Origin of the sequence: Maribacter stanieri, from assembly GCF_900112245.1 — a bacterium.
GTDB classification, from domain to species: Bacteria; Bacteroidota; Bacteroidia; order Flavobacteriales; family Flavobacteriaceae; genus Maribacter; species Maribacter stanieri.
Genome location: NZ_FOYX01000001.1, coordinates 288,356 through 346,026 on the forward strand (window position 1 = coordinate 288,356; position 57,671 = coordinate 346,026).

The 57,671-nt window shown below is 34.9% G+C and carries 43 protein-coding genes (2 of these 43 running past the window's edge); 26 read left to right on the top strand and 17 right to left on the bottom strand.

The features are described 5' to 3' along the window. Positions 1 to 1,383: the 5' portion of a DUF885 domain-containing protein gene (locus tag BM296_RS01270; protein ID WP_091902919.1), read on the bottom strand. 420 nt of this gene lie to the left of the window's left edge; the window shows 1,383 of its 1,803 coding nt (coding positions 1-1,383); the start codon lies at positions 1,381 to 1,383; the stop codon falls past the left edge of the window. 273 nt (positions 1,384 to 1,656) lie between these two features. Between BM296_RS01270 and BM296_RS01275 the strand changes: the two genes are divergently transcribed. From BM296_RS01275 to argH, 16 genes are all read left to right on the top strand, one after another. Next, the gene (locus BM296_RS01275; protein WP_091900807.1) at positions 1,657 to 2,202 is read left to right on the top strand and encodes a hypothetical protein; all 546 of its coding nucleotides are present in this window, start codon (positions 1,657 to 1,659) and stop codon (positions 2,200 to 2,202) included. A 10-nt stretch (positions 2,203 to 2,212) separates the two neighbouring features. After that, positions 2,213 to 2,590, top strand: a complete 378-nt coding sequence (locus BM296_RS01280; RefSeq protein WP_091900808.1) for a nuclear transport factor 2 family protein — start codon at positions 2,213 to 2,215, stop codon at positions 2,588 to 2,590. 29 nt (positions 2,591 to 2,619) lie between these two features. Then, positions 2,620 to 3,402, top strand: a complete 783-nt coding sequence (speB, locus tag BM296_RS01285) for an agmatinase (protein ID WP_091900810.1) — start codon at positions 2,620 to 2,622, stop codon at positions 3,400 to 3,402. A gap of 78 nt (positions 3,403 to 3,480) precedes the next feature. Continuing rightward, positions 3,481 to 4,800: an MptA/MptB family glycosyltransferase gene (locus tag BM296_RS01290; RefSeq protein WP_091902920.1), complete on the top strand. Its 1,320-nt coding sequence runs from the start codon at positions 3,481 to 3,483 to the stop codon at positions 4,798 to 4,800. Positions 4,801 to 5,036: 236 nt separating this feature from the next. Then, entirely contained in the window at positions 5,037 to 5,669 is a 633-nt protein-coding gene (locus BM296_RS01295; RefSeq protein ID WP_073240609.1) for a GNAT family N-acetyltransferase, read from the top strand. A gap of 104 nt (positions 5,670 to 5,773) precedes the next feature. Next, entirely contained in the window at positions 5,774 to 6,961 is a 1,188-nt protein-coding gene (gene argG / locus BM296_RS01300) for an argininosuccinate synthase (RefSeq protein WP_091900811.1), read from the top strand. Positions 6,962 to 7,095: 134 nt separating this feature from the next. Continuing rightward, complete coding sequence (gene argC, locus BM296_RS01305) at positions 7,096 to 8,070, top strand: N-acetyl-gamma-glutamyl-phosphate reductase (protein ID WP_091900813.1); 975 nt, start codon at positions 7,096 to 7,098, stop codon at positions 8,068 to 8,070. Between the two features lie 48 nt (positions 8,071 to 8,118). After that, positions 8,119 to 8,913 (top strand): pyrroline-5-carboxylate reductase, encoded by a 795-nt coding sequence (gene proC / locus BM296_RS01310; RefSeq protein WP_091900815.1) that lies wholly within the window; start codon positions 8,119 to 8,121, stop codon positions 8,911 to 8,913. Between the two features lie 47 nt (positions 8,914 to 8,960). Continuing rightward, a complete protein-coding gene (locus BM296_RS01315) occupies positions 8,961 to 10,085 on the top strand; it encodes an aspartate aminotransferase family protein (RefSeq protein ID WP_091900817.1) in 1,125 nt (374 codons plus the stop codon). Then, positions 10,082 to 11,278: a glutamate-5-semialdehyde dehydrogenase gene (locus BM296_RS01320; protein WP_177214908.1), complete on the top strand. Its 1,197-nt coding sequence runs from the start codon at positions 10,082 to 10,084 to the stop codon at positions 11,276 to 11,278. The genes BM296_RS01315 and BM296_RS01320 overlap by 4 nt, the downstream gene beginning before the upstream one ends. Before the next feature lie 46 nt (positions 11,279 to 11,324). Then, the gene (proB, locus tag BM296_RS01325) at positions 11,325 to 12,092 is read left to right on the top strand and encodes a glutamate 5-kinase (protein ID WP_091900819.1); all 768 of its coding nucleotides are present in this window, start codon (positions 11,325 to 11,327) and stop codon (positions 12,090 to 12,092) included. Further along, positions 12,089 to 13,027: a Rossmann-fold NAD(P)-binding domain-containing protein gene (locus BM296_RS01330; protein ID WP_091900820.1), complete on the top strand. Its 939-nt coding sequence runs from the start codon at positions 12,089 to 12,091 to the stop codon at positions 13,025 to 13,027. Before proB ends, BM296_RS01330 begins: the two co-directional genes overlap by 4 nt. Positions 13,028 to 13,032: 5 nt before the next feature. Then, on the top strand, positions 13,033 to 13,785 hold the full coding sequence (locus BM296_RS01335; RefSeq protein WP_245786951.1) for an SDR family NAD(P)-dependent oxidoreductase: 753 nt from the start codon (positions 13,033 to 13,035) through the stop codon (positions 13,783 to 13,785). Position 13,786: 1 nt separating this feature from the next. After that, positions 13,787 to 14,566 (top strand): acetylglutamate kinase, encoded by a 780-nt coding sequence (gene argB / locus BM296_RS01340; protein ID WP_091900824.1) that lies wholly within the window; start codon positions 13,787 to 13,789, stop codon positions 14,564 to 14,566. 1 nt (position 14,567) lies between these two features. Next, on the top strand, positions 14,568 to 15,632 hold the full coding sequence (locus BM296_RS01345; RefSeq protein WP_091900827.1) for a M20 family metallo-hydrolase: 1,065 nt from the start codon (positions 14,568 to 14,570) through the stop codon (positions 15,630 to 15,632). Positions 15,633 to 15,723: 91 nt separating this feature from the next. Next, positions 15,724 to 17,001, top strand: a complete 1,278-nt coding sequence (argH, locus tag BM296_RS01350; RefSeq protein ID WP_027065960.1) for an argininosuccinate lyase — start codon at positions 15,724 to 15,726, stop codon at positions 16,999 to 17,001. Here the strand turns inward: argH and BM296_RS01355 are convergent. The 6 genes from BM296_RS01355 to BM296_RS01380 form a co-directional block, all read right to left on the bottom strand. Continuing rightward, entirely contained in the window at positions 16,998 to 17,882 is an 885-nt protein-coding gene (locus BM296_RS01355) for a YihY/virulence factor BrkB family protein (RefSeq protein ID WP_091900829.1), read from the bottom strand. The genes argH and BM296_RS01355 overlap by 4 nt on opposite strands. 216 nt (positions 17,883 to 18,098) lie before the next feature. Continuing rightward, a complete protein-coding gene (locus BM296_RS01360) occupies positions 18,099 to 19,160 on the bottom strand; it encodes a zinc-binding metallopeptidase family protein (protein ID WP_091900831.1) in 1,062 nt (353 codons plus the stop codon). Between the two features lie 37 nt (positions 19,161 to 19,197). After that, positions 19,198 to 20,040: a pseudouridine synthase gene (locus BM296_RS01365; RefSeq protein WP_027065956.1), complete on the bottom strand. Its 843-nt coding sequence runs from the start codon at positions 20,038 to 20,040 to the stop codon at positions 19,198 to 19,200. Between the two features lie 75 nt (positions 20,041 to 20,115). Next, positions 20,116 to 21,021, bottom strand: coding sequence for a geranylgeranylglycerol-phosphate geranylgeranyltransferase (locus tag BM296_RS01370; protein WP_091900833.1), 906 nt, complete (start codon positions 21,019 to 21,021; stop codon positions 20,116 to 20,118). Between the two features lie 12 nt (positions 21,022 to 21,033). Further along, positions 21,034 to 21,972, bottom strand: a complete 939-nt coding sequence (locus tag BM296_RS01375) for a mevalonate kinase family protein (RefSeq protein ID WP_091900835.1) — start codon at positions 21,970 to 21,972, stop codon at positions 21,034 to 21,036. Positions 21,973 to 22,120: 148 nt separating this feature from the next. After that, complete coding sequence (locus BM296_RS01380; RefSeq protein WP_091900837.1) at positions 22,121 to 23,203, bottom strand: diphosphomevalonate decarboxylase; 1,083 nt, start codon at positions 23,201 to 23,203, stop codon at positions 22,121 to 22,123. Between the two features lie 81 nt (positions 23,204 to 23,284). Here BM296_RS01380 and BM296_RS01385 point away from each other — a divergent pair, with 81 nt between their 5' ends. Then, on the top strand, positions 23,285 to 23,758 hold the full coding sequence (locus BM296_RS01385; protein WP_091900839.1) for a TspO/MBR family protein: 474 nt from the start codon (positions 23,285 to 23,287) through the stop codon (positions 23,756 to 23,758). Here the strand turns inward: BM296_RS01385 and BM296_RS01390 are convergent. Genes BM296_RS01390 through BM296_RS01420 form a run of 7 tightly spaced genes read right to left on the bottom strand, consistent with a single transcriptional unit; the run spans position 23,755 to position 32,216 of the window. Then, entirely contained in the window at positions 23,755 to 24,291 is a 537-nt protein-coding gene (locus tag BM296_RS01390) for a DUF1697 domain-containing protein (protein WP_091900841.1), read from the bottom strand. The two genes, BM296_RS01385 and BM296_RS01390, sit on opposite strands and share 4 nt — an antisense overlap. A gap of 1 nt (position 24,292) precedes the next feature. Continuing rightward, complete coding sequence (locus tag BM296_RS01395) at positions 24,293 to 25,573, bottom strand: BaiN/RdsA family NAD(P)/FAD-dependent oxidoreductase (protein WP_091900843.1); 1,281 nt, start codon at positions 25,571 to 25,573, stop codon at positions 24,293 to 24,295. Continuing rightward, the gene (locus tag BM296_RS01400) at positions 25,573 to 26,262 is read right to left on the bottom strand and encodes a glycerophosphodiester phosphodiesterase (RefSeq protein ID WP_245786952.1); all 690 of its coding nucleotides are present in this window, start codon (positions 26,260 to 26,262) and stop codon (positions 25,573 to 25,575) included. Before BM296_RS01400 ends, BM296_RS01395 begins: the two co-directional genes overlap by 1 nt. Before the next feature lie 57 nt (positions 26,263 to 26,319). After that, positions 26,320 to 28,095, bottom strand: coding sequence for an alpha-amylase family glycosyl hydrolase (locus tag BM296_RS01405; protein WP_091900847.1), 1,776 nt, complete (start codon positions 28,093 to 28,095; stop codon positions 26,320 to 26,322). Between the two features lie 40 nt (positions 28,096 to 28,135). After that, on the bottom strand, positions 28,136 to 30,439 hold the full coding sequence (locus tag BM296_RS01410; RefSeq protein ID WP_091900849.1) for a maltose phosphorylase MdxK: 2,304 nt from the start codon (positions 30,437 to 30,439) through the stop codon (positions 28,136 to 28,138). Positions 30,440 to 30,491: 52 nt separating this feature from the next. Then, positions 30,492 to 31,163 (bottom strand): beta-phosphoglucomutase, encoded by a 672-nt coding sequence (gene pgmB / locus BM296_RS01415; RefSeq protein ID WP_091900851.1) that lies wholly within the window; start codon positions 31,161 to 31,163, stop codon positions 30,492 to 30,494. 12 nt (positions 31,164 to 31,175) lie between these two features. After that, positions 31,176 to 32,216, bottom strand: coding sequence for a LacI family DNA-binding transcriptional regulator (locus tag BM296_RS01420; RefSeq protein WP_143099031.1), 1,041 nt, complete (start codon positions 32,214 to 32,216; stop codon positions 31,176 to 31,178). Positions 32,217 to 32,521: 305 nt separating this feature from the next. Here BM296_RS01420 and BM296_RS01425 point away from each other — a divergent pair, with 305 nt between their 5' ends. Continuing rightward, positions 32,522 to 35,644: a SusC/RagA family TonB-linked outer membrane protein gene (locus BM296_RS01425; protein WP_091900855.1), complete on the top strand. Its 3,123-nt coding sequence runs from the start codon at positions 32,522 to 32,524 to the stop codon at positions 35,642 to 35,644. Positions 35,645 to 35,663: 19 nt separating this feature from the next. After that, positions 35,664 to 37,274, top strand: coding sequence for a RagB/SusD family nutrient uptake outer membrane protein (locus tag BM296_RS01430; RefSeq protein WP_091900857.1), 1,611 nt, complete (start codon positions 35,664 to 35,666; stop codon positions 37,272 to 37,274). A 406-nt stretch (positions 37,275 to 37,680) separates the two neighbouring features. On the opposite strand, the gene BM296_RS01435 is transcribed toward BM296_RS01430, so the two are convergent. Further along, positions 37,681 to 39,333: a solute:sodium symporter family transporter gene (locus BM296_RS01435; protein ID WP_091900859.1), complete on the bottom strand. Its 1,653-nt coding sequence runs from the start codon at positions 39,331 to 39,333 to the stop codon at positions 37,681 to 37,683. 388 nt (positions 39,334 to 39,721) lie between these two features. On the opposite strand from BM296_RS01435, the gene BM296_RS01440 reads away from it, so the two are divergent. The 5 genes from BM296_RS01440 to BM296_RS01460 are packed head-to-tail and all read left to right on the top strand — an operon-like array spanning position 39,722 to position 49,406. Continuing rightward, a complete protein-coding gene (locus BM296_RS01440) occupies positions 39,722 to 43,078 on the top strand; it encodes a VCBS repeat-containing protein (RefSeq protein WP_091902922.1) in 3,357 nt (1,118 codons plus the stop codon). Beyond that, positions 43,068 to 46,319, top strand: coding sequence for a VCBS repeat-containing protein (locus BM296_RS01445; RefSeq protein WP_091900861.1), 3,252 nt, complete (start codon positions 43,068 to 43,070; stop codon positions 46,317 to 46,319). The genes BM296_RS01440 and BM296_RS01445 overlap by 11 nt, the downstream gene beginning before the upstream one ends. 4 nt (positions 46,320 to 46,323) lie before the next feature. Next, positions 46,324 to 47,655: a vanadium-dependent haloperoxidase gene (locus BM296_RS01450; protein WP_091900863.1), complete on the top strand. Its 1,332-nt coding sequence runs from the start codon at positions 46,324 to 46,326 to the stop codon at positions 47,653 to 47,655. 1 nt (position 47,656) lies between these two features. Beyond that, entirely contained in the window at positions 47,657 to 48,547 is an 891-nt protein-coding gene (locus tag BM296_RS01455; protein WP_091900865.1) for a GyrI-like domain-containing protein, read from the top strand. A gap of 1 nt (position 48,548) precedes the next feature. Beyond that, the gene (locus BM296_RS01460) at positions 48,549 to 49,406 is read left to right on the top strand and encodes a YjiK family protein (protein ID WP_091900867.1); all 858 of its coding nucleotides are present in this window, start codon (positions 48,549 to 48,551) and stop codon (positions 49,404 to 49,406) included. Between the two features lie 8 nt (positions 49,407 to 49,414). Here BM296_RS01460 and BM296_RS01465 read toward each other — a convergent pair whose 3' ends face one another. Beyond that, complete coding sequence (locus tag BM296_RS01465; RefSeq protein WP_091902923.1) at positions 49,415 to 53,131, bottom strand: metallophosphoesterase; 3,717 nt, start codon at positions 53,129 to 53,131, stop codon at positions 49,415 to 49,417. 57 nt (positions 53,132 to 53,188) lie between these two features. On the opposite strand from BM296_RS01465, the gene BM296_RS01470 reads away from it, so the two are divergent. After that, the gene (locus BM296_RS01470) at positions 53,189 to 54,406 is read left to right on the top strand and encodes a Pycsar system effector family protein (protein WP_091900868.1); all 1,218 of its coding nucleotides are present in this window, start codon (positions 53,189 to 53,191) and stop codon (positions 54,404 to 54,406) included. Here the strand turns inward: BM296_RS01470 and BM296_RS01475 are convergent. Further along, positions 54,395 to 56,767: a GAF domain-containing protein gene (locus BM296_RS01475; RefSeq protein WP_091900870.1), complete on the bottom strand. Its 2,373-nt coding sequence runs from the start codon at positions 56,765 to 56,767 to the stop codon at positions 54,395 to 54,397. The two genes, BM296_RS01470 and BM296_RS01475, sit on opposite strands and share 12 nt — an antisense overlap. A gap of 111 nt (positions 56,768 to 56,878) precedes the next feature. Between BM296_RS01475 and BM296_RS01480 the strand changes: the two genes are divergently transcribed. Further along, a protein-coding gene (locus BM296_RS01480; protein ID WP_091900872.1) for a metallophosphoesterase crosses the window boundary here: on the top strand, positions 56,879 to 57,671 show its 5' portion. 107 nt of this gene lie beyond the right edge of the window; 793 of the gene's 900 nt are visible here — the first part of the coding sequence; it begins with the start codon at positions 56,879 to 56,881; the stop codon falls past the right edge of the window.

Sequence of the window (57,671 nt, forward strand, 5' to 3'; positions counted from 1 at the left end):
ACTATAGACACTAAAACCAGCCTGAGTTCTAAACTTAGGTACAGATTCTAATTCTTGTGCTATAGAAATCTGCATATGGTGCCCTGGGTTACCTTCATGATACGCAACACCCTCCATAGTAGATTTAGGCATAGCGTTCATTTCTGATAAATGCACATAATAGGTACCTTTTCTAGAACCGTCGGGTGTACCTGCAGAATAGTGCTGTGGCGCACCATCTTGTTCACGAAAAGCCTCAACCCTTTTTACCTGCAACTTAGCTTTTGGCAAAATACCAAAGTAGTCTGGTAACTTCTTCGTTAAATCATCTAAATATTTTGTGGACTCATCTAAATACCCCTGTCTACCTTCGTCTGTATTTGGGAAAAAGAATTGCGAGTCTGTATTTACAAATTTGAAAAAAGAATTTAAATCGCCATCAAAACCAACTTTTTCTTTAATCGCCATCATCTCTCCCTTTATCCTTGCTACCTCAGCAAGCCCTATTTCATGAATTTCGTCTGCTGTTAAATCTGTGGTAGTAAAAACTTTTAAACGATAATTATAAAAATCTTTACCATGCTCATGACGACTTACGCCCGTTGGTGTTTCTTCCGCATTATCAACCTCACTTTCTAACCAAGCCAACAATTTATCATATGATGGTGAAAAATACTCATCAAGAACCTTTACCGATTCTTCTTTTAGTGAAGTAGCCTCTTCTGCCGTAATTTCTTCTGATGCTAAAAGCGCATCAATTTTACCGTTCATATCAATCAGCAATGGTGTACCATCTTTCAATGATTTTGTTTGAGCAATAACCGTGGTAAATGCAAATTTTGGAGGTAAATTTCCTGCTGTGGCTTGTTCTTTTGCTCGCTCAACCAATTGATCAATTCCTCTTGAGACCTCTTTAACCCTAGAGATATAAGCGTTCATATCAGAAAGACTATCTACCTTATGAAAATTGATTAAATAACTTGGTAAACGCGTATGCATACCACGCATTTGATCAAAAACGTAATCTAAGTTCTCAAAAGTGGCACCTTCTTTTAATGTTTCATATTGGTAAACCCATAAATCGTAAGACGTTTTGTCAGCATCATTTAAACTGTCATAGTCAAATTTTTCTTTTAGTTCATTGGTAGTCTTAGTATACCATTCCAGTTCCTTTTTCTCTGCAGCTTTGCTTAAATCATCAATTTTGTCATACTGATCTTTTCTGCCCTGAGCGGTCAACGCTAACGGACTCATTTGTAACTGCTCTTCATATTTATCGTCGAACCATTTATTCAAGGCTACCGTTTGGTCTACCTCAACCTTTGGTTCTTCTTTACAAGAAGAAAGTAGCAGAAAAGCTATGGAAAAGCTTGTTGCAATGCTCGTAGAAATAATTCTTTTCATGATAATTGAATTTGGATTTAGTTTGTTATAATTCTGCTTCTCGTTATTATTCTGAATAGCAGGTGGGGAAGATTTAAAGATACTGATTTTGATTATATACACTCCTCTTTTTATATTCAACACTTAAGGCTTTATCACATCAAAGAATTAAACTATTTTTCTAGACTTATTTAAACTAATCACAAGAATATCCGCATTAAACCATAAAAATATTTATTCACTAACTTAAGATAAATATTAATGCTTAAAATTCTTAACCCTATAGTCTTATCAATGGAACAAATTAAAATCATTTTCTTTCTATTAGCTTCATTCTTTGGTATTGAAGAGAGCAAAATTGCGGCAGACAAAAACACCGTAACTATTTATCCAGAAGACCATAAAATTGAGATTGTACAAGAACATCTTTTTACCATTATACAAACAGAAAAAGATACCGCACTGACCCTAGCACAATGGGAACAATTAGCAAAATGGAAAGAAAATAAACTGTCATGGGCTAAAGAGTTAGAAAATTTTACCAATAAAGATGTGACTATTGAAAATAATGAAGGAACTATAGCACCACTCATTTCTTTCAACTACACTGACGAAAATGATTTGCGCGCTTTGGGTATTTGGTATAACAAAGAGAAAAATCAATATTCAATTAATAATGTTCCAAGAGAAAATACCTCTAGCGAAAACGGTAAATTAGAAGGTAATTATTGGACTTTTGACGGAGGCAGTACATTTAGCTTTACTAATGAAGCTTTTGCTGACCTGCCTAATGAATATAAAAGATTAAAACTTCCAATCACTGAAATCCTTAAGGACTAAATTTCAAATTATGGACTTGCAGAAAAATAAAGAAAATGCCATCGCATTCTACAAAACAGCTTATTTAGGGCAACCAAAACTGGCTATAGAGAAATATGTGGGTAATAAATATATTCAACATAACCCAGATGTAGCTAACGGCACACAAGGTTTCATTGATTATTTTGAACGCATGAAGACAGAATACCCAGAAAAGTCTATTGAATTTGTACGTTGTATTGCCGAAGGTGATTTAGTGGCATTACATACGCACCAAATATGGCCAGGAAATGACCAATACATTACCATGGATTTTTTTAGATTTGATACCAACGGTAATATTTGTGAACATTGGGATTCTATTCAACAAATACCCGAAAAATCTAAGAACCCAAATACAATGTACTAATACCGCAACGGACAAAAGAACTCAACTTTATGAAAAATATTAATATTCAAGGTCTTAATTGGGATGCCAAATCATCGTTTCAACAAGGTCCTGCGAAAGCTCCTAACTTAATTAGAAAAGCATTGTACAGCGATTCAATGAATCTATGTACTGAATTCGGGGTGTCAATTGAAAATGATGCCATAACCGATAAAGGTGATTTTACCATAAATGAGTATTTTGATATTACAGACATTACCAGAAAAAATATTGAATCAGGCGTTAAACTACTTTCATTAGGCGGTGATCATTCGGTTACCTTCCCAATAATAAAAGCGTTTCATGAGCATTACCCAAAACTAGACATTCTACATATTGATGCCCATGCAGATCTGTACCATGACTATGAAGGCGACCCGTATTCTCACGCATGCCCTTTTGCAAGAATTATGGAAAATGGATTTGCCGTAAAATTGGTTCAAGTAGGTATTAGAACTTTGAATCCGCATCAGGCTGCACAAGCAAAAAAGTACAATGTAGACGTTCATGAAATGCGAAACCTTGACCTAAATAACATTCCGAAATTTGAGAATCCGTTGTATATAACTTTAGACATGGACGGTTTTGACCCTGCCTTTGCACCAGGAGTTTCTCATCATGAGCCCGGCGGACTCTCATCGCGCCAAGTTTTAGATTTAATTCATAGCATTGATACCGAAGTGGTGGGTGCTGATATTGTCGAATATAATCCTGATCGAGATTTTCATGACATGACCGCATATTTGGCTGCAAAAATGATGAAAGAACTTATTGGTAAAATGATGGAACGTTAAAACATATTTCAATAAAAACCATTAAATTGACCTTTTACTAAACCCAAACTCCTAATGCCGTTTTCTTTTAAAAATTTTATGAAACTCCATAAGGTTTCCTTAATCTTAGCGGTATTGAGTTTTGTATTCTATTACACCTTTGCATATCACTTACAGAGAACAGATTTCATAAAGCTGCTTACGCTCTTTGTTGCGCTTTTCTTTTTCTGTTTTAAACTTATACAGTTCGAGAAATTGAACTTTAGATTTCTACTGGGCATAGGAGTGATTTTTAGACTTATTTTTCTTTGTATAGAACCTAATTTATCTCAAGATTTTTATCGTTTTATTTGGGACGGACATTTGGTTTCTAGTGGTGCCAACCCCTATTTGCACACCCCAGATCAGTTAATGACAAACATGGTATCTATGATACCAAATGCCAATATACTTTATGAAGGTATGGGCAGTTTAAGTGCACGCCACTATAGCAATTACCCACCTTTGAACCAGCTTATTTTTGCAATTGCAGCATTTGTAGGTGGTAAGAGTATTTTTGCGTCACTGCTGACCCTACGGGCAATTATTATACTTGCCGATATTGGTATATTCTATTTTGGCAGAAAGCTGCTAAAAAATCTGAACAGATCTCCGCATTTAATATTCTGGTATTTTTTAAATCCGCTTGTAATTGTAGAGCTTACCGGCAATCTTCATTTTGAAGGTGTTATGCTGTTTTTCTTTATTCTAGCTATGTTTTTATTATCAATAGATAAATGGAAAACTGCAGGTATAGTTATGGCTTGTTCTATTTCAATAAAACTAGTACCCCTATTATTTTTACCACTTTTCTTTAAGTACCTAGGATGGAAAAAAAGTATCATTTTCTATATGATCATTGGTATCACTTCAATCGTTCTTTTTCTACCATTTAATACCCCAGAGTTTATAGACAACTATTCTAAAACTCTGAAGCTATGGTTCTCAAATTTTGAATTCAATGCTAGCATCTATAATATCGCTAAAAAAACTGCCATACATTTTGATGCAAAGCCGTGGGAGTTCATTAAAGAATATGGCAAAATTACTCCGTTACTTACCATAGCCACCGTAGGTCTATTTACATTTTTACCAAAAAGATATGACTTAAACAGAGTGCTTTGGTCTATGATGTGGGTTTTGACCATCTATTACTTTATGTCTACTACGGTACACCCGTGGTATGCCATTTTTCTGGTGTTACTTTCTATTTTTACAACGTATAGATATGCTATCATTTGGTCTGCCGCTATTGTATTAAGCTACTTGGCTTATTCTCAGGCAGATTTCAAAGAAAACCTCTGGCTTCTTGCCATTGAGTATATTTCAGTGTACGGCTTCATTATTTATGAAATTGTTGCACATAATAACAAAAAGTGAAGTTTTTGTAAAAATTATACGATGAGTGATGTCAAATAAATATAATTTGTACATTTACCCTGTAATGAACGAAAAAAACTACTTTCTATATAGTACCGTGAGCCCAGTTGCTCTTGCGCGTCCGTTCACATCTCGCCGTCGTCGCCCGTAAGGGTAAGATATAATTATGGAATTAGGTGAGTCCATTTCCGCACAGAAAATCAAAACTTTTTTTACACTTTTAAATCTAACTGGCAATGAACTTAATTGTTGCTAACGAATCACATTTTAAATACGCTCAGGATATCTGCGATACCATAGCAGATTCGGCTAAGGTTCGCGGAACAGGTATTGCGAAACGTACACCAGAATACATCCAGAGAAAACTATCTAACGGCAATGCTATTTTAGCGTTGGACGGAGAGAAATTTGCAGGCTTTTGCTATATAGAGGTTTGGGGACATGAGAAATTTGTTGCCAATTCCGGACTAATAGTACACCCTGATTATAGGGGTCAAGGACTTGCAAAAAGTATAAAAGCTAGAATTTTTGAACTCAGCAGAGAAAAATTTCCTGATGCCAAAATATTTGGGATCACCACTGGTTTAGCCGTTATGAAAATTAACTACGAGCTTGGCTACAAACCTGTTACCTTTTCTGAGCTTACAGATGATCCAGAGTTTTGGAAAGGTTGCCAAACTTGCAAAAATTTCGATATCCTTACCAGAACAGAACAAAAAATGTGCTTATGCACAGGTATGCTCTATGATGGTAATGTTAAGAAAAAAACTGAGGAAGTAAAGCATGTGAACAGTAAGGCTTTTACAAGATTAAAAAGTATTAAAGAGAGTTTGTTCCTTAAAAAGAAAGTCGAAAAAAGTAAATCATAATTCTGAAAAGAGACAAGAACGAGCTTCTATTTTAAAATATAGCTATTCTCTATTCAAATTGAATCATATAATTACCCGGATATACTGGGATTGAAAATATTAAAATGAAAAAATTAGTACTAGCATACAGCGGCGGATTAGATACATCTTATTGCGCAAAACATTTATCAAAAGACAAAGGCTTTGAAGTTCATGCAGTAAGTGTAAACACAGGTGGTTTTTCATCAGATGAAATAAAGGAAATAGAAAAAAAGGCTATTCAGTTAGGTGCTACTTCTTACACCTCTATTGATGCCGTACAAACGTTTTATGACAAGGTAGTTAAGTACCTTATTTTCGGAAACGTTCTAAAAAACAATACATACCCTCTTTCTGTTAGTGCAGAGAGAATAGTACAGGCTATTGAAATTGTAAACTACGCCAAAAAAGTAGGTGCTAAATATATCGCACATGGTAGTACAGGGGCAGGAAACGATCAAGTTCGTTTCGATATGATTTTCCAAATCATTGCTCCTGAAATAGAAATTATCACCCCTATTAGAGATAACAAATTGGCAAGGGAAGAAGAGATTGCTTATTTAAAAGAAAATGGGGTAGATTATCCTTGGGAAAAGGCCAAATACTCTATCAATAGAGGTTTATGGGGAACATCGGTAGGTGGCGAAGAAACTTTGACTTCAGACAAAGCATTACCAGATAGTGCTTACCCAAGCCAGCTACAAGAAAAAAATCCGACAGATATTACTTTAACTTTTGAAAAAGGAGAATTAGTAGCGGTTAATGGAGAAAAAGATACGCCGGTAAACAACATTGAAAAAATTGAAGCTCTTGCATCTAAATATGCAATTGGTAGAGATATTCATGTTGGCGATACTATTATTGGTACTAAAGGAAGAGTTGGTTTTGAAGCTCCCGCCTCATTAATTATCATAAAGGCGCACCATCTTTTAGAGAAGCATACGCTTACTAAATGGCAACAATACCAAAAAGAGCAACAAGGTAATTTCTACGGTATGTTATTGCATGAAGGTAATTACCTAGATGCGGTAATGAGAAATATAGAGATCTTTTTGACCGACACTCAAAAAACCGTTTCAGGTGATGTATATGTTGGCTTATATCCTTTTCAGTTTAGGCTGCACGGTATTTCATCTAAACATGATTTAATGACAGATGCTTTCGGTAAATATGGCGAAGTAAATAAAGGCTGGACAGCAGATGATGCTAAAGGCTTTATAAAAATTCTATCTAATTCTGGAAAGATTTACAACCATGTGAATGGGGATCAATAAGAGTAAAGATTTAGGAAAAAGTAGTATTAAGTAATGAGTACAAAGTATTAAGTAAAAAATTAAAAGTATCAACAAAGTACTTCGTACTTAATACTTTGTACTTGATACTGATTTCTCATTCACAAAATAAAATTATGATTAAAGCAGGAATTATTGGTGGATCTGGTTACACGGGTGGCGAACTTATTCGAATTCTATTGAATCACCCCGCCGCGGAAATAGATTTTGTCTACAGTACCACCAGAGCAGGTAAAAAGGTTACTACAGCACATCCAGACTTATTAGGAATAACAGATCTAGAATTTACAGGAAATGTAAACCTGAATGTCAATGTTGTTTTTCTGTGCCTAGGCCACGGTAACTCTACGGCTTTTTTAAAGGAACACAGCTTTTCTACAGATACTATTATTATCGATTTAAGTAACGATTTTAGACTAGTTGCAGATGCTAATTTTGATGGTAAACAGTTTGTATACGGATTACCGGAATTAAATAAAAGCGAAATAGAAAATGCCAAATACATAGCCAACCCTGGTTGTTTTGCAACAGCCATTCAATTGGCATTGCTTCCATTGGCAAAAGCAAAGCTCTTAGAAAATGAAGTGCATATAAATGCCGTAACAGGTAGTACAGGTGCAGGCGTTAGTCCGTCAGCCACTTCTCATTTTTCATGGCGAAACAATAACGTAAGCTGGTACAAACCTTTTACGCATCAGCATTTGGGAGAAATCAATGAGAGTTTACATTCGCTTCAAGAAAATACTGGGAACTTATTTTTTATGCCCAATAGAGGAAATTTCACTCGTGGAATTTTAGCGACTTCGTATACCAAATTCGATGGGGATTTATCGGAAGCTAAAGTATTGTATCAAGATTTTTATAAGGATGCGGTCTTTACCCAAATTTCTGATGAGCCTATCAACTTAAAACAAGTGGTGAATACGAATCAGTGCCATATTCATTTGCATAAACACGATGATTTATTACTGGTGACCTCAGCAATTGATAATCTATTAAAAGGTGCATCTGGGCAAGCCGTTCAAAATATGAATTTGATTTTAGGACTAGAAGAAAATTTAGGACTGAATTTAAAGGCAGGGGTATTTTAACTTCCGCTACACTCAGTACTTTACTCATTACTAAATACTAATTACAACATGAAAATAGCTATTATAGGTACCGGTAATTTAGGACTTTCCATTGCAAACGGAATTCTAAAAAGTAATGGTGCCACTAGTATGTACCTTACTAAAAGGGATACTACATCTATTGCTGATTTTGAAAAATTTGATAAGGTTACGGTTACCAACGACAATCGTTTGGCTGTACAAAATTCAGACATCTTAATATTTGCCGTGCAACCTGTTCACTTTGCCGAAATTTTAGAAAGCATAAAAGACCTGTTAACTGAAAACCATGTAATTATTTCTACCATTACCGGTTTCGGAATCGAAAAAATAGAGGCAGTTATCGGTAAAGATAATTATATTGTTAGAAGTATGCCTAATACCGCTATTTCTGTAGGCAAATCAATGACCTGTATTTGTAGTAATGAAAAAGGTAAAAAACGTATTGACTTAACAAAGGCTATTTTTAATAGAATGGGTCATTCTATGGAAATACCTGAAAACCAAATGCAGGCCGCAACGGTTATTTGTGCAAGTGGTATTGCTTTCTGGATGCGTTTAATACGTGCAACTACCCAAGGTGCCATACAATTAGGGTTTGATGCAAAAGAAGCACAAGAACTTGCCATGCACACCTGTAATGGCGCCGCAAGTTTACTTATAGACTCTGGCAATCACCCAGAAGAAGAAATAGACCGTGTTACTACGCCAATGGGCTGTACAATAACCGGATTAAACGAAATGGAACACCAAGGTTTAAGTGCGTCTTTAATACGTGGCATTATTGCTTCTTATGATAAGATTACCGAATTTAAAACCAAGTAAAACAGCAATAAAATGAGTTCTTTTTTGAACTTGAATCTTTTTGAATTATGAAATTATTCGACGTTTACCCATTATATAATGTTACCCCTATTTCCGCTAAAGGAATTGTAGTGACCGACGATAAAGGTCAAGACTACTTAGATTTCTACGGCGGGCATGCCGTAATATCCATTGGTCATACGCACCCACATTATGTGCAACGTTTAAAAGACCAGTTAGATAAAATAGGGTTTTATAGTAATGCTGTTCAAAATCCGCTACAAGAGGAACTAGCAGAAAAACTTGGTGTAATTTCTAAGTGTGAAGATTATAACCTTTTTATGTGTAACTCTGGCGCCGAGGCAAATGAAAACGCACTTAAAATGGCATCTTTTGCAACAGGGAAATCTAAAATTATAGCTTTTAACAACGGATTTCACGGGCGTACTTCTGCTGCCGTGGCGGTTACGGATAATCCTTCTATAAATGCTGAAATTAACCAACAGCATGAAGTAGTTTTTCTTGACCTGAATGACATAAAAGGTTTTGAACGAGAAATTTCCAAGAATGTCTGCGCCGTAATTATAGAATCTATACAAGGAGTAGGTGGACTAGATGAACCTACCACAGAATTTTTACAGAAAGTAGCAGCACTATGTAAAGAAAATGATGCTTTATTAATTGCTGATGAAGTACAATCGGGATTTGGTAGAAGTGGTAAGTTTTTTGGATTTCAGCATCATAATATACAACCTGATATCATTAGTATCGCTAAAGGTATGGGTAACGGCTTCCCTGTTGGCGGCGTTCTTATTCATGAGAATATTAAGGCAAAATACGGAATGCTAGGTACCACTTTTGGTGGTAATCATTTGGCTTGTGTAGCTACATTAGCTGTTTTAGATGTCATTGAAGGAGAAAACTTAATTGCAAATGCTGAAGAACTCGGGATTTATTTCAATGAAAAGGCAAAAGAAATTCCGCAAGTAAAACGAGTAAAAGGAAAAGGTTTAATGCTAGGATTAGAATTTGATTTTCAAGTAGCTGATCTACGTAAAAAATTGATTCACGAGCATCACCTTTTCACCGGTGGTGCAAAAGATAAAACGGTACTTAGAGTATTACCGGCATTGAATATTACCAAACAAGATTTAGACGTGTTTTTCACCGCTCTTAAGACTGCTTTATCATGATAAAAACGCTCAGCTTAGCAAAAAGGAATGCCGTTCTAAAACGCATGGCAGAATTGGTTCAACAAGAAGAATCTATTTTAATATCTGCAAATGAGAAAGATTTAAATTCTTTCGAATCTGCTGACATTGCAATGATCGACCGTTTAAAGGTGGATAAAGATAAGGTTAGAGAAATGGTTTCTTCCTTAAAAAAATTAGCTGCACTAGCTGATCCTTTACATGTAGAACGTTTTCAATTTACGCATGACAATGGTTTAGAAATTAGTAATAAAACAGCCCCGTTCGGCACTATCATGATCATTTATGAATCTAGACCAGATGTCACTATTGAAGCTGCCGGTATTGCTTTTAAATCTGGAAACAAGATTTTATTAAAAGGTGGGAAAGAATCGTTGAACTCGAACTTGGTTTTAGTCAATTTGTGGCATAAAGCTTTAGAATCTTGTGACTGTTCTGAGGATTGGATTACGTACTTGAATTATTCAAGAACAGAAACGCAGCAGTTTCTAGAAAAACCAGCTCAAAAACTAGATTTAATTGTACCGCGTGGTGGTGAAAGATTGATTGCTTTTGTAAAGCAACATGCGCAATGCCCTGTAATTGTTAGCGGCCGTGGAAACAACTTTGTATATGTTTCTCATGAAGCAGATTTGCAAATGGCTTTAGATGTAATCATCAATGCCAAGACCACAAAAATATCGGCATGTAACGCGGTTGACAAAGTAATTATCTCTAGAGATTTACCCCGTAAAATGGAGTTTTTAAATCACTTGGTTAAAACGCTTAAAAAATATGATGTGTCCATTTTGACCGATGCTAAACTAGCTGGGTTAGATGGTACTTCTCAAATGGAAAATGAGTCCGTGTGGTATGAAGAATTTCTAGATTATAAAATTGTTATTGGACAAGTGCCCGATGTCGATGAGGCCATACAACTTATCAACACCTACGGTGGCGGGCATTCAGCTGCCATTATCACAAAAGACGAAGAAGAGGCAGATACTTTTATGCAATCTGTAGATACTGCGGCTGTATATCATAATGCATCTACCCGTTTTACTGATGGCGGACAATTTGGATTAGGTGGCGAACTGGCAATCAGCACCGATAAATTACACCAACGCGGACCAATTGGCTTACAGCACTTAGTTACCAATAAATGGTACGTCAAAGGAAATGGTCAAGTTAGATAGTTAGGAGTTAGGTAGAAATAATTACCCTGACGAAAACGAAACAAGCATGTTGAAAAAGAGAATTTTATTGAAATTGGGTTCCAATACCTTAACGAAAGACACTGATCATATCTCCCGTGGTAAAATCGAAGATATTGGTAGGCAAATAGCAGCCTTAAAAGATCAATATGAATTCATTATTGTGAGTTCTGGGGCTATTGCCGCAGCAAAACAATTTGTGAAACTGGAGCATAATGGTGAAGAAATCAATGTAAAACAGGCATTGGCTTCTATTGGACAGCCACACCTTATGCGTATTTTTCAAGAGAATTTTAGGGAGCTTGGGCTTTTTACATCTCAATGTTTGTTGTCATATTCAGATTTTGAAAAAGAGCAAACTAGAGTGAATATTAAAAATACAATCAACGTTCTTGTCGCTAATAATTTCATCCCTATCATTAATGAAAATGACACGGTAGCAACAGATGAAATTAAGTTTGGAGACAACGATAAATTAGCAGGACTAACAGCCTCTCTTTTATCCGCAGACATTCTAATTATCGCCACCAATACTGACGGTATATATACGAAATCATCACTATCTACTTCCAAACCAAAAACAATTGAATCCGTATCAGATTTAAGCATTTTATTAAAAGAAATAGGGGAATCTAAATCTACCCATGGCACTGGCGGAATGCAATCTAAAATAGATGCAGCAACCATCGCTCAAAAAGCAGGTATTGAAACTTGGATTACAAATGGTTTAAAAGATCACTTCATTACCGACGCCATTGATAACAAAAGCATATTTACAAAAATTAAAGCATCATGAATTACCTTTCTATAAATGATATTGACTCTTTATCTACTTGGGTAAAAGAAGCTATATCGCTTAAAAAACAACCAAAGAAACATAAAGCTTTGGGAAGTGATAAAACTATCGGACTCCTATTTTTCAATAACTCGCTACGTACTCGTTTAAGCACTCAAAAAGCGGCTATGAATCTGGGTATGGAAGTTATTGTTATGAACTTTGGCAGTGAAGGTTGGGCTTTAGAATATGCCGACGGTACTGTTATGGACCAAGGTACATCTGAACATATAAAGGAAGCTGCGCAGGTAATTTCTCAATATTGCGACATCATTGCAATACGTGCTTTTGCAGGCTTAAAAGACAAAGAATTAGATGAAACAGAAGAAGTACTGAACGGCTTTAAAACATATGCATCTGTGCCTATCGTAAATATGGAGAGCTCTGTTGGTCACCCTTTACAGGCACTTACAGATGCCATTACTTTAGAAGAGCACAACTTTAAGAACAACCCAAAAGTAGTTTTGTCATGGGCACCACACCCACGAGCATTACCACACGCAGTTGCCAATTCATTTATTCAAATGATGCAGAAGCAAAATGCAGAATTTGTTATTACACATCCTGAAGGATATGATCTTGACCCTAACATAACCAAAGATTCTAAAATAGAATATGATCAAGAGAAAGCATTGGAAAATGCTGATTTTGTTTATGTAAAAAACTGGAGCAGTTATACTGATTATGGCCAGATAAAATCTCAAGATAAGAATTGGGAAATGACCTTAAAAAAACTGGGCAAGGCAAAATTTATGCACTGTTTACCAGTACGTAGAAATGTTGTAGTTGCAGATGAAGTTTTAGATAGTGAGCAATCTTTGGTCATAGAGCAGGCCAATAACAGAACGTATGCCGCACAATTAGTTTTAAAGAAAATACTAGAAGATTTAAAATAAAAACAGTGTACAAACTCGAGAACAAAGTAGCAATTATTACAGGAGCAACCAGTGGAATGGGTAAAGCCATAGCCAATTCATTTGTCGCAAATGGTGCCCAAGTAATTTTATCTGGTCGCGATGAAACTCGAGGTAATTCCTTATCTGCTGAACTAGGTGAAAATACTGTTTTTGTAGCTGGCGATATCAGAATTCCTGAATACAACGAGCAATTGGTCAAAGCAGCTATTCATCATTTTGGCAAACTGGATATAGTTTCCATGAATGCAGGAATACTTGGTATAGGCAGTGTAACCGATTTACCAGATGAGTTATGGAAGAACACCATGGATACCAACTTGTCTTCCATCTTCTATCTATCAAAATATGCAATACCTGAACTCCGAAAAAACGAGGGTTCTTCTATTTTAATAAATGCCTCTATAGCCGCTTATAAAAGTTTTCCAAACCACCCTGCGTATTGTGCTTCCAAAGCCGGAGCACTAGCACTAATGCGCCAAATGGCCGTCGAGTATGGTCCTGAAATCAGGGTAAATGCAATATGCCCCGGACCAGTAGATACTCCGCTACTTTGGAATTCGGCAAAGGCTTTTGACAACCCCAAAAAAGCTGTAGAGAATGCAGCGAACAAAACATTATTAAAACGACTGGGCAAACCAAATGAAATCGCTAATCTTGCTTTATTTCTAGTATCAGATGATGCTTCTTGGATTACAGGCACGGCAATGACTATAGATGGCGGAATTTTAAATGCTTAACATGAAAGAAAAACTATCCGTAGTAAAAATTGGAGGAAACGTCATAGAAGATGAAAAAGCATTAGATAATTTTCTCTCTGCATTTTCTCGACTAGAGGGACTTAAAATATTAGTACATGGCGGTGGAAAATTAGCTACTCAATTAGCTACCAAATTGGGAATTGAATCTAAAATGATTGATGGCAGACGTATTACCGATGCCGAAACGGTAGATATTATTACCATGGTTTATGGGGGATTAGCCAATAAGAAAATTGTAGCTCAACTACAATCTAAAAATATCAATGCCATTGGCTTAAGTGGTGCGGACGGTAACAGCATACAAGCTCATAAACGTCCTGTAAAACAAATTGACTACGGCTTTGTTGGAGATATTGACGGTGTTAGTTCTGAATTATTAAAAAACCTGCTATCTATAAACCTTACTCCTATTTTCTGTGCGCTTTCTCATGACGGTGCCGGACAATTACTAAACACCAATGCCGACACTATTGCCTCTGAAATTGCAATTGGAATGGCTTCTGTTTTTGAGACCACCCTCTATTATTGCTTTGAGAAAAAAGGTGTTTTACTAGATATTACAGATGAAAATAGCGTGGTTAAAAACATTGATACAAGCAAATACAAGGAATTATTGTCTAAAGGTGTTATAGCCGATGGTATGCTACCTAAACTTCATAATTGCTTTCATGCATTAGATAACAATGTTGAAAAAGTTTGCTTAGGTGATGTTAGTATGCTAGATAAAAATACAAAACTGTTCACTACCTTAAAATTATAAGATGAACCAAACAGAACTTACAGAAAGTGCAATAGCATTATTGAAAGAATTGATTTCAATTGAATCTTTTTCCAAAGAGGAAGATAAAACCGCAGATGCTATACAGGCTTGGTTGGGAAAATACAATATCCCAACAGATAGGGACCTCAACAATATCATCGCCAAGAATAAATATTGGGACGAATCAAAACCCACATTACTTTTAAACTCTCATCACGATACTGTAAAACCAAATACTGCATATACCAAAGACCCATTTCTACCACATATTGAAGATGGCAAACTATTTGGGTTAGGTAGTAATGATGCTGGTGGACCTTTAGTTTCCCTATTGGCGACTTTCGTTACATATTACAACTCTGAAAATCTCAACCATAATATTTTAATGGTAGCTTCTGCAGAAGAAGAAAATGCTGGGGAAAATAGCCTACGTGGATTATTGCCAAAATTGCCTCATATTGATGTTGCAATTGTTGGTGAACCTACCTTAATGCAACTTGCCATAGCCGAAAAGGGCCTTGTAGTTTTTGATGCCGTAATAAAAGGCACACCATCACATGCAGCGCACCCCAACGAGGACAATGCTATTTATAAGTCAATCAAAGTATTAGATTGGTTCAAAAATTATAAATTCGAGAAAAGCTCTGAAGCTTTGGGCGATGTAAAAATGACCGTTACCCAAATAAATGCTGGAACGCAGCATAACGTAGTACCTGCACAGGTTGATTTAGTAGTTGATGTAAGGGTCAACGATGCCTATAGCAATAAAGAAATTGCAGATTTGCTAAAGAAGGATGCTCCATGCGAATTAAAGGAACGATCTTTGCGTCTAAATTCATCGAAAATAAATAAAGACCATCCGTTAGTGCAGTCTGGCATTGCGTTAGGTAGAACAACTTATGGCTCACCTACTCTTTCTGATCAGGCAGCGTTAAGTTGTCAATCTTTAAAATTAGGCCCAGGAGATAGCACACGTTCTCATTCTGCCAATGAATTTATCTATGTTGATGAAATTGTAGAAGGTATTGATTTGTATATTAAAATATTAAAAGGATTTTTGCACTAAGCTTTCAGCTAGCAATTAATAAATTATAAAGAGCTAACAGTATCTTCAATTTAATGAAATTGATATTTGCTCTTGAACTTGAACTTGACTTATGAAACTCTGGGATAAAGGATTTAGCACCGATAAGAAAATAGACCATTTTACGGTAGGAAATGATAGAGAACTTGATTTGCATTTAGCAAAGTATGATGTAATTGCATCTAAAGCCCACGCTAAAATGCTAGGTGAAATTGGTTTAATAACTCCCAAAGAAACCAAAGAACTTGTAAATGAGCTAAATCATATTGCAGCTAGAATTGAAAAGGGTACATTTTCTATAGAGAAATCTTTTGAGGACATGCATTCAAAAATTGAATACATGCTTACCCTTAGTTTAGGCGATACAGGTAAAAAAATACATACGGCAAGATCTAGAAACGATCAAGTTTTAGTGGCAATGCATCTTTATCTAAAAGATGAACTAGATGAAATAAAATCAATGACCAAATCGCTTTTTAACCTTCTTCTGGTAAAAGCGCAAGAACATAAAGATGTAATGTTGCCGGGTTATACCCACTTACAAATTGCTATGCCATCTTCTTTTGGACTTTGGTTTTCTGCTTATGCAGAAAGTTTAATAGATGATCTTTATTTTATTGAAGCAGCATATAAAGTTGCCGATCAAAACCCTTTAGGAAGTGCTGCAGGTTACGGTAGTTCATTTGCTATTGACCGCAGATTCACTACCAAAGAAATGGGCTTTAGTACCTTAAAATATAACGTAGTTGCCGCTCAAATGAGTAGAGGAAAAGCTGAAAAGGCTACCGCTTTCGGTATTGCCAACATTGCCGCTACCCTATCTAAAATGGCAATGGACATCTGCCTCTACATGAGTCAGAACTTCGATTTTATTTCATTCCCAGATGAATTGACTACAGGTTCTAGCATTATGCCACATAAGAAGAACCCAGATGTATTTGAATTAGTTCGTGGTAAATGTAATAAGCTACAATCTATACCCAATCAATTAACCTTAATCATCAATAACCTTCCGAGTGGTTACCATAGAGATTTGCAATTGGTGAAAGAAATAATTGTTCCGGCTATTCAAGATATGAAAGCTTGTTTAGAGATTTTGACGTTTAGTCTAAAAGAAATTAGAGTGAATAAAAACATTCTGGACGACCCAAAATACGACTACTTATTTAGTGTAGATACCTTAAATGAATTGGTACAGAACGGCATGCCATTTAGAGATGCTTACAAGAAAATGGGGCAAGAAATAAATGATGGTACGTTTACACCTAAAAGAGATATTCATCACACCCATGAAGGTAGTTTAGGTAATTTATGTTTAAAGGAAATTCATGATAAGATGAAAAAGGTTTAACTCACTTTTACATACTTATCTGAATATATTTTGGTAAACTGTGCTCCAAATGTTACTATTAAACTAGAATAGGACACCCATAGCATTACCAAAATTATACTGCCAGCTGCACCATATGTTGAACCTGGTTCTGCTTTACCAAAGTAAAATGCCAGTGCATATTTACCCACTAAAAATAAAAATGCAGTAAGTGCGGCACCAACTTTAACCGCTTTCCACCGCACATGGGTACTTGGCAAGTATTTAAACATTGCACCAAATAATAGGTAGATAAAGGTTAAGGAAATAACAATATCCAACACAAAACCTAGCTCCAACATTCCATCTGGCAAAAGTCTAGATAGTTCAGCAGAAAATGCCGACAAAAATGAGGTTAGCACAAAACTGATCAGAAGCAGAAATCCGAAAATAAGGATAAACCCAAATCCTTTTAAACGCATAAATAGCGTAGATAAAATTTCATTAGTGTACTTTGGTTTCGCTTTCCAAATATCGTTCAATGCGTTTTGTAATTGATAAAAAACACCAGTAGCACCATAAATTAATACTCCTACCCCCAAAATTGTAGCTACTATAGATGTATTCTCACTACCTCTATCCGCAATCATTTCTTGTATAGACTGGGCAGTTTCAGGTCCCATTGCAGACGAAATTTCAGCAAATAATTCTCCACGCACAATTTCCTTTCCCCAAATACCACCAACCAGTTCCAATATTAAAATAAGTAGACCTGGTAAAGATAAAATTGCATAATAAGCTATAACCGCACTTATTTGAAAAGGTTCTTTTTCCATCCAAGAATTATAGGTGTTAACCAATAATTTGGGTAGGTGTTGTAACCTGAACTTTAAAATTTGATTTTGACCATTTTTTCGCTTCATAAATATCCTCCTTTTATGGCATTAATAAAACTACGCTATGTTGTTTTTTGCCATTAATGTTATCGGACAAAATACTACCTCAACTGCTTATATGAGAAGACTATTTTCTATAGAACTGTTATTACTATTTGGAAAATAATGAAATTAGCATCCCCACTAATTTTAGCAAACTATGTCTAAGTGAAAGATTAATTTTGGCGAAGGCTTTAGTAAAGACTAATTACTTTTCAATAAATTATGAATGAATTCTAATTTATTCTTTACTGAATCAGATATAATAAAGGGATAAAGATCATCTTCACCCATTGACCTGTTCATACTATTCAATGCAAATAATAATGGAATACCGGTGTCCATTACCTTCTCAAAGCTAGTTTCTCTATACGGATCGAAACTGGCGTTTATTTTTAGATTTTTCTTAGCCGTTATCTTCGGATTAGTTTTGAGTCCGAAATTATATGCAGTCTCTAAAACATCTGTCAAATGCAAGTAGTGAGACCAGGTTTCAGCCCAATCTTCCCAAGGGTGAGAAGACGCATATTTGCTTATAAACCTTTGCTGCCAATTCGCTTGTGGACCGTTGTTGTAATAATTGTTCAAGGCATCACCATACGATATAGATTCATTACCGAATATATTTCTAAATTCTGCTAAAGTATCTGGTTTATCACGAACAAGTCTTTCCCAAAAATAATGACCTATTTCATGCCTAAAATGACCAAGAAGTGTTCTATAACGCTCAGACATTTGCTTTTTAATCTGCTCACGAACAACCGGATCCGCTTCTGATATCAACAAGGTTATTACACCATTGGCATGACCTGTCTTTATGTCCTTAGACGCTTCTGGTAAATCTTCTTTCGCCAAGAAATCAAAACAAAAGCCTTTTATCTCATCTGTTGTTTTACTGACCACAGGTAATTTAAAACGTAATAATTGATAGACTAATCTGTGTTTAGCAATTTCAATATGCTTCCACTTAATTAAATTATCATCTTCTAAAATATGGGGAATTGTTCTATTTAAGGAACATGCCAGACAGTATTCATTACCCCTAGAAACATCTACTAGCCAATTACAGACATTATGATTGTAATTTTTACAGTACCTATAGGTCTTGTCCTCCAACTCTGGAACATTCCATTGAGATGCTTTCGAATCTAAGGAAACTGTCTTATTATAATACGAAGAATATCCTAAAAGATAACCACAGTTTACACATGTGTTATTTTCAAAAACAACCGTATTCTTACAATTTGTACACTGAAATAATTTCATATATCCTGAAGTCTTATAACCAGACGAGAACCAGGTGTTATTTAATCATCTTAAGGTTTATAACCTCTTGATCCGTTAAATACCTCCAGTGTCCTCTTGGTAAGTCTTTTTTAGTAAGACCACCATAAACAACCCTGTCAAGCTTTTGAACCTTATACCCTAAGGTTTCGAACAAACGCTCAACAATTTTATTTCTAGAACTAAATATTTCTATTCCTACTTCTCGTTTAGGAGCATCGGCAATAAAACTAACATCTTGCACTCTCACTACTTTTTCGTCAACTATGACTCCTTCTTGAATTTTCTTTAGATCGGCGCTTCTTAATTCTTGCTCCAATACTAAATGATAAATTTTACGCATACCATTTATAGGGCTCTTAAGCACCTTCGTCATGTTACCGTCATTGGTAAATAAAAGTAACCCAGTATGTTCTTTCTCCAATTTATCTATTGGTAGCAATTTTGATTTGGACGCACTAGATATCAATCCAGATACATGTCTTTTTCCTTTTTCGTCACGTATAGTTGTAACAAAATCTTTTGGCTTATTAAGCAACACGTATTCTTTCTTAACAGGATTTAATAATTGACCGTCGAATTTTACTTCATCGCTCAACTTCACCTTATACCCCATTTCTGTGATAGGCTTCCCATTAACAGTTACATTACCTGCAGAAATATAAATATCCGCATCTCTTCTAGAACATACTCCAGAATTTGCTACATATTTATTAAGTCTAATAGAATTTGGATCCATTGGCTTACTCGGCGTCACATTTTTCTTAATGGGCGCATTACCTCGAGCATAGCTCTTTTTTTTGAAATTACCTCCTTGTCTGCCTGAAGCATTCTTTCCCCTATTAGAATCATCCCTACTCATAACTGTACTAATTTTGTACAAAGGTAGGAAATTGCATTGCCGTTCAAATAGTTATATGTAACATATTACGAACAACTATAGTATTCTGTTTAAAACCAGGTCTACATCTATTAAAAGAATACTAAAGACACCCATTACAATAATAAGTTTAAGAATATTATGTAGCCATACATAGTCTTTTCGTACTTGGGCTTTAAAAAGCAGAAATATAAACAATACCATTAGTATCACACAAAGCACAAAATAGAAGTTCATATATCCCACATCAAACTTAAATATTAGAAGTAAAGCTGGTACAAGGGTCAATAATATTAAAAAAGTTATTAGCAATTTAGATGTTCGCGCTCCGTATATAATGGGAATAGTTTTATAATTCTGAGCTAGATCTCCAGAAATGTTCTCCAAATCTTTTATCATCTCTCGTGCAAGAATCAATAAAAAGAGAAATACAGCATGTACAAATATGACTGGTTGCAAATTCTTATAATACACAAAGATTACAAAGAAAGGGGTAATCGCCAGGGTAGCTGAAATGAAATTACCTAGAAAAGGTATTTTTTTCAACTTATGAGAATAAATCCAAATGCCAAAAATATAAGATGAGAAAAAGAAAACAGCTCTAAAAGAAACATAACTAGCCGCTATGACTGCCATGAAATTTAATACAAAATATGTTGTTAGCTTAAATCGTTGACTCACCAAACGATCCAACATACTTTTACGAGGTTTGTTGATTAGGTCTTTTTCGGCGTCGTAAAAATTATTTATAATATACCCGCCCGCAATTACCATGGCTGAAGCCAAGACAATTACAAAAAGGTTAAGATCTAAAACCACTTTACGTACTGGCAATTCTGGTGCCAAAATATAAATAGACGCCAAATATTGAGCTAAAGCTATAACAAGTATGTTATACCCTCTAACTACTGAAAACAGACTCAGTACTTTTAAAAGTAAGAGCTTATTTTTTCTATTAAGCATTTTGGAAATTACCTAAAAATTATAAACTACTTCCAGTTTATAATCTTTTAACGCAGTTTTAGCTTTTTCTAAATCTTCTGTAAAACCTAGAATATAACCACCACCACCTGAGCCGCAAAGTTTTAAATAGTAATCATTAGTATCTATACCATTTTTCCATAAGTCATGAAACTTTGCTGGTATCATAGGTTTGAAATTATCTAAAACAACATGTGACAATTGTTTTAGATTACCGAACAGTGATTGAATATTGCCGTTTACAAAATCTTCTACACAAGCATCTGTGTGCTTTATAAACTGATTTTTTAGCATTTTTCTAAATCCATCATTTTTCATTTGTTCCATGAAAATCTGAACCATTGGGGCTGTTTCACCAATAATACCACTATCTAATAAAAATACCGCTCCTTTACCTTCTGCATTCTGAGAAGGTATGCTGGTAGACTCAATATTATCTTTAGAATTTATTAAAATAGGAAGACTTAAATAACTGTTTAATGGATCAAGACCAGAAGATTTACCATGAAAGAACGACTCCATTTTACCGAATATCGTTTTAAGCTTCAATAATTTTTCTCTAGTTAAATTCTCTAAAACCGTTATTTTATCTTGAGCGTATTTATCATAAATAGCTGCTACAAGAGCACCACTACTACCTACGCCATAGCCCTGTGGTATAGAACTATCAAAATACATACCTTCGGCAACATCTCTATTTAAAAGATCTAAATCAAAAGAAACCAAACTAGGCTCTTCAATTGTAAGATTTTTTAAATATTGAGCAAATGCTTCTAAGCTTTTATTAGATTTTGTTGCCTCTTTAGACACACTAGAATCAGATTTCAAAGCTCCTTTATAGAAATTATAAGGTATTGATAATCCTTTGGAATCTTTAATGATACCATACTCCCCGAAGAGAAGAATTTTTGAATAAAAAAGAGGTCCTTTCATTTTTAAAAACTAAACAGATATTGAAACTTAAGTATAAATATAATCAAAGATTCATATAAAGTTGAACGTTTTACCTTAAATGGTTAAACAAAATAGACGAATCATTTATCTACCAACGTTTTTTACCAAATAATAGTACTATAAACACCTACAACTTCTTAGCACCCAGACCAATTCGATCACAAATATACTGTCCATTTTGGCAAAAAGGAACTAACTTCTCTTTAATAAACGGAAAAACGACATCTTTTTCATTTTCCGGATAAAGTACGTGCACATTGGCACCCGCATCTAAAGTAAAACAAACATGAGTATTAGATTCCTCTCTAAACTTCCAAATTTCATTAATAATGGAGAGTGTATTTGGCTTCATTAATATAAAATAAGGATTACTAGTCATCATCATTGCATGTAATGTTAGCGCCTCACTTTCAACTATACTTATAAAATCAATTAAATTACCATCTGCCAAAACCTTACCAAGTTTTTCCAAATTTGTATGCGCCTGATCAAACCTTTGCGTCGCAAATGGGTGTCCATGCATGAGTTCATGACCCACCGTACTACTCACTTGCTTCTCTCCTTTATCAACCAATAAAATGGTATCATGAAAATTATTGAATATTTCATGTACCTCATAAGGATATTTTATTCCATATAAGTTTGAGCTCCCCTTAATTGAAGATGTTTCACCCCATTGTACCAACGGACCTTCAATGCTACGGCATGCACTACCCGAACCTAAACGAGATAAAAATGATACTTTTCTATTAAAATCATTAGTTGTAATATTAGGTAAGAACGTTTTTTCCATCTCCATAAAGCACAATGCCAAAGCAGACATACCACTTGCAGATGATGCTATACCACTACTATGTGGAAAAGAATTAGATGTATTTATTATAAAATGATAGTCTTTCAAAAATGGCAAATACGCCACTATTCTTTTTAAGAACGTATTTATTTTTGGTTTAAATTCTTCTTTTGCCTCTCCTTCAAACAATAGGTCGAACGAAAATTCATCACTATGCTGTGCCTTCTTTTTATAATGTACACAAGTTTTTGTTACACATGCAGCCAACGTAAAACTAATAGATGGATTTGCAGGAATTTGATTTTCTCTTTTTCCCCAATACTTTACTAAAGCAATATTACTTGGAGAAGAATAGGTTACAGAACCTTCTTCTTTCAATGTGGTATATGGAGCTGGAATAAAATCTTTTTCTGACATTGAATATTCAATTTGTGCAAATATAGTTTTTAGGGCTATCAATTGAAATAAATCCTTATTTTAGAGGTAAACACCGACCTATTGAAAAGAAAGCTTACTTACGTTTTTATTGGTATTTTATTATGTACCACCATTGGATTTCTCAGCAGCGTTGTTACGCAAAGCTCTGTAAACGATTGGTATATGACGTTGAACAAGCCAAGCTTTAGTCCCCCAAATTGGATCTTTGCTCCTGTTTGGAGTGTATTATATATTATGATGGGAATTTCTGCAGGTTGGGTTTGGGCGAAAGGCTTTCATCATAAGTATGTAAAAACCGGACTCTATCATTTTGGTTTTCAACTTCTTTTAAATGGTTTATGGAGTATTGTTTTCTTTGGACTAAAGCAGCCCCTTTTAGCGCTTCTGATAATAATTACATTATTAATTATTCTTGGGTTAACCATTAAATGGTTTAACGTTGTCAGTAAATTAGCCGCCGCTCTATTGGTCCCTTATTTTCTATGGCTATGTTTTGCTACAGCTTTGAACTATAAAATTTGGGAATTAAATTAACTCAGTTCTATTAATTTGGTCAAGGTTCTATAATTTCTGGTAGTTGCTAAAACCTTCAACTTTCGCTCAATTAGATTGTTATTTAATTTTGCTTTTCCGTAGCCAGCTTTACACTTGAGATAAATACAAGTATCAGCTATTACAAATTCTTCATTATCAAAAGATTCTGATTCAAAACTATTTAATTCATCTTTATTTGGTTTATTCTTGAGAAGAACAAAATAGATTTGCTTTCTTAAGATTTCGTCATCTGTAATGAACGGATTATGGTTTAGTATTCCTTGTAAAACAGAAACGGTTTTTACTATTACCGGTACATTAAACCCAAACTCGTTTAAAATAGCTTTTGAAAGTAGTTCTTCTAATTCTACCGTATTATCTAAAGTACTATTAAAGACAATATTTCCACTTTGAATGTATGTTTTAACTTGTTGAAGTTTTAAGTCCTCACATAACTTTTTAAGTTGGGTCATTACAATCTTATGCTTACCACTAACATTTATTCCTCTTAAAAATGCTACATAAGTTGTCATATCAATCAAAATTATTATTCAAATCTTCTACCACTCCCTTAGCGGCAATATACCCCCCTGTCCAAGCATTTTGAAAATTGAACCCACCTGTTATCGCATCAACATTTATAATTTCGCCTGCAAAATATAGGCTAGGTAAAATTTTACTTTCATAGGTTTTAAAGTTGACCTCCTTTAAATCTACACCTCCGGCAGTTACAAATTCTTCTTTAAATGTACTCTTTCCATTTACTTGAAAAATACCGGCAGTTAACTGCTCGGCTAGTGTTTGCAATTGTTGTTTACTAACTTCTGGCCACGTAGTTGTATCGTCTATACCAGATGCTTTTACCAAGTTAACCCATAACCGTTTTGGTATATCTAGTACTTTAGATCTTAAGATGGTCTTCTTTTCTACCTGCTTAACTTGTAAAAGCAACTCCAACAATCCGTCTTTATGATATTCTGGCACCCAGTTCACTTGAATTTTAAATTGATAATTATATGCCTCTAAAACTCTGGCACCCCATGCAGAAAGCTTTAAAATAGCCGGACCACTCATACCCCAATGGGTAATCAATAATGGACCTTCTGAGGTTAAAGTAGAAATATCTGATTTATGTAGTTTTACTTTTTTACCAAAGTTCTTTTTAGGAACAACATGCACTTCTGCCTGTGTAGCTACGCCAGGAATAGTCGATATGCGCTCATCTTTAATATTAAAAGTAAATAATGATGGTACTGGCGAAACAATACTATGCCCTAGAGCTTCAATATAGCCCCACATTTTAGGATTGCTTCCTGTTGCCAGAATTAGCTTTTTAGAGGTCAAAGAACTATCACCAACGGCAACCTTCCATTTCTTTTTTCCTGCCTCTTCAATTTGTTCAATACCGGTAACGGAGCAATGTGTTTTTACTTGAATACCTAATCTATCTACTTCTGAAACAAAGCAATCGATTATGGTCTGTGAAGAATTACTTACAGGAAACATTCTACCATCGTCTTCAATTTTTAAAGCGACACCACGTTCCTCAAAAAAACCAACGGTATCTCCACTGGCATAAGTATGAAATGGACCTAAAAGCTCCTTTTCTCCTCTTGGATAATTTTTACTTAAATCAGCCGGGTTAAATTCTGCATGGGTAACATTACAACGCCCGCCACCAGAGACTTTTACTTTGGTAAGAACCTCTTTACCTCGCTCCAAAATTGCAATCTTGGTATTAGGTCTATTCTCCGCAACATGTATTGCCGCATAAAAACCTGCCGCACCACCTCCAATTATTAGAACGTCGTACATTATTTTACACGTTCAGGGAAATTTGTAATAATACCGTCTACTCCTATATGTTTCATGGCATCAATATCTGATGGCTCATTTACCGTCCAAGTATATATTTTAAAACCGGCATCACGAATTTCATTTGCCTTCTCTAAATCTAAATTTTTAAAATATGGATTTATCGCAACAGCATTTAATTCTTTGGCAACTGCAATTGCATCAACAGGATTTTCTTCGGTCAATACTGCTATAGCTACCTTAGGATTACGTTTACGCATTTCCTTTAGCTCATCCAAATTAAAACTTGAGATTATGAAATTGTCTGGAGACCAATTCTTTTTCTCTATATAATAATTCATTATAAAATTAACCTTGTCCGCAGTACCAGCACCTTTCAACTCAATGTTCAATGCAACTTTATTATTAATAAGCTTTAGTACATCTTGCAGCATTGGTATTTTATGACCGCCTTCAACAATTACCTTGTTCAAGTCAGTAATATAATAATCTTCAATATTGCCAGGAGCGTTTGTTAACCGTTCTAAAGTATCATCATGAAAAACTACAATCTCTCCACTTTTTATCTTGAAAACATCAATTTCTATCATATCAACACCCAAATCCATTGCTTTTTGAATAGATGGTAGGGTATTTTCAGTTTCGTGCCCCATGGCTCCTCTATGACCAATAACTAAAGGTTCTTTCATATTACAGGATGCTAACGTGATACATATTAAGACTAGAACTATTCTTTTGAGCATGTTTTAAAATTTTAATTCAAAAATAAAAGATTCTAAAGGATTTAGACTGATTGCAACATGACCTTCACCATTTTCTATTCGCAATGAATTAGAATGACCATAAAGTGCATCTTGTAAAGCATAGGTACCTTCCTTTAATTTCCAGTTCTTCATTAAATCTACAGGTAATTTTAAATCGAACGAAAAATGGTCGTTAGCATCAAAATTGGAAACAATAATTAGTTTTTGATTATCTGACCAACGAACATAAGATAATACCCTATGATTGTAATTTTCTGTAATTTCTTTATTGTAAAAATGAATTTCCCGATAAGCTCCCATTAAAGCTTCACTACTAATAGTGAAATTTAATAATCGCTTGTAAAAATCTCTAAGTTCAGTTTCTTGGGGTGTTGATTGTCCCCCATCGTATTTCTTATTATTAACCCATCTTTGGTGATGGGGAACACCTATATAATCGAAAATAGACGTTCTTGACGGACTCCCAAAACCAGCATTTTCCGCAGCTGGCTCGCCTACCTCTTGACCAAAATAAATCATGGTCGGCGAAGTACTTATTGTTGCCGAAACCACCATTGCCGGTCTACCAATTTCTGCATTACCAACAAATTCTGGACTTGCAATACGTTGCTCATCATGATTTTCTAAAAAATGGAGCATATGATGTTCTATATCTTGTAAACCATTTTGTACCACCGGTAAATGATCAGACCAACCGTAGCCTTTCATTATATGCTTTAACCCGTCATAAAAATCGACCTTATCATATAGGTAATCCATTTTTCCCTTATGAATATAAGTTCTATACAAGTCTGGATTATATACTTCTGCCATAATAAAGGCATCAGGGTTTTTCATTTTTATAGAAGAATTCATAAAGCTCCAAAATTCTACAGGAACCATTTCTGCCATGTCATATCTAAAACCATCTACACCCATTTCTAACCAATACAGCGCTACATCTCTAAACTTTCGCCAAGAGCTAGGAACCACTCTTTTCTTCCAGTAATTAAAATGTTCCATATAATCTTTCTCCCCAAAATCATTAGGTAGCATATCAAAATCTAATCCGCCATCTGGTCTTACACCATAATTTATACGAACGGTCTCATACCAATCGTTCATATCTGGTTGCGGACTTCTAGACCCATTTCCTGTCCATTTCGCCGGAATCTCAACTAGTTTTGTATTTGCAAATTCTGGAATATCCCCACCTAAAGGTGTATACCCATCTCGCCACACTGGGTGCTGAAATTCGGTATTTGGAATGTAATAAAAATTATTATCCTTTTGATATTCTACCGATGTATCATCTCCAAATCCAAAATCGGAAACACCCTTTGGATTCGTCTTGCCTTCATATTTTCTTGCAACATGATTAGGCACAATATCAATGATAACTTTTAGACCTGTCTTATGCGTACGATTTATTAAAGATTTGAACTCAGTTAATCTTTTAGATGGGTCTTTAGCCAAATCTGGGTTAACATTGTAATAATCTTTAACCGCATAGGGCGAACCTGCCCTACCTTTAACTACCGTTGGGTCATCATTTGATATACCATATTCCGTATAATCATTAATGACCGCATGGTGCGGTATACCTGTATACCAAATATGGGTAATGCCTAAGTCTTTAATTTCTGAAAGCGCCTTCTTGGTGAAATCGGCAAACTTACCTACTCCGTTCTCTTCAATAGTGCCCCAAGGTTTGTTGTTGGTATTCGTATTTCCAAAAAGTCTAGTAAATACATGATAAATAACAATTTTACTATTCATGGGGCATTTTCAATTTTTATGATTTAAAACACTGTACAAATTATACCGTAATCAACTCATCTGGATACAATGATACTTTCTTACCATTTACCCGAATAGATACTTCCTCTGTACCCGATAGCTGAAAAGTTGTATTCTCTGCAGTCACTTTTACTTTAATAATTCTATTTCTAAAATTGACTTTAAAGGAATATGTCTTCCATTGATTTGGAATTTGAGGTTTAAAGGATAGTTTATCATTTACAATACGCATACCTCCAAATCCTTCAACAATACTCATCCAAGTACCTGCCATAGAAGTAATGTGCAAGCCTTCTTCTACTTCTTTATTGTAGTCATCCAAATCTAATCTAGACGTTCTTAGATAGAAATTATACGCCTGCTCCATTCTACCTAATTTAGCAGCTTGTATACTATGCACACACGGTGATAGCGAAGATTCATGAACTGTAAATGGTTCATAAAAATCAAAATGTCTTTCAAGATCTTCAGTTGAAAAATCTTCTTCGAAAAAGTAAAATCCTTGTAAAACATCTGCCTGCTTAATGTACGGGGACCTTAAAATCCTATCCCAACTCCATTTTTGATTTATAGGTCTATCTGATTTTGGCAATTCACTAACCTTTACCAAATCTTTATCTAAAAAACCATCTTGTTGTAAAAACACGCCATATTCTTTCGAATATGGGAAGTACATTTTACTAGCTACTTTTTTCCATTTACCACACTCTCTATCGGTAAGTTTTGTTTTACCAACAATTCTATGATAATCATCTGGGTAGCCATTTTTAACTTTTTCTAATTGTGTAAGCGTATAATTTATACACCATTTTGCCAAGTAATTTGTATACCAGTTATTATTGACATTGTTTTCATATTCATTTGGTCCAGTAACCCCAAGCATCACGTATTTATTCTTGACCTTTGATAAGTTTACACGCTGATGCCAAAATCTAGAAATACCAATTAAAACTTCTAATCCCATTTCTGGTATATAGCTATAATCACCGGTATATCTAAAATAATTATGGATAGCAAAAGCTATAGCCCCGTTTCTATGAATTTCCTCAAAAGTAATTTCCCATTCATTATGGCATTCTTCACCATTCATGGTTACCATTGGGTACAATGCAGCACCATTAGAAAAGCCTAATTTTTTAGCATTCTCAATTGCTTTCTCTAAATGGTTATAACGATACTTTAATAATTTTCTAGCAACCTTATCATCTTTTGTTGCCATATAAAAAGGAATACAATAAGCTTCAGTATCCCAATACGTACTACCTCCATACTTCTCACCTGTAAATCCTTTTGGACCAATATTCAGTCTAGAATCCGTACCTAGGTAAGTCTGATTTAATTGAAATATATTAAAACGTATACCCTGCTGTGCTTTAATATCTCCCTTAATAACAATATCGCTCATTTCCCAAATAGCCGCCCAAGCAGCTATTTGCTTTTTCAACAAACCTTTAAAACCTAATTCACTTACTTCACTCAAGCTATTTTTGGCAACCTTTACCAAGTCATCTTTAGGATGATTTCTTGCAACCGTATACCCGCCATACTTTGTTAAAGTAATTGATTCGTTGGCTTTTACATTTTGCTCAAACTTAAGGGAAACAAAATTATCTGTCTTTTCAGCTGGGACACTTGAAACATTTTTATCGCCATATGAAACTGAGGCCTGCATGAAAGTACAGGTCTTAAATTCTGTTTTCATGGTATGTGCTTCAATAAAAGCACGATTATTCTCTGAGCTTACGTTTGTTGTATTCCAAAATTTATCATCCCAGTTACTATCCTCATTCGTAATTCCACTATCTAAATACGGCTCAAAAACTATTTTAGCATCTGTCTTTAAAACTTTAATAGTATATGATATTGCACCAACTTCGTCTACATCTAAGCTTAAAAAACGCTTAACCACTACATCAATTTCAATGTTATTAGAAGTCACCGCTTGAAAGCTACGGGTATAAACACCCTCTTTCATATTTAGCTCTCTTCTAAAACCAGAAACTTTTTTGCTTGTTGCCAAATCAAACTCTACACCATCAACAAGTACTTTAATGCCGATCCAATTAGGAGCATTCAAAACCTTTGCAAAATATTCTGGATATCCATTTTTCCACCAACCTACTCGGGTTTTATCTGGATAATACACCCCGGCAATATAACTTCCTTGAAAAGTTTCACCTGTATAGGTTTCCTCAAAATTGGCACGTTGCCCCATGGCACCATTACCGATGCTAAAAATACTTTCAGATGATTTAACATTTTCACTGTCAAAACCTTCCTCAATAATGCACCACTTATCTGGTTTTATATAATCTTGATTCATTAAATTAAAATTGAGTTTAAATCAAAAATAGAGCAACTATGAATAGGTACCCTTATTTATTTTTATGATTTTTATTAAGTAGTGATTCTAAAAATTCATCGCTTATTTCAGTGAAATCTTTAAAATTATATTTCGCTTCGTTGAGTATGGTATCCTCTCCAATGCCTATACTAATCATATTCGCGGCATTTGCTGCCTGAATTCCAGCAACTGCATCCTCGAAGACCACACATGAACTTGCCGTAACACCCAAATTACTAGCTGCAATTAAAAAGACCTCCGGATCTGGTTTTGCTTTAGTTACACTATTACCATCGACAATACTATCAAAATAAGGCAACAAATCAACCTTCTCCAATATTGGTCTGGCATTTTTACTAGCTGACCCCAATGCTATTGGCACATTCTTTTTCTTTAAATATTCTAAAACCCTTGGCACATCTGGTAGTATTTCACTAGCATCCATTTTTTCAATGTAAGCAAGATAATCTACATTCTTCTCTACCATCCAAGTATCAAACTGTTCTTGCGTTGCCGAAATGTTCCCGATATCTAATAGAATTTCTAAACATCGCTTTCTACTGACCCCTTTAAATAATTCATTTTGTTCCTTTGTAAATTCAAAACCTAATTCTTTAGCCAGTTTATGCCAAGCCAAATAATGATATTTGGCCGTATCAACTATAACACCGTCCAAGTCAAAAATAAACCCTACTTTTTCCATTATCGCAAAATATTAATTGATTGAAGAACCTCTTTTAATCAATGTTGCATTTATTATTTCCGTTTTAAACGGTTCCTCAATTACTTCTACTGACTCCATTCTATTAATCAAGAGCTTAGCCGCTAACTCTCCCATCTCTTGGCCATGTTGCGCAATAGTACTTAGTTTAGGAGATGAGTACCTAGACAATATACCATCTGTAAAGCCTATTATTGAAATATCACTCGGTACATTAAACCCTAAGTGTTGTATAACACTCATAGACTGAATGGCAAAAATCTCATTTACACATAACACGGCATCAATACTATTTTCTTTAAAAAATTTGGTCATAACATCCGTATTATCTATTTCATGAGGTAATGTCAAAATTAAATTCTGATCAATCTCAATATTATTTGACCTTAATGCCACCGCATATCCATCTTTTCTACTTTCACTAACATTAAAGTAATTCTCGGTTGTTATTAAAGCTATCTTCCTACAACCAGACTTAATAAAATGATTAACCGCCTCACAAGCTATTTCAGCATCATTTAATATAACCTTATCACACTCTATCTCTTCAGTGATGCGGTCAAAAAGGACTATGGGTATTCCTTGATCCAACAATTCCTTTAAATGGGTGAAGTCATTTCTTCTTTGTGTTTCCGCACTTAATGAAAGTATAAAACCATCTATACTACCATTTGCGAGCATCTCCATGTTTATAACCTCTTTATCAAAAGACTCATCAGAAATACAAACAATTACATTATATCCCATTTTATTGGCATACATTTCTATACCTCTAAAAACAGTTGTAAAAAAATGATGTACTATATCTGGTATAACAACACCTATATTTTTTGTTTTCTTGTTTTTAAGACTTAGCGCTATATTATTAGGACGGTAGTTATAGAATTTAGCAAATGCTTTTATTCTATCTTTAGTATCCTTACTAATCTCCTTGCTATTTTTCAATGCTTTTGATACAGTTGAAATGGAAACATCAAGTTCCCTAGCAATATCTTTTAAAGTAATTTTTGGTTTCAAAAAAAAGGATTTTAAAATTTTAAGATAAGAACTTAAATTCTTCTAAAAGTAAAAGTCGATTTTTTACTTCTATTTGGTAAATATATACAAAAAAGGATTTTACCTATCTTTGAAGAAATATCGTATATTCTCACTTTAGTTAGTGTAATTATAAGAATATAATAAATTTAGCTATTCACTATCATAATACTCGTAAAAAATAAAAGTTATCAACACGAAACCGTTTTCGTAACATTTAAACTTTGCTGATACTCTTATCAACAAGCCTTTTTACATATTTTTAACAATTGAAATTAAATTAACTCAACTTAAATTAACAATTTATGAAGATTACATTCCTAAAAAGTCTGTTGGTTCTTGGTGCATTTATGTGCTTCGGACTTGTTCAGGCGCAAGAAGTATCTGGAACTGTTTCAGATGCAAGTGGACCTTTACCAGGAGCTAGTGTTCTTGAAAAAGGAACAACCAATGGTACGCAAACAGATTTTGACGGTAATTACACATTGACCGCAGAAGAAGGAGCTGTACTTATTGTAAGTTACATTGGCTACAAAACTCAAGAAGTAGCAATCAACGGTAGAACTTCAATTAACTTCACTTTAGAAGAAGATGCAGAAGCTCTAGAAGAAGTTGTAATTATCGGTTACGGTACTACAACTGTAAAAGATGCTACCGGCTCAGTAACGGCTGTAACAGCTGAAGACTTTAACGGCGGAAATATTTCTTCGCCTGAGCAATTAATACAAGGTAAGACTGCCGGTGTTAACATACAGGAAACTAGTGGTGAGCCTGGAGCAGGAATTCAAATTAACATTAGAGGTTCTAATTCTGTTCGTGCAAACAACAACCCGTTGTTCGTAGTTGATGGTGTTCCATTAGGTGGAGGTGATACATCACCACAAGGTGAAACAGGTTTTGGTCAAAGTGCCGTTAAAAACCCATTGAACTTTATTAACCCTAATGATATTGAAAGTATCAGTATACTAAAAGATGCATCTGCAACGGCTATTTATGGTTCTCGTGGTGCAAATGGTGTTGTTATTATTACAACTAAAAGTGGAAAAGGTAGTAGCCAAGGTGTTTGGGACTTCTCTAGTTCTTTAAGTATCGCTACTGCAGCAAATACATTTGACCTTTTAGATTCTTCTGAATTTTTATCTGGTGTTACCGCAGTAGGTGGAGATGCTAGCGCTGTAAACTTTGGTGCCAATACAGACTGGCAACAAGTTGTATTAAGATCAACAGCTTCTCAAAACCAAAACCTTTCTTATTCTAAGAATTATGGTAGTGGTAATGTTAGAGCAACTTTTGGATACGGCAAACAATTTGGTATTGTTGAAAACTCTGATTTAGAAAGAATTACTGGTAGAGTAAATCTTAACCAAAGATTCTTAGATGATAAATTAGTTCTTGGTCTTCAAATGTCGATCGCTAGAATTAACGATTCTCAAGCACCTATTAGTGCGCAAGCAGGTGCTGCAGGTGATGTTCTGGGTGGTGCTTACGCTGCAAACCCAACATGGCCAGCTAATTCAGGATTTAATGCTGGCGGATTAAACGTGAATCCTCAAAATGCATTAGACAATACTCAAAACATTACTAATACTGATAGATACTTATTGAATGGATCTATTCAGTATAACTTTACTTCAGAAATTTCTGCAAAATTAAATGCAGGTTTAGATGTTGCTGAAGCTACAAATACTTCTGTAATCTCAAGAGACATCAATAACATTAACGGTGTTACTGATATAGGACGTGGTAACTACGGTGTTTTAGAAAGAAATAATAAAACTTTCGAAGCAACGGTAAACTACAATAAGGAATTTGAAAGCTCAAGCCTTGAAGCTTTAGTAGGTTTTGGTTACCAAGATTTCCAAACATTTGGTTTCAATGCAGGTGGTAGAGGTTATACTACTAGTGACTTGAATGCAATGGGGAGAAACTTAAGAAGTGCCGTAAGTGATTTACAGAATGCAGTTACTGGTTCTTATCAACAAGCTTATTACGCTCCAAATACTGGCGGTGTATTAGTAAACAGATTATTACCAACTGTTGTTGCTCAAGAAGCCTTGGGTACTACCCTAAACAGTTCAGTTACTTCTGTATTTACAAACTCGTTTGACAACACAGATGAATTACAGTCATTTTTTGCTAGATTAAACTACACATTAAACGACAAATACTTGTTTACGGCTACAATGAGAGCTGATGGTTCTTCTCGATTTGGACCAGAAAATCAATATGGCTACTTCCCTTCTGGTGCATTTGCATGGAAAATGAATGAAGAAGATTTTGTTGGTGAGAAAGTATCAACTCTTAAATTACGTTTAAGTGCAGGTATTACTGGTAACCAAGATGGTTTAGGATACGGTAATTTTGTAGCAAGACAACGTTTCTCAGATTTAACGGTTCAACAAAACCTTGATATTAACGCTAACGGTACGGCAATTGTTGCGACAGATAGACCTGACCTAAAATGGGAATCTTCTTTCAACTTAAATGCTGGTCTAGATTTTGGATTTAATAACGATCGCTTTAGTGGTAGTTTAGATGTATATAGAACTGAAACTACTGACGTTCTTTTACAAACACCACCTGCAGCACCTGCAGTTGATCCTTTCCAATTTCAAAACGTAGATGCTAGCATTATTAACCAAGGCGTTGAACTTGCTTTAGCTTACGATTTCGTAAGAACAGATGACGCAACTTTCTCTGCAGATTTCAATATTGCTTATAACAATAACGAAGTTCAGAACTTTGATGGTCTAATTGACACAGGTGCGGTTAACGGTCCTGGTTTATCAGGTGCGTTTGCACAACGTTTTGCTTCAGGTCAATCATTATATTCTTACTTCCTTCCTATTTTCGAAGGTTTTGATAGTAGTGGAAACCCAACGTATCAGGATGTGGATGGCAACGGTGTTGGCGATCCTTTTGGAGATAAAACTTTCGTTGGCGAAGATGCGTTACCAGATATTACTTCTGGTCTAAGTTTAAACTTAAAAGTAAAAGATTTCGATGCATCTGTATTTTTCCAAGGTCAATTTGGTTTCTCTGTATATAACAATACTGAAAATGCATATTTCACAGCAGGAGCACTTTCTAACTCTAGAAACGTAACTCAGAATGTATTGACAAGTGGTGAAAATCCAGGAGCTTCTGCTGATGCTTCTACTCGTTTCTTGGAAAAAGGAGATTTTGTTCGTTTCCAAAATGCAAGCATTGGTTACAATGTTCCATTATCTGGTGAAGGCGCTTTAAATTCTTTACGTTTTTCTATTACTGGTCAAAACCTTTTCTTAATTACTGATTATAGTGGTTTAGACCCAGAGGTTACTGCTAATACTGGTGATTTAGGTTCTGGTGTACCATCAAGAGGTATTGACTACGGTTCTTACCCAAGACCAAGAACATTCACTTTTGGTATTAACGCATCATTTTAATTAAAAAAAATTGTATATCATGAAAAATAATTTTAAAATCTTAACGCTTTCTATTCTATCGTTAGTAGGGGTTACCTCCTGTACCGACCTAGAAATAGAAGAAACAGATTCGATCATATCTGAAGGATTTCAAGGGTTGGCAGATCCGTCTTCTACTGTAACGAATCTTTACGGTTCTTTAGCTGGGCAGTATGCCGGTCAAGACAACTATTTTGCCTTGCAAGAGGTAACTTCAGATGAGCACTTAATCCCTACCCGTGGAGGTGACTGGGGTGATAATGGACTTTGGAGAGTTTTACACACACATGATTGGGATGGTCAACATGCTTTTATTGTTAACGTATTTCAATTATGGAACGGTAACCAATTACAAGCATCTCAAGTTTTAGATTCTAGAAGTAATCCATCAGCGACTAACATTGGTGATGCTAGCTTCATTAGAGCTTATAGTATGTGGGTTATATTGGATAATTATGGTCAAGTTCCTTACAGAGATACATCTTTGCCATCTACTTCTGTTCCAGAAGTATTGACAGGACAAGCTGCAGTTGATTTTATCCTTGCAGATATTGAAACTGCTATTGCAAATGCACCAGCAACATCAGCTGCTAGTGGAGATTCTAACCTAAGAGCTAGTAAGGCTGCCGCTAGATATTTAAAAGCTAAAGTTCTTTTGAACAAGCATATTTATGTTGGTGGTTCTCCTGATTCTGGCGATATGGCTGAAGTAGTTTCATTGGTTGATGCTATAGCAGCTGACGGTTATGCATTGCAAGATGGTTATTTTGACCTTTTCTTACCTGATGCAGATACAGAAACTATTTGGTCTTTAGAAGCGAATACTATTAACAAAGTAGTAATGGGTCTTCACTATAACAACACCAGTATTCAAGGTGGTGGTTGGAATGGCTTTAGTACTCTTGCTGAGTTTTACGACTTATTTGAAGGAGATTCTGAATCTAATGAATTAGATGCCGATCAAAACCCAGTTGACGGGCAAGAAGAACGTAGAGGTGGTGTTCCAACTGTAGGTGTAGCTTTTGCTGATCAACCTTATGCTTCTGAATTAGATGGATATGTAAATGGCTCAAATGTTGGTTATGGTTTCTTAATCAATCAACAATACGCTTTAGACGGTACGCCTCTAAAAGACCGACAAGGTGCTCCTCTTACTTTCAAAAGAGATTTTAAAGATGGTGCCGGTGCAGTTAACTTTATCAATAATGATGAAACAACTGGTATTAGAATTCAAAAGTATGCAGCTAGAAATGGTGAAGCTTCTATAAGCCATCAAATTGTATTCAGATACGCTGATGCTCACTTAATGAAAGCTGAAGCTATATTTAGAAGCGGTGGTGACCCAACAGCTATGATCAATGATTTAAGAACAATACGTAACACTCAAGAGTTGTTAGGAACTGTTTCTGAACAAGATATTTTAGATGAAAGAGGTAGAGAATTGTATCAAGAAGCATGGAGACGTAATGATTTAATTCGTTTCGGTCAATTTGGTAGAGACTGGTTGTTTAAAGCACCAGGAACTATTGACAATGATGCTTACAATGTTTTCCCTATTCCACCAGCACAATTACTTGCAAATCCTAACTTGGTTCAGAACCCAGGATACTAAGGATATATAATTTTAAGTTTAAGTTGAAAAGGCCTCCAATTTATTTTGGAGGCTTTTTTATTGGGTCATAACTTCTTTGAGATCAGTGAATAATTTATTAGGTTACCGACTGAATTGCGAATCTAACCTGTTGTATTTAGTATTAAAACACTTTAATATATAGGGTTTAAAAAGTTGTTACAACTAGATTATAATACAATATATAAGAAATCACCTATACACTTTATTTTTTAGCAGTTGAGTTTTGCTTAGAAATTCAGCAGGCCTTACCTAAGCTTTATAATAGCGCTGCTATACCATTCAACTACAAACTAAACTTCCCTAAACAAAACAGTAATTAATTAAAAAAGTAAGCCCCATCACTTAAAGTGATGGGGCTTACTTTTTTAAATCAACCTCTTATTATTTACTTAGCAAAATACACATATATACTAATAACAATTACACAAATCAGTATACCTGCTTGATTCACATATTTGTATGGAGTTATAGAAACTTGATCTGTATACTCTAAAACGAAAGGTTCTTTTCGTGGTCTAATAGCGCCAATAATCAGCATTATTATAATATTGGTAACAAATAATATAGCCATAATATGCAAGAAGTGAGGATATGCTTCTGCCTCAATTAATTTCAATTGCGCAGCATCGGTTATACCTTTAGCACTTGCATCTGCTAATGCTTCGTCCACAAATTTATTCTTTAGCCAGAACTGACTTATGATATATAAAGCAGATCCTGAAATAATACCCACTTTAGCCGCTATTGCCGGCACTCTCTTTGTCAAATAACCAACTACAATTATCGTAAAAATAGGAATACTATATATACCATTTATCTCTTGTAAATAATTGAATAAACTACCTGCATTTGCAATTAGCGGTGCTATAAACATAGCTGCCAATGCCAAACAGATTCCAAATATCTTTCCATATTTTACTACTGTAGTTTCTGAGGCATCAGGATTAATATGCTGCTTATAGATATCTATACCAAACAAAGTAACCGAACTATTTAGAACACTATTAAAAGAACTCAAAATAGCACCGAACAATACCGCTGCAAAAAAACCAACCAATGGTTTTGGCAACACTGCACGAACCAACTCTGGGTAAGCTAAATCACTAGAATCAAGACTGCCGTCAAAATAATGATACGCTATCATACCTGGCAATACTAATATTAACGGACCTAATATTTTTAAAAAAGAAGCCAATAACAATCCTTTTTGACCTTCAGCTAAGTTTTTTGCCCCTAATGCTCTTTGAATAATTTGTTGGTTTGTTCCCCAATAAAATAATTGCACTAACATCATACCTGTAAAAATGGTGGCAAAAGGTACTTCTTGTCCTGCATTCCCTGTAGAATCAAATCGTTCTGGGTTAGCACTAACTAACACATCTAATCCTCCAAATACGCTGCCATCGCCAATCGCCATTAATCCAAAAACGGGTATTAACAAACCACCGATCAACAAACCAACCGCATTAATTGAATCTGAAACCGCAACAGCTTTTAAACCTCCAAAAACAGCATACACTGAACCTATCAACCCAATTCCCCATATACAAATAACGAGAGCTGTACTGTCTGCGACCCCTAATAATGTAGGAACATCAAACATACCACTTATGGCAACCGAACCAGAATACAATATAACGGGAAGCAATACAACAACATAACCCGTAAGAAATAAACCAGAGGTTATTGTTTTTGTAGTTACATCAAACCGTTTGGCTAAAAATTGCGGCACCGTAGTTAATCCACCTTTTAAATATCTAGGTAACAGAAAAATAGCTGCCACAACAATAGCAATGGCCGCTAATGTTTCCCATGCCATAACAGATAAACCGTCTGTATATGCACTACCATTTAAACCTACAATTTGCTCTGTAGATAAATTGGTAAGCAATAGCGATCCCGCTATTACTCCGGCCGTCAAGCTTCGCCCTCCTAAAAAATAACCATCCGAGGTTTGTTCATCGGTCGTTCTGGTCGCGAAGTATGAAATTACAGCCACTAAAATAGTAAAGCCTAAAAAAGATAAAATCCCTATCATTTGTTGAGTTGTTTGTTAATTAGTCAAGGTTAAATATATTGGATTATTTCCATTACATCTAAAAACAGGCTGTAAAATCTCATTATTCATATTATACGATAGCTCCTATAACGTTTTCTTTAAAATTTAACGTGTAATTTCATTAAATAACCCTAGCAAACAGTAGGTATTTGGCTATCTTGCAATTTCATTTTTAAAGAACTATTTGGCTGACTATCAACTCAATTTTAATAGTTTACAAAAATCTGAATGGAATGCGAAATAGAGTAGCACAGATACTTTAAATTAATAGGCAGACTTATGACTGAATAGTCGTTAGTTTTCAATTAATAATTTAATATTCCTCATTATAAAAGAACATATAATGCCATCTCTAATTAATTCAAGAATGAACTCCAATATATTTAAGCTGAGCTGCCTTGGCTTATTTTTATCACTTTTATCCTCATGTGGCTCTAAAGAAGATACGAATACATCTTTAGAAAATTCAGAACCTACATTATTTACACTATTACCTTCTGAAGAAACTGGTATTTCATTTGTAAACAAAGTTCAAAACTCAAAAGAATTTAACATATTCAAATACCGTAATTTTTATAACGGTGGTGGTGTTGCCATTGGCGACATCAACAATGACGGTTTATCTGATGTTTTTCTTACTGGAAATATGGAACCTAACAAGCTTTTCCTCAATAAAGGAGACTTCAAATTTGATGACATTTCTGAAAGTGCCGGTATAGCGGGTAACAAACCTTGGTCTACAGGCGTAGTAATGGCAGATATTAATAATGATGGATTTCTTGATATATACGTTAGCAATGCCGGTAATATGGAAGGAAACAATCATGATAATGATTTATATATAAATAATGGAGACGGTACTTTTACCGAAAAAGCCCATGAATACAATCTTGCGGAGACAGGGTTTTCTACGCATGCTTCATTTTTTGATTATGATAAAGACGGTGATTTAGATGCCTATATTCTAAACAATAGTAATATTCCCGTAAGTAGCCTCGGCTATGCTGAACAACGAGAAGTAAGAGCACAAGATTGGGAAGGTGTACCAAAAATTTTTAGAGGTGTTGGCGATATGCTTTTGCGAAACGACAATGGTAAATTTGTTGATGTTAGCGAAAAAGCAGGTATCTATGGTAGCCTAATTGGATTTGGCCTTGGTGTTATGGTTATTGATATTAATAATGACCTCTACCCAGATATTTATGTATCTAACGATTTTTACGAAAGAGATTATTTATACATCAACAACCAAGACGGAACTTTTAGGGAAGAAGTTCAAAAATGGACCAACCATTTAAGTTTATCTGCAATGGGAGTTGATATGGCCGATATTAATAATGACGGACTTACAGATATCTTTATTACAGATATGTTACCTGAACCTGATCAGCGTGTAAAATCTGTAATGGAATTTGAAGGTTATAATATCTTCAAGTTAAAACAGAGTAAAGATTTTCATCAGCAGTACATTCAAAATACATTACAGCTAAATAATGGTAATGGTTCTTTTTCTGAAATCGCTTACTATAGCGGTGTTGAAGCTACAGATTGGAGCTGGTCTGGACTTCTGTTCGATATGGACAACGATGGTCTAAAAGATATTTATATCACCAACGGAATCAATCACGATTTAACCGACTTGGATTTTGTTGATTTCTTTGCGAATGAAATCATACAAAAAATGGCACTCACCGGCAAAAAGGAATCTATTGATTCTATAATCAATAAAATGCCAGTTACACCATTACCCAATTACGCTTATCACAACAATGGGGATATAACGTTTAGCAATTATAATAAGCAATGGGGATTTGAAATACCTAGTAGATCGAACGGTTCTGCATATGGTGACTTGGATAACGATGGAGATCTAGATTTGGTGGTTAACAACGTAAACATGGAAACCTTTGTTTACCGTAATAATTCTGAATCTCAGTCTGAGAATAATTATATAAAATTAAAATTCGAAGGTTCTGATGGAAACAAATTTGGTATAGGCACCGTTGCCCGCCTTTATTATCCTGATAACATTATCGACCAAACTTTGATGCCTTCTAGAGGTTTTCAGTCTTCTGTTGAATACCCTATGACTATAGGTCTTGGAGCTACTAAGTCTTTAGATTCCATTCGTATCATATGGCCTAATGACGCTACGGTTAAATTGACCAATGTTAAAGCAAACCAAACCATCACTTTTGTTCAAGAGGAAGCAAACGAAATTTTCAAAGTAAAGCAAGAATCTACCCCTACCCTTTTAAAATCTATAGAAAACAACACCTTCTTGACTCATAAAGAAAATAGCTATATGGATTTTGATAATGAAGGTTTAATTTCTAAGTCATTAGCGGAAGAAGGTCCTGGCTTGGCAGTTGGTGATGTAAATGGTGATGGTAATGACGATATATTTATAGGTGGCGCAAAAGGACAATCGGGAGCTTTGTATCTACACAACGGAAACGGTGCTCTTTCAAAACCAATTGTAAAGTATTTTGAGCCAGAGGCATTATTAGAGGATACCACTGCTTCATTTTTTGATTCGGATAATGATGGGGACCTAGACCTTATGATTGGGTCAGGCGGAAATGAACTAGGTATGCAAGGCACTTACGGAATTCGTTTGTATCTCAACGACGGTAAAGGTAATTTCTCCTTGAGTACCAATAAATTACCAAGTATCAATAAAAATGTTGCCGTTATCGCTCCTTCAGATTTTGAAGATGATGGAGATATAGATGTTTTCGTTGGCTCTAGGAGTGTAGTTGGTACGTATGGAATAAATCCTGACCACTTATTTCTGCTTAACAATGGTGATGGAACATTTACAGATGTTACAGAACGTTTTGCTTATGACATAAAAGATGCCGGCATGGTAACCGATGCGCAATGGGTAGACATGGATGGTGACGGTAAAGATGATTTGGTAACGGTTTCAGATTGGGGCAGTCCAAAAATCTATAAAAACTCTGGCAGAAGATTAAGCCATTTTAAAAGCTCACTTGACAGCCTTAACGGATGGTGGGGCGCTATAGAAGGTAAAGATTTGGACAATGATGGTGATCAAGATTTAATTTTAGGTAACATGGGAAGCAATCTTCACTACAAACCTGCGCCAGGCCACCCAATGAAAATGTGGGTAAATGATTTTGATAATGATGGTACTATTGAACAAATAACTACTCAGAACTATGATGGCGGGGATTACCCTCTTCATCAAAAAAAGGAATTGACCACCCAAATATTAGCGCTCAAGAAAAAGAATATTAAAGCCTCTGAATATGCCAAAAAGACTATCCAAGAGTTGTTCCCAAAGAATATTCTTGATAACACAATCTTAAAACAGGCAAACATTTCTGAATCTATTATTGCAATCAATGACGGCAATGGCAATTTTACTATTAAAATACTACCACCTCAAGTACAATTTTCTTGCATATGTGGCATACAGTGTCTTGATGTAAACAACGACGGAAATTTAGACCTTGTAATGGCAGGTAATAATTTTGAATTTAAACCTCAGTATTCTAGACTTGATGCCAATTACGGAAACGTATTGCTTGGCGATGGCAAACTAGGCTTTGAATGGCAAAATTATTCAGAAAGCGGTTTCTTTATTAGAAATGAGGTAAAGCAATTAGAAATAGTCAAGGATAAAAAAGGAAATCAATTCATCATTGCAGCTATCAACAACGACACTCCAAAATTGTATCGATTAAATGAAAAGTAACATACTCTACATATGTTTATTGGTTTTCACCTTTAGCTGTAAGCAAAATTCTGGTGAGTTATTTGTAAAACATGCTACAGAAGAAACGGGCATAGCTTTTGAAAATACACTTACTGAAACTAAAGACCTTAGCATCTTAGATTACCTCTATTTTTATAATGGTGGTGGTGTTGCCATTGGCGACATTAATAACGACAGTCTACCAGATATTTATTTTTCCGGGAATCAAGTTAAAAACAAACTATACCTAAATAAAGGTAATTTACAATTTGACGATATTACTGAAAATGCAGGTGTAGCAGGTAATAGTTCTTGGAACACTGGTGCCATTATGGGTGATGTAAATGGAGATGGACTATTAGATATATATGTATGTGCCGTAGTTGGATTAAATGGCTTTAACGGACATAATGAGCTATTTATAAATCAAGGTGATGCAACTTTTAAAGAAAGTGCTGCAGCATACGGACTGGATTTTGAGTCGTATAGTTCGTCCGCCGCTTTTTTAGATTATGATCTTGATGGTGATTTAGATATTTACCTACTCAATCACGCTATTCATACTCAAGATTCTTATGGTAATGCTCAAATACGCCATAAAAGAGTATATGAAACAGGCGATAAATTGTTGCGTAATGATAATGGCCAATTTGTAGATGTAAGTGAAGATGCCGGTATTTATGGAGGTGTAAACGGTTATGGTTTAGGTATTGCAGTATCTGATTTTAACCAAGACGGGTACCCAGATTTATACATTGGAAACGATTTTCACGAAGATGATTATTACTATTTAAATAACGGAGACGGTACTTTCAAAGAATCTCTCAAAGAGGCTTTTGGACACACAACAAGATTTTCAATGGGTAGTGATGTAGCGGATATCAATCACGATGGTCTACCTGATTTGATTTCTTTGGATATGTTGGGTAAAGACGAAATTGTCTTGAAGTCATCTGAGGGCGATGATGATATTCAAATTCAGAAAATGAAAACCGAGACCTTCGGTTATCACAATCAGTATACTAGAAATATGCTATTTGTAAATCAACCAAATGGCAAGTTCTTAGAAACTGCACTACAAAGTGGTGTAGCAGCTACAGACTGGAGCTGGAGTGCTTTGTTCGGTGATTACAATCAAGATGGAGAACAAGATTTATACATTAGTAACGGTATTCCAAAACGACCTAACGACCTAGATTACATCAACTACATTTCTAACGAAAATATTAGAGCCAAAATAAATAGCACCAATCTCGTAGATCAAAAGGCTCTAAAAATGATGCCCTCTGGTTTCATCGGAAATATGATATTTAAAGGTGCAAAAGACCTACAATTTATAGATAAATCTAAATCTTGGATTGCTCAAGACACCATAATTTCTGGGGCGACAGCTTATGGCGATTTAGACAATGATGGTGATTTAGATTTAGTAACCAATAATTTATTTAGTCCTGCCGGTATTCAAGAAAATACTACTAACAGCACAAACCATTGGCTAAAAATTAAATTAAACTTTACAGAGAAAAATAAGTTTGGTATTGGAACAAAAATTTTCTCGTACGCTAATGGTATTCAACAATTCAAAGAAATGTATACCGTTCGTGGATTTCAGGCATCTTCCGAACCCATAATACACTTTGGCTATGCCGATTTAAAAAAAGTTGATTCCCTTAAAATTATCTGGCCCGACAAAAGCTTTCAAGTGCTGAAAAACATAACTGTTAATCAAACACTGTATATAAGCCCTAATCAAAATCAAGCTTTTGATTATAATTCTTTAAAAAAGAAACAGAAAATATTATTCAAAAAAACATCAAACAACCTTGGTATAGATTACACTCATATTGAGGATGCTTACAGTGATTATTTACGCCAGAAACTAATACCATACCAAATGTCTGACAGAGGTCCGGCTGTAAGTGTAGGCGATTTAAATGCGGACGGCAAAGAAGATGTATTCTTTGGTGGTTCTAAATATATACCATCTCATATATATGTTCAGGGAGATTCCTTATTTCAATTACAGGTTTATCCAGAAATTCAAAAAGACAGTATAAAAGAAGACATATCTTCATTAATTGCAGACTTTAATGGAGATGGTAAAAATGATTTAATCATTGGCACCGGTGGCGCAGATTTTTTCAATCAAATGAAACCATTAACAGATTCTTTCTACGTTGCCAGTGATAGTACATTCAACAAATCGGCATTTCCAGAAATGTTCGAAAATGCGTCTATACTTTTAAAATTAGATTATGACCATGATAATGATTTAGATGTGTTGATCTGTAACCAATCAATTAGCGCAGATTATGGAAAAAAGCCAAATAGCTATATACTAAATAATGATAACGGCAATTTTAGCGTAGCCAACAATCCGTTTAAAAACTTGGGAATGGTGACCGATGCTGTAGTTACCGATTTTAATAATGACGGATGGGAAGATTTATTGTTTGTTGGTGAATGGATGTCACCAAGATTTTTTCAAAATAATGAAGGTGTATTCGAAGAAACATACCCCTTAGAAAACAAAAATATTAATGGTTTATGGCAAGCTGTCACTAGCTTTGATATTGATGGTGATGGTGATCAAGACTACCTTTTAGGTAACTGGGGACTGAACACAAAATTTACCGCATCTGAAAAGTACCCAATGAAAATGTACTATGGCGACCTTGACAAAAACGGAGCTACAGAAACCATTGTTAGCACATATAAAGATGGAAAAGATTATCCAATTGACGGACTTAAAGAACTATCCAGCCAACTAGTTTCATTACGTAAAAAATTTACGAACTACAGCTCATTTGCCGGTAAATCGATGGAAGAAATTCTTGGCAAAGAGATGTTGCCTAACGCTGAAGTTTTAGAAACACATACCTTAAGTTCTGGTTATCTACAAAATGACAACGGTCAATTTATCTTTGTTCCGTTTAATTACGAGTTACAACTGGCACCTATCATGTCATTTTTAGAATTTGATTTTAATGGAGACAATAAAACTGAAGTATTAGCCGCTGGAAATTATTTTGGCGTAAAACCATATCATGGTCGTTTTGATTCTTTTCCTGGAGCATTGATAAATAATGCTAACAATGTTACCTTAGCGAATGAAATTGGACTCGATTTAACAGGAAAATCGATTCGTAGCATGAATATCATAAACTTGAACAACAACAAATACATTTTGCTCACCTTCAATAACGAGGCTGCAGAAGTATACCAAATACTCAAACCATAGTACAATGAAGAGGTATATTATTATTTTAGTAACAGGAATTTTATTATCTAACTGCACACCAAAAAAAGAAGAACCTATTAAAATAACCCCAGAAGAGCTTCATAATTCTATTGACAAAGTAATAGATATTATGATTCATGATATTTTTTCTCCTCCGGTAGCTAGTAGAATATTCGCTTACCCAAATATTGCAGCCTATGAAATAGTAGCGCAGGTAAATCCAAAATACAACTCATTGGCGGGTCAAATTACCGACCTAAAACCAATACCTGAGATGGATACTATATCTGGTATTAATCCACGATTATCGGCTTTGATAGCACACATGAATATTAGTCGTCAATTAATCTTCTCTGAAGATAAATTTGATGTTTTACAAGACAGCTTATTCACACAGTGGAAGGCAACCAATGAAAGTGAATTTGAAGCTTCTAAGGCTTATGGCCTAAAAGTTGCTGACCACATTAAAGAATGGATGGGCAAAGACAATTACAGTCAAACCCGTACAATGCCAAAATTTACGGTAAATACAGACGACCAAACTAGATGGCAACCAACACCACCGGCTTACATGGATGGGATAGAGCCACATTGGAGTAAAATTAGACCATTCATCATAGATTCGGCCTCACAATTTAAGCCAATACCACCACCAGCATTTTCATTAGAAAAAGACTCAGATTTTTACAAAGAGTTAATTGAAGTTTACAATATCAGTAATGAGATAACAAAAAATGGTGATGAATCTGAAGAAGTAGCTATTGCTAAATTCTGGGATTGTAATCCTTATGTTTCCGTAACAAGAGGGCACCTAATGTTCGCTACCAAAAAAATAACTCCAGGCGCGCATTGGATTGGAATCACAAAAATAGCTAGCAAAAAAGTCAATAGTGATTTTGACGATACGGTTTACGCCTATACCAAAACCTCATTGGCAATCGCAGATGCCTTTATCAGTTGTTGGGACGAGAAATATCGCAGTAATCTAATAAGACCAGAAACGTTGATCAACCAGCATATAGATGAGAATTGGAAGCCTATATTACAGACACCTCCTTTTCCAGAATATACTAGTGGACATAGTGTTGTTTCAGGTGCTGCTGCAACTGCCTTAACGAGTATTTATGGTGATAATTTCAGTTTTGAAGATGATACTGAAACTCCTTACGGTCTGCCTATCAGAAAATTTAATTCGTTCAATGAAGCTGCAGACGAAGCGGCTTTGAGCAGAATGTATGGAGGAATTCATTATAGAGCCGCTATTGAAGTTGGTGTGGGGCAAGGAAGAAAAATTGGTGCTCTTTTGGAATCTAAAATTAAGATGAAGAACAATTAAAATGAAAAAAGGAATTACCATTTCAATTGCACTTATTTCTATTGCACTACTTTGGTATTTTTTCATAAAACCACAAGACTATCAAATTAGAGTTGTAGCGAAGGCAAATACCGGTACAATTAACCAAGCCCTAAAATCTTGGAACAAAACTCTTAAAGAGGCTTCTATTCGTCAACTGAGCGACCTTAACCACTTAGAACAAATGATTGCTACTGGTGATTCCACGCATATTTATTTGTGGAACATTAATCCAATTACTGATTCTACCTCGCAATTAGTAGTAGATGTAAAGGACGCTGACTACAGTTTAAATAACAAGTTGGTTATACCTTTCGGTGATACTGATTTTGAAAAACAATCAAGAAAAACGGTTACAGATTTCATTGAAAGTTTAAATATTCATAGAAAAGAATTCAAAACTACCTTTATAGGTGAAGATGAACTGCCATCTACTTATTGTGCTTGTGTTGAGCACAAAACCACCCAAAGTAACAAGGCGTTTGGAATGATGGAAAGCTATCCTTTTCTAAACTCTGTTATTGCAGGGAATGGCATTCAAGTAAACGGAATTCCGTTTATTGAGACTACAGACTGGAACATGCAAAATGATAGTATATCTTTTAATTTTTGTTATCCTATTATCAAAACAGACTCATTACCCATTGTTAAGAATATGGTATATAAAGAGTTTATTGGCAAGAAATCCTTGAAAGCCATTTACAATGGTAATTATATGACATCGGATAGGGCTTGGTATACCCTATTAGATTACGCAAAAGAGAATAATATAAAAATAGAGCAGAAACCAATTGAATTCTTTTTCAATAACCCTAATATGGGTGGAGATGCTTTGCGTTGGAAAGCCGAAATATTCATGCCAATTGCAGAATAAAATGAACAAGATTGCTTTTACATCCTTACTTCTAATCTCTACTTTGATTTCCTGTACAAATTACGGGCAATTAAAAGTGGTTACTGATTTACCTGGTAGTTTAGATGAGAATTCAGGATTGGCAACCTATGGTGATTCTTCGGTTTGGGTAGTGGAAGATAATGGTAATAAAGATGAAATATATCAAGTAAACCTTAAGGGCAAAATTATAAAAATTTTAGAGATAAAAAATGGAGGTAATCATGACTGGGAAGACCTCACCAAAGATGTATCTGGCAACCTTTATATTGCAGATATCGGCAATAATGATAACGAACGTAAAAACTTGGTGATTTATAAATTACCTAACCCAACTAGTGAACCTGGGGACAAAATAGATGCCGAAAAAATAGAACTTTATTACCCAGATCAAAAAGATTTTCCCCCTAAGAAGGATGCTCGTTTGTATGATTCAGAGGCTATATTTCATCACGGAGATAAATTATACATTATTACAAAAAATAGATCAAAACCATTCTCGGGCGAAGCTCATATATATACCGTTCCAGACACTAAAGGAAAGTATGAAGCAAAGTTCGTTGGTTCATTTACCCCATGTACAGATTGGAAAGTATGCCAAATTACATCAATAGATATATCGCCAAAAGGAGATAAAATAATAGCGCTTAGTTATGGTAAACTTTTTATATTCACAGACTTCTCTTGGGATGATTTCACCAAAGGAAACATGCAAGAAATTGATTTAGGTGCCAGAAGTCAACTAGAATCTGTTTGCTTTTTAAATGACAGTACCCTGCTTATTTCTGATGAACGCACTCACAGCACCGGAGGCAACCTATACACCTATTCTTTAAAATAATTATATCTCTAGAATCCAAAACCTAGACCAAATGTAAATCTTGGTCCGTCTTCACTGGCAAATATTGCCGTATTAATGGAGATAATATCAGAAGCGTTTAAAAAGAATCCTCCACCGTAAGAAGTATGCCAACGTCCAGAACTCATTTCTGGATACCAAACTCTACCATAATCAAAGCCTCCAAAAAGACCCATTGCAATTGGCAATAGTCTGGTTCTTTTCTTTTTTAAACTAAATCTAATATCCGTATTCTGATAATATGATGTTTTACCAGTGAAACGTTGATTTCTAAACCCACGCAAGCCATCTAACCCACCAATACTAGCGGCTTGATAAAATTCATAATCGTCGCCAATATTAAATTGTGCCTTCCATTTTGTAGCGAGCACTAATCGACCATTAGGAATTAGTTTATAATCAAAACCTAGACTTGGTATTATATATCCAAAACTACCACTCTCTTTTGAAAGGTTTTCTTTGAAACCAACTTGCAATGAAGAAGACATCCCTAAAGTTGGAAAAGCTTCATTATCCTTATTTTCATATGTATAAGCAGCATTTACACCCACAAAATCGCTATTGGTTTCTTCTCCATTTTCTTGATAAAAAGTATTTATAAATCTATCGTTAGTTTCCTCTACACTAATATTTTCATAAGAAACACCAAATTTTACTTTAGCCCCCAATTGCCCTCTCCAAACCAATGACGGAGAAAAATCTATTTGCCTAAGCTTAACCCTATTATAATCTAACTCTAAATCATCATCAAAATTTTCAGTATTGTTTCCAAAACCAAAGAAGTTAACTGCAAAATTCGGACTCGTAAATCGTGCAGATAATTCAGCATTCCAATTCTCAAAAACATGTGCAAATTCGCCTTGATACTTAAAGTCAAAACCACTTGTTGCAAAATAATATGAAGCCGCAAAAGTATGTTGTTGTGTAAATGGGTTTTGCCTAAAACCATTATACGTATAGGTATTCATAAAGCCTATTCTAACCCCGTCATCTGGATTAAACCCAATAGTAGGAATTATTTGATTATAGCTATTTCTTAGTTTAAGCGGCTGGTATGTGTTAAGCTCATAATCATCAGACAACTTTACTTTTGCCCCACCAGTTTCTTCAAACGTATTTTTCTTGCTCTTAAAATCATACAATGCTACATTTCTACCATCTTCTATTCTATAGATATCATTGTTATGCCCTCCTATAATCCTAACCTTGACTCCAGAATAATTCGACGGATTTTTAACTTCAAAAATATCATCATCATCTAAACCAAAAACCCATAATTCTTTGGTGTCTTCTTTAGTAAAAACCTTATAGTAGAATAATCTCTTCTTTTTATCGCTGATATTTCTGTAAACTTTTACTTCTGTTTCGGTATCATTTAACCTGTTTATTTCAAACCAGTCGTCTTTATCCGTACCTGCAACTACTGCATATTTGTTTAAAATCTTATAATATTCATTCGCGGTTTCTTGAATATTACCTAATCGTGCCAATAGCGTTTTTTTAATTTCATCTACGGTTTCATCTCGCACTTCTACTGGAAAAGATTTAAATGCTTCATCTATATCACTTGACTTCAAATTATCCTGTAAATACTTTGCTTGTGCCAACCATTGACTTTTTTCTGTTTCGCCCAATAAAGTGAGATCTAAAACATAGGTCATTGGCGATGAATTAAATCCTTTTACATTTCTAATTTCGTCGTTAAAACCTTCCATAAGTCTTAAACCTGGTATTATTCTCGTAGCTAAATTCATTAGAGCACCATCTCCCATTTTTGAAAATACTTGATCACGATCTCTTGGTACGGGCCTATAGATTGTTTTATCTTTCTCTTTAAACTCTGCCCAACGCCATTGATCAACATGCCTATCCCAATCACCAAGAACCATATCAAAAAGTCTTGCTCTTAAATAAAGATCTTTGTCTACCTCATATTGCTCGTCATCTCTTAAATCTTCAAGCATACTATCTGTACTCTTCAATTCATTTGAATACCCAAAGCTTGCCAAATCTCCATGACCGTCCCCAGTATGTTCTTCAATCATATACAATTCATCTCCAAAAGAGTCATTAAACTCCTTTAGAGCAGGTTGTTTAGGTACATAATACAAAACTGGGTTGGTGTGGTAAATACCAACGGCATCAGATAATTTTGCTGTTGTAAATGGACCATAAGGATGAGAGCCTGTATAAAAATCTTGTAACAACTCTTGTGTATAGGTCTCTTTTAAATCATCAAGTACATATTGATCTTGAAAAGCCATGGACTGCAAATAAAGTTCAGCGCTCTTTCTCAGTGCCCTCATCACATACTCCCTACCATCCTTCGCACGTAGTCTCAATGATTTAGATTGGTGACCACCACCTTTTTTTACAGGTTCTAAGCCTCCCATTAATGAATCTAAGTTTACCGTAGGCACTTTCACTTCCGTACCATAATATTTACGATAACGTTCTCCCCATATTCCTTTAAAAAATCCACTTTTGTCAATTTCTTTTTGAGAGTAAACAGAGGCTTTTACACTATCAGGAAAAGAGGCTGTTAGTTGATCTACATACTCAATTTGAGTTGGCGGAAAAACTTCATTGGTAAACAAAAACTCCTCACTATTATCATCTCCTACCCCATAGAATCTAACTCTAGACGAACCATCTTTATATACCTCTAAAGTGGCATATCCCATTTTACCGGTATTAAACTGAGAACCGTTCAACAACTTTGTAAAACCTTCTTTTGCCCCTGAACCACTTACAATTTGTGGGGTATTATTTTCAAGTATATACTGCAGCGTATGTTCATGCCCCGATGCGAATATTACACGGTCAGAATATTGTGCTAAGGTTGTTACCCTATTCATAAGCTCTCTATAACGCTTATTATTCACATCTTCTACCGATGCCCCAGAAGTACTTCTCAATACATTAATAAAAGATCCTAAAACAGGAACCGGCACCGCCATTTGTTTTGGATAGAATTGTTTTCTTAACGAATATTGACCTCCGTGCTCCCCGTAACTATTTGTAGGATGGTGCATTGCAATTACGGTTGTACGATCACGATAGCCCTTTATTGCATCTTCGAGTTCTAAGAAAAATTTATCCCTACTTTTTATTTCGCACTTGTCGTTAATATCTGGACGTTTGTCCCAGTTCGTCAAATACCATTCCGTATCTATTGTAATTATCGCAACATCATCACCTATTTCTATCACATCTATGGGGCAACCGTTCTCTGGCAAAAAAGGATCTTTCTCTTTTTCTTTTAATGCTCTTTTTATATAATTTTCTTCACGTTCAAGTCCAATTAATCCTTCTGTATACCAATCATGATTTCCTGGTATAAAAAGTGGTCTTCCCTTAAAGTTATCTAAGGTTTTTATCTGGGCATCTAAATGGTTTGCCGCTGTTCTATATGCTTGTGTAGAATCTTTTGGGTCTGGTAATCCGGCCGGGTAAATATTATCCCCTAAGAAAATAGCAGTACTATTCTTATCCGCTTTATCCAATCTATCCTTGAAAATTTTTAGTGCTGGGTTCATTCCTCCCATCGGAGATAAGCCTGCATCTCCAATTAGATAAAATGTATGAGACACTTCCTTAGCCTCGTTTACATCAACGGCATATTTTTCATCAACGTATTTTGTCTTATGAGTTGCACAACCTGTAATGAAAAGAAAAACCAATAGATATGCGTAATATTTTTTCATAGCACTATAACCCTCTTTAAATTTTCGTAATTTGGGAAATTCTAACAAAACTCTTCCATGTCAAACATCTTAGAAAAGACACAACAATTTGCTGTAGAATTACTTACCAACCAATTGGACAAGAACTTCTTATATCACAATCTAAGACACACTCAACGCGTAGTCAAAAGTACTAAACAAATATTGGATTCATGTTCTCTATCCGATGAAGATAAGGAGATATTAGAGCTGGTTGCTTGGCTACATGATACTGGTTATACTAAAGGCATTAAGGATCATGAAGAGCATAGCTGTGAGATAGCACAAGAGTTTTTAGAAAAAGAAGGATATGACAAAGAGCGAATAGAAAAAGTTAAAAAGTGCATACTTGCCACCAAATGGAATGCCAAACCCACTAATTTGATGGATGAGATAATACGCGATGCCGACTCTTCTCATTTTGCACAAAGTAGCTATATAGAAACTTCAGATTTATTACGCGAAGAGCTAAAACTTCTTGGAATAAAAAAATATTCTTATAAAGAATGGTTAGATATCAATATTCAGGTTTTTAGAACCGACCACCAATACTATACAGATTACGCAAAGGAAAATTGGTTAGAGAAAAAAGACAAAAATTTAAGAAAACTTGTAAAGGATAAAAAGTCTGAAAAGAAACTTGCCAAGAAAGAAAAACTTAAAGCTCAATTTAAAAGTGAGAGCCCTGATCGTGGAATACAAACACTATACCGTGTAACACTAAAAAACCATATTACCCTTAGTGATATTGCAGACACCAAAGCGAACATATTATTATCTGTAAACGCCATTATCATATCATTAGCGCTGTCTAATCTTATACCAAAATTAGACAACCCATCTAATGACTACCTTATTTACCCTACGGTAATATTTGTATTTTTTAGCGTAGTTTCTATGGTACTCGCTGTTTTAGCAACCAGGCCAAATGTAACCAGTGGCGAATTCACCAAAGAAGATGTCAAGAACAAAAACGTAAATCTATTGTTCTTTGGGAATTTTCATAAAATGGCATTAAGCGATTATGAATGGGCTATACAAGAAATGCTTAAGGACAAAGATTATATATACACTTCATTAACGAAGGATCTTTATTTTCTTGGGATTGTACTTAATAGAAAATACTCGCTACTTCGTTGGACCTATACAATTTTTATGATTGGCATGATACTATCTGTAATAGCATTTGCAGTTTCATTCAAGTTCTTTGGTCCTGATCGTAAAATAGAACTACTTAGTCAAGTTCTATTCTTTTAAAGCATCCATTAAATCTTGATAAGTATATGTCTTTTCAGGTTCTTGCTCTCTTTTATAAAGTATTTCTGCCCTAATTGCTTTTAAACCAGACACGCCCTGTAAGCCTTCTAATTCAACAATTTCAATCTTATCGGTAAAGCAGCCTTTAGATTTTAGAAACTTAATATACCTTAAGTATTCTAGCTCATCTTTTTTCTGAGAATATACAATAGAAAGAACCCCTTTTTCAGTTAAACGCTGATTTGTTCCTTTTATATAAGACTTATCTATTCTTTTCTTTATAACCTCGTAACGAGCATTATAGGTACCATCAACATCAAACTGTTTTTCGTCCATTCTAAAACGAATAGATAATGATGTGTTATATACCAATATTAATGATGCTACATCCAACGGTACCGGTAATTTTGGTTTCAATGAATAATGGGCATTTTCCATCTCGCACATTACTTGTAACTGCCACAACCTTAAATTATTAAGATACAAAGGGTTATACCCCTTATTTTCTGAGATTGAAGAACCAATATACATGTTGTGTTCTACACCATCAGTTTTATAACGCTCATAGTAATGCGGATACATTGCCTGTGCGCTTTCTTGTCTTTTATCAATAATTGCGGAAACCTTTTTATTAATCAATGTTACGCTTTCATCGTAATTCTTTCTATGATCATAATATGAACCTGTACCCATATCAATTTTAGACTCATACTTTAAAATATGTTTCTCGATATCTTTGTCGTTCTTTTTAAGATGTTCAAAAACAGGAGTAATCTCATCGTTTACAAAATCGAAAATTGCTTGTTCACTATTGGTATAAAGTGTCTCTTTAATACTTTCTAGGTGGTTATTGACTCTAAAAATCAACTCCTCATAGATAGGCAGCTCCCATTTTTTAAATGCAATATTTAATACATTATCAATTTCAGATAACTGAATCATTAAATCTCGCTGTATGGCTAAATTTCTAGCTTGCGAAGAATCTTTAATATCTATTTGCCCAAATAGTGGATATACATCTTTGAAAACGATTTCCTTGAACGAAGGAGATCTTCCCTCGGTTTCATCAAGAATAAATTTTTTGGCTTCTTCTTGAAATTTCCAATATACCGATGAATGAACAGACGTACACTCATTCTGTATAATAGCGTCTATCCTATTGTTTTCCTCATTTTTAGTACGTACAACTGCCGATACTATAAAAGGCATAACATCATCAAGCTTTTGTGCATTAACACCATTAAGAACGCCTTTCTTCTCAGAAACTATTTCCAAAACTCCTAAAAGGTTATTTTCAAAAGCTATTGGTGCAAAAATAGCACTTTGCACACCTTGCTCTTTTAACCCTTTAAAGGGCTGCATATTACCAGATTGTTCAACTTTAAGGTCTATATCTGCTATAGTATAGTATGAGTTACTTCCAATTAATTTATCATAAGAATCTTCACAAAGGGCATTTTTACAATTCATGTGATGCTCCCCTCTTAAAAGAAAACTTTCGAAACCCATGCCCGCTACCTCTTCAAATTGATCTTTCTTAGCATCAAAAGAGGCAAAACCAACTTTAATATTCGGCAATCTAAAAAAGGATTTAAACGTTTCTTGCAAATCATGCATGAATTTCGCCGGTTGTAAAGTATCCTTTGATATTAATTTCGATTTAATATTTGATATTGCCTGTTCCATGGTAACATCAAACAAATTAGCAATTACAAATCCTTTACTAATAAAACTTTCTGGCGGAATTTTCTCTATCCAAAGCGTTGCATCCGTAGGGTTTGCTAAAAGTTCATCTACATCTTCTTGTGTAATCTCTTTTGCTTTATCGGTAGGTATAATATCAATAAAATCGGCATTATATAAAATGCGATAATGACGCATTACACCAGCTGCATCTGGAATATCATAAAAGTAAGGACGACTAAAATCTAGCTGATAACCGTAGTAATAATTTAAAATAACCACACAGCTCATAATATAATCCATCTCTTCACCAAGATTTCGCAATTCTGGTTCGTAGTTATCCCCTGCTTCACTAATTATAGTTTGAAACCGTTTAGAAGATTTTATAATAGTATTTTGAAAAGGAAGGGTTGCAACCTTTATCTCATTTCCACTTAATGCTTCTGTAAACGTATCTTGTAAAATACGCTCGATCAAATCTTTATTTTTCTCTAATAGACTAAAATCCGAAAAACCGTCACGTAACTCAGGGAAACCTTTTTCAACTGCCAATATTCTTTCTGCTGTAGCAGCCAAAAATGGATTGTCACCTTTTAATTGTTGATCGTACTTCTGTAGAAGTTTTTCAAAACTTATAAGGTGCTTAACCGGCATTTTCAATCTATCGTGCTTTCCCATGACCTAGTTAGTCTACAATTAAGCTGTAAAGTTACAAAACATACCATATTTTTTAGTGTACTAAGTTCTTATGGTTAACGGGATTTTCGGATATTTAACGAAAAATAGACCATGTCATCGGATAGTAGACTTACAAGAGCTTACAAAAACGCTAAAGTTATCCCGTTTGACGACTCTTCTAAGTTTATACTTTTTAGCGATTGTCACAGGGGTGATAATAGTTTTGCCGATGAATTTGCCAACAATAGAAATATCTATTTCCATGCTCTTAAATTCTATTTTTCTGAAGGATTTGACTACTGTGAGCTTGGCGATGGTGATGAACTGTGGGAAAACATTTATTTTGAATCTATTTTTGAAGCCCATAAAAATGTTTACAAACTATTAAAACAGTTTCATTTAGCACATAGACTGCATATGATTTGGGGAAATCATGATATGGTTTATAAAGATGAGGCTTATGTAAAAAAGCATTTATCTAGTTATTTTGAGCCTATAGATGACAAAGATAAATCGTTATTTGAAGGTATAAAATATCATGAAGCCCTTATCTTAAAACATAAAAATACAAACCAAGAAGTCTTTCTTACCCATGGCCACCAAGCAGATTGGTGGAATTATACATTTTGGCGCTGGGGTAGATTTTTGGTAAGAGTGTTATGGAAACCGTTACAAGTTTGGGGTATTGCAGACCCTACATCTCCTGCTAAAAATTATACTGAACTAATAAAAGTAGAGCGACGTATAAAAAAATGGATTTTAAAGAATAATCTTAAAGTAACTGTCGTAGGTCATACCCACAGACCTCGTTTTCCAGAGCCTGGAGATATACCTCTTTTTAATGATGGCAGCTGTGTACACCCAAGAAGTATTACCGGAATAGAAATTGAAAATGGTTGTATTT

What these genes read in the sequence shown, in the direction of transcription:
- BM296_RS01275 (WP_091900807.1), top strand. Translation starts at nt 1,657, where the DNA reads ATGGAACAAATTAAAATCATTTTCTTTCTATTAGCTTCATTCTTTGGT.
- BM296_RS01280 (WP_091900808.1), top strand. Translation starts at nt 2,213, where the DNA reads ATGGACTTGCAGAAAAATAAAGAAAATGCCATCGCATTCTACAAAACA.
- speB (WP_091900810.1), top strand. Translation starts at nt 2,620, where the DNA reads ATGAAAAATATTAATATTCAAGGTCTTAATTGGGATGCCAAATCATCG.
- BM296_RS01290 (WP_091902920.1), top strand. Translation starts at nt 3,481, where the DNA reads ATGAAACTCCATAAGGTTTCCTTAATCTTAGCGGTATTGAGTTTTGTA.
- BM296_RS01295 (WP_073240609.1), top strand. Translation starts at nt 5,037, where the DNA reads ATGAACTTAATTGTTGCTAACGAATCACATTTTAAATACGCTCAGGAT.
- argG (WP_091900811.1), top strand. Translation starts at nt 5,774, where the DNA reads ATGAAAAAATTAGTACTAGCATACAGCGGCGGATTAGATACATCTTAT.
- argC (WP_091900813.1), top strand. Translation starts at nt 7,096, where the DNA reads ATGATTAAAGCAGGAATTATTGGTGGATCTGGTTACACGGGTGGCGAA.
- proC (WP_091900815.1), top strand. Translation starts at nt 8,119, where the DNA reads ATGAAAATAGCTATTATAGGTACCGGTAATTTAGGACTTTCCATTGCA.
- BM296_RS01315 (WP_091900817.1), top strand. Translation starts at nt 8,961, where the DNA reads ATGAAATTATTCGACGTTTACCCATTATATAATGTTACCCCTATTTCC.
- BM296_RS01320 (WP_177214908.1), top strand. Translation starts at nt 10,082, where the DNA reads ATGATAAAAACGCTCAGCTTAGCAAAAAGGAATGCCGTTCTAAAACGC.
- proB (WP_091900819.1), top strand. Translation starts at nt 11,325, where the DNA reads ATGTTGAAAAAGAGAATTTTATTGAAATTGGGTTCCAATACCTTAACG.
- BM296_RS01330 (WP_091900820.1), top strand. Translation starts at nt 12,089, where the DNA reads ATGAATTACCTTTCTATAAATGATATTGACTCTTTATCTACTTGGGTA.
- argB (WP_091900824.1), top strand. Translation starts at nt 13,787, where the DNA reads ATGAAAGAAAAACTATCCGTAGTAAAAATTGGAGGAAACGTCATAGAA.
- BM296_RS01345 (WP_091900827.1), top strand. Translation starts at nt 14,568, where the DNA reads ATGAACCAAACAGAACTTACAGAAAGTGCAATAGCATTATTGAAAGAA.
- argH (WP_027065960.1), top strand. Translation starts at nt 15,724, where the DNA reads ATGAAACTCTGGGATAAAGGATTTAGCACCGATAAGAAAATAGACCAT.
- BM296_RS01355 (WP_091900829.1), bottom strand. Translation starts at nt 17,882, where the DNA reads ATGAAGCGAAAAAATGGTCAAAATCAAATTTTAAAGTTCAGGTTACAA.
- BM296_RS01360 (WP_091900831.1), bottom strand. Translation starts at nt 19,160, where the DNA reads ATGAAATTATTTCAGTGTACAAATTGTAAGAATACGGTTGTTTTTGAA.
- BM296_RS01365 (WP_027065956.1), bottom strand. Translation starts at nt 20,040, where the DNA reads ATGAGTAGGGATGATTCTAATAGGGGAAAGAATGCTTCAGGCAGACAA.
- BM296_RS01370 (WP_091900833.1), bottom strand. Translation starts at nt 21,021, where the DNA reads ATGCTTAATAGAAAAAATAAGCTCTTACTTTTAAAAGTACTGAGTCTG.
- BM296_RS01375 (WP_091900835.1), bottom strand. Translation starts at nt 21,972, where the DNA reads ATGAAAGGACCTCTTTTTTATTCAAAAATTCTTCTCTTCGGGGAGTAT.
- BM296_RS01380 (WP_091900837.1), bottom strand. Translation starts at nt 23,203, where the DNA reads ATGTCAGAAAAAGATTTTATTCCAGCTCCATATACCACATTGAAAGAA.
- BM296_RS01390 (WP_091900841.1), bottom strand. Translation starts at nt 24,291, where the DNA reads ATGACAACTTATGTAGCATTTTTAAGAGGAATAAATGTTAGTGGTAAG.
- BM296_RS01395 (WP_091900843.1), bottom strand. Translation starts at nt 25,573, where the DNA reads ATGTACGACGTTCTAATAATTGGAGGTGGTGCGGCAGGTTTTTATGCG.
- BM296_RS01400 (WP_245786952.1), bottom strand. Translation starts at nt 26,262, where the DNA reads ATGAAAGAACCTTTAGTTATTGGTCATAGAGGAGCCATGGGGCACGAA.
- BM296_RS01405 (WP_091900847.1), bottom strand. Translation starts at nt 28,095, where the DNA reads ATGAATAGTAAAATTGTTATTTATCATGTATTTACTAGACTTTTTGGA.
- BM296_RS01410 (WP_091900849.1), bottom strand. Translation starts at nt 30,439, where the DNA reads ATGAATCAAGATTATATAAAACCAGATAAGTGGTGCATTATTGAGGAA.
- pgmB (WP_091900851.1), bottom strand. Translation starts at nt 31,163, where the DNA reads ATGGAAAAAGTAGGGTTTATTTTTGACTTGGACGGTGTTATAGTTGAT.
- BM296_RS01425 (WP_091900855.1), top strand. Translation starts at nt 32,522, where the DNA reads ATGAAGATTACATTCCTAAAAAGTCTGTTGGTTCTTGGTGCATTTATG.
- BM296_RS01430 (WP_091900857.1), top strand. Translation starts at nt 35,664, where the DNA reads ATGAAAAATAATTTTAAAATCTTAACGCTTTCTATTCTATCGTTAGTA.
- BM296_RS01435 (WP_091900859.1), bottom strand. Translation starts at nt 39,333, where the DNA reads ATGATAGGGATTTTATCTTTTTTAGGCTTTACTATTTTAGTGGCTGTA.
- BM296_RS01440 (WP_091902922.1), top strand. Translation starts at nt 39,722, where the DNA reads ATGAACTCCAATATATTTAAGCTGAGCTGCCTTGGCTTATTTTTATCA.
- BM296_RS01445 (WP_091900861.1), top strand. Translation starts at nt 43,068, where the DNA reads ATGAAAAGTAACATACTCTACATATGTTTATTGGTTTTCACCTTTAGC.
- BM296_RS01450 (WP_091900863.1), top strand. Translation starts at nt 46,324, where the DNA reads ATGAAGAGGTATATTATTATTTTAGTAACAGGAATTTTATTATCTAAC.
- BM296_RS01455 (WP_091900865.1), top strand. Translation starts at nt 47,657, where the DNA reads ATGAAAAAAGGAATTACCATTTCAATTGCACTTATTTCTATTGCACTA.
- BM296_RS01460 (WP_091900867.1), top strand. Translation starts at nt 48,549, where the DNA reads ATGAACAAGATTGCTTTTACATCCTTACTTCTAATCTCTACTTTGATT.
- BM296_RS01465 (WP_091902923.1), bottom strand. Translation starts at nt 53,131, where the DNA reads ATGAAAAAATATTACGCATATCTATTGGTTTTTCTTTTCATTACAGGT.
- BM296_RS01470 (WP_091900868.1), top strand. Translation starts at nt 53,189, where the DNA reads ATGTCAAACATCTTAGAAAAGACACAACAATTTGCTGTAGAATTACTT.
- BM296_RS01475 (WP_091900870.1), bottom strand. Translation starts at nt 56,767, where the DNA reads ATGGGAAAGCACGATAGATTGAAAATGCCGGTTAAGCACCTTATAAGT.